At 56.7% G+C, this 56,627-nt stretch carries 53 protein-coding genes, 5 tRNA genes and 1 riboswitch (2 of these 59 cut by a window edge); of the genes, 16 read left to right on the top strand and 42 right to left on the bottom strand.

All coding sequences use genetic code 11. The annotated features are described in order from the left end of the window. The 3 genes from moaC to moaA all read right to left on the bottom strand — a co-directional run. Nucleotides 1-366 carry the 5' portion of a cyclic pyranopterin monophosphate synthase MoaC gene (moaC, locus tag D5067_RS15870; protein WP_049008689.1) on the bottom strand. It extends 120 nt beyond the left edge of the window, so the window shows 366 of its 486 coding nt (coding positions 1-366); its start codon is at nt 364-366; its stop codon lies beyond the left edge, outside the window. A 3-nt stretch (nt 367-369) separates the two neighbouring features. Next, nucleotides 370-882 (bottom strand): molybdenum cofactor biosynthesis protein B, encoded by a 513-nt coding sequence (gene moaB / locus D5067_RS15875; protein ID WP_119935002.1) that lies wholly within the window; start codon nt 880-882, stop codon nt 370-372. A gap of 24 nt (nt 883-906) precedes the next feature. Then, entirely contained in the window at nt 907-1,896 is a 990-nt protein-coding gene (moaA, locus tag D5067_RS15880) for a GTP 3',8-cyclase MoaA (protein WP_119935003.1), read from the bottom strand. Further along, a riboswitch (molybdenum cofactor riboswitch) is annotated at nt 1,884-2,018 on the bottom strand. Its footprint overlaps the gene before it by 13 nt. Nucleotides 2,019-2,244: 226 nt before the next feature. Between moaA and yvcK the strand changes: the two genes are divergently transcribed. Beyond that, on the top strand, nt 2,245-3,153 hold the full coding sequence (gene yvcK, locus D5067_RS15885) for a uridine diphosphate-N-acetylglucosamine-binding protein YvcK (RefSeq protein WP_119935004.1): 909 nt from the start codon (nt 2,245-2,247) through the stop codon (nt 3,151-3,153). 72 nt (nt 3,154-3,225) lie between these two features. On the opposite strand, the gene uvrB is transcribed toward yvcK, so the two are convergent. Further along, on the bottom strand, nt 3,226-5,241 hold the full coding sequence (gene uvrB, locus D5067_RS15890) for an excinuclease ABC subunit UvrB (RefSeq protein ID WP_119935005.1): 2,016 nt from the start codon (nt 5,239-5,241) through the stop codon (nt 3,226-3,228). A gap of 753 nt (nt 5,242-5,994) precedes the next feature. On the opposite strand from uvrB, the gene D5067_RS15895 reads away from it, so the two are divergent. Then, the gene (locus D5067_RS15895) at nt 5,995-6,717 is read left to right on the top strand and encodes an ABC transporter ATP-binding protein (RefSeq protein ID WP_119935006.1); all 723 of its coding nucleotides are present in this window, start codon (nt 5,995-5,997) and stop codon (nt 6,715-6,717) included. Here D5067_RS15895 and bioD read toward each other — a convergent pair. Genes bioD through bioB form a run of 4 tightly spaced genes read right to left on the bottom strand, consistent with a single transcriptional unit; the run spans nt 6,680 to nt 10,307 of the window. Further along, nucleotides 6,680-7,381 carry a dethiobiotin synthase gene (bioD, locus tag D5067_RS15900; protein ID WP_167456766.1) on the bottom strand — a complete coding sequence of 234 codons (702 nt, stop codon included), beginning with the start codon at nt 7,379-7,381 and terminating at the stop codon, nt 6,680-6,682. The genes D5067_RS15895 and bioD overlap by 38 nt on opposite strands. Continuing rightward, nucleotides 7,374-8,129 carry a malonyl-ACP O-methyltransferase BioC gene (bioC, locus tag D5067_RS15905; protein ID WP_119935008.1) on the bottom strand — a complete coding sequence of 252 codons (756 nt, stop codon included), beginning with the start codon at nt 8,127-8,129 and terminating at the stop codon, nt 7,374-7,376. The genes bioD and bioC overlap by 8 nt, the downstream gene beginning before the upstream one ends. Then, nucleotides 8,113-9,270: an 8-amino-7-oxononanoate synthase gene (bioF, locus tag D5067_RS15910; protein WP_119935009.1), complete on the bottom strand. Its 1,158-nt coding sequence runs from the start codon at nt 9,268-9,270 to the stop codon at nt 8,113-8,115. Before bioF ends, bioC begins: the two co-directional genes overlap by 17 nt. Then, complete coding sequence (gene bioB, locus D5067_RS15915; RefSeq protein WP_119935010.1) at nt 9,267-10,307, bottom strand: biotin synthase BioB; 1,041 nt, start codon at nt 10,305-10,307, stop codon at nt 9,267-9,269. The genes bioF and bioB overlap by 4 nt, the downstream gene beginning before the upstream one ends. A 68-nt stretch (nt 10,308-10,375) precedes the next feature. On the opposite strand from bioB, the gene bioA reads away from it, so the two are divergent. Both bioA and D5067_RS15925 read left to right on the top strand, forming a co-directional pair. Continuing rightward, the gene (bioA, locus tag D5067_RS15920; protein ID WP_119935011.1) at nt 10,376-11,683 is read left to right on the top strand and encodes an adenosylmethionine--8-amino-7-oxononanoate transaminase; all 1,308 of its coding nucleotides are present in this window, start codon (nt 10,376-10,378) and stop codon (nt 11,681-11,683) included. Nucleotides 11,684-11,731: 48 nt separating this feature from the next. Next, on the top strand, nt 11,732-12,208 hold the full coding sequence (locus D5067_RS15925; protein WP_119935012.1) for a kinase inhibitor: 477 nt from the start codon (nt 11,732-11,734) through the stop codon (nt 12,206-12,208). A gap of 103 nt (nt 12,209-12,311) precedes the next feature. On the opposite strand, the gene hutH is transcribed toward D5067_RS15925, so the two are convergent. The 5 genes from hutH to hutI form a co-directional block, all read right to left on the bottom strand. Next, nucleotides 12,312-13,832: a histidine ammonia-lyase gene (gene hutH / locus D5067_RS15930; RefSeq protein WP_119935013.1), complete on the bottom strand. Its 1,521-nt coding sequence runs from the start codon at nt 13,830-13,832 to the stop codon at nt 12,312-12,314. Further along, nucleotides 13,832-15,517, bottom strand: a complete 1,686-nt coding sequence (gene hutU / locus D5067_RS15935) for a urocanate hydratase (protein ID WP_119935014.1) — start codon at nt 15,515-15,517, stop codon at nt 13,832-13,834. Before hutU ends, hutH begins: the two co-directional genes overlap by 1 nt. 127 nt (nt 15,518-15,644) lie before the next feature. Then, nucleotides 15,645-16,379, bottom strand: a complete 735-nt coding sequence (locus D5067_RS15940; RefSeq protein ID WP_119935015.1) for a histidine utilization repressor — start codon at nt 16,377-16,379, stop codon at nt 15,645-15,647. Between the two features lie 19 nt (nt 16,380-16,398). Further along, nucleotides 16,399-17,337, bottom strand: coding sequence for a formimidoylglutamase (hutG, locus tag D5067_RS15945; protein ID WP_119935016.1), 939 nt, complete (start codon nt 17,335-17,337; stop codon nt 16,399-16,401). After that, nucleotides 17,334-18,557, bottom strand: a complete 1,224-nt coding sequence (gene hutI, locus D5067_RS15950) for an imidazolonepropionase (RefSeq protein ID WP_119935017.1) — start codon at nt 18,555-18,557, stop codon at nt 17,334-17,336. The genes hutG and hutI overlap by 4 nt, the downstream gene beginning before the upstream one ends. A 225-nt stretch (nt 18,558-18,782) precedes the next feature. Here hutI and D5067_RS15955 point away from each other — a divergent pair, with 225 nt between their 5' ends. Next, nucleotides 18,783-20,066, top strand: a complete 1,284-nt coding sequence (locus D5067_RS15955) for a putative acyl-CoA thioester hydrolase (RefSeq protein ID WP_119935018.1) — start codon at nt 18,783-18,785, stop codon at nt 20,064-20,066. A 121-nt stretch (nt 20,067-20,187) separates the two neighbouring features. Here D5067_RS15955 and pgl read toward each other — a convergent pair whose 3' ends face one another. Beyond that, nucleotides 20,188-21,183: a 6-phosphogluconolactonase gene (pgl, locus tag D5067_RS15960; RefSeq protein ID WP_119935019.1), complete on the bottom strand. Its 996-nt coding sequence runs from the start codon at nt 21,181-21,183 to the stop codon at nt 20,188-20,190. 140 nt (nt 21,184-21,323) lie between these two features. Here pgl and D5067_RS15965 point away from each other — a divergent pair, with 140 nt between their 5' ends. Continuing rightward, entirely contained in the window at nt 21,324-22,142 is an 819-nt protein-coding gene (locus D5067_RS15965) for a pyridoxal phosphatase (RefSeq protein ID WP_119935020.1), read from the top strand. Here the strand turns inward: D5067_RS15965 and modC are convergent, their stop codons facing one another. The 4 genes from modC to D5067_RS15985 form a co-directional block, all read right to left on the bottom strand. Then, nucleotides 22,143-23,201, bottom strand: a complete 1,059-nt coding sequence (modC, locus tag D5067_RS15970; protein WP_119935021.1) for a molybdenum ABC transporter ATP-binding protein ModC — start codon at nt 23,199-23,201, stop codon at nt 22,143-22,145. Between the two features lie 2 nt (nt 23,202-23,203). After that, complete coding sequence (gene modB / locus D5067_RS15975; RefSeq protein WP_119935022.1) at nt 23,204-23,893, bottom strand: molybdate ABC transporter permease subunit; 690 nt, start codon at nt 23,891-23,893, stop codon at nt 23,204-23,206. Continuing rightward, the gene (gene modA / locus D5067_RS15980; RefSeq protein WP_119935023.1) at nt 23,893-24,666 is read right to left on the bottom strand and encodes a molybdate ABC transporter substrate-binding protein; all 774 of its coding nucleotides are present in this window, start codon (nt 24,664-24,666) and stop codon (nt 23,893-23,895) included. Before modA ends, modB begins: the two co-directional genes overlap by 1 nt. A 178-nt stretch (nt 24,667-24,844) precedes the next feature. Next, entirely contained in the window at nt 24,845-24,994 is a 150-nt protein-coding gene (locus tag D5067_RS15985) for an AcrZ family multidrug efflux pump-associated protein (RefSeq protein WP_042321036.1), read from the bottom strand. Nucleotides 24,995-25,121: 127 nt separating this feature from the next. Here D5067_RS15985 and modE point away from each other — a divergent pair, with 127 nt between their 5' ends. From modE to gpmA, 7 genes are all read left to right on the top strand, one after another. Then, nucleotides 25,122-25,910, top strand: coding sequence for a molybdenum-dependent transcriptional regulator (gene modE / locus D5067_RS15990; RefSeq protein WP_119935024.1), 789 nt, complete (start codon nt 25,122-25,124; stop codon nt 25,908-25,910). A 67-nt stretch (nt 25,911-25,977) separates the two neighbouring features. Beyond that, nucleotides 25,978-27,450, top strand: a complete 1,473-nt coding sequence (gene modF, locus D5067_RS15995; protein WP_119935025.1) for a molybdate ABC transporter ATP-binding protein ModF — start codon at nt 25,978-25,980, stop codon at nt 27,448-27,450. 200 nt (nt 27,451-27,650) lie between these two features. Then, the gene (gene galE, locus D5067_RS16000; protein ID WP_119935026.1) at nt 27,651-28,667 is read left to right on the top strand and encodes a UDP-glucose 4-epimerase GalE; all 1,017 of its coding nucleotides are present in this window, start codon (nt 27,651-27,653) and stop codon (nt 28,665-28,667) included. Between the two features lie 9 nt (nt 28,668-28,676). Continuing rightward, entirely contained in the window at nt 28,677-29,723 is a 1,047-nt protein-coding gene (galT, locus tag D5067_RS16005) for a galactose-1-phosphate uridylyltransferase (RefSeq protein ID WP_119935027.1), read from the top strand. 3 nt (nt 29,724-29,726) lie between these two features. Beyond that, the gene (galK, locus tag D5067_RS16010) at nt 29,727-30,875 is read left to right on the top strand and encodes a galactokinase (protein WP_119935028.1); all 1,149 of its coding nucleotides are present in this window, start codon (nt 29,727-29,729) and stop codon (nt 30,873-30,875) included. Beyond that, nucleotides 30,869-31,912 carry a galactose-1-epimerase gene (galM, locus tag D5067_RS16015; protein ID WP_119935029.1) on the top strand — a complete coding sequence of 348 codons (1,044 nt, stop codon included), beginning with the start codon at nt 30,869-30,871 and terminating at the stop codon, nt 31,910-31,912. Before galK ends, galM begins: the two co-directional genes overlap by 7 nt. 272 nt (nt 31,913-32,184) lie before the next feature. Continuing rightward, on the top strand, nt 32,185-32,937 hold the full coding sequence (gpmA, locus tag D5067_RS16020) for a 2,3-diphosphoglycerate-dependent phosphoglycerate mutase (protein WP_119935030.1): 753 nt from the start codon (nt 32,185-32,187) through the stop codon (nt 32,935-32,937). A gap of 62 nt (nt 32,938-32,999) precedes the next feature. Here gpmA and aroG read toward each other — a convergent pair whose 3' ends face one another. After that, nucleotides 33,000-34,052, bottom strand: a complete 1,053-nt coding sequence (gene aroG, locus D5067_RS16025) for a 3-deoxy-7-phosphoheptulonate synthase AroG (protein ID WP_119935031.1) — start codon at nt 34,050-34,052, stop codon at nt 33,000-33,002. 304 nt (nt 34,053-34,356) lie between these two features. Between aroG and D5067_RS16030 the strand changes: the two genes are divergently transcribed. Both D5067_RS16030 and zitB read left to right on the top strand, forming a co-directional pair. After that, a complete protein-coding gene (locus D5067_RS16030) occupies nt 34,357-34,737 on the top strand; it encodes a protein YbgS (RefSeq protein ID WP_119935032.1) in 381 nt (126 codons plus the stop codon). A 100-nt stretch (nt 34,738-34,837) separates the two neighbouring features. Next, nucleotides 34,838-35,776 (top strand): CDF family zinc transporter ZitB, encoded by a 939-nt coding sequence (zitB, locus tag D5067_RS16035; RefSeq protein ID WP_119935033.1) that lies wholly within the window; start codon nt 34,838-34,840, stop codon nt 35,774-35,776. Here zitB and pnuC read toward each other — a convergent pair. From pnuC to mngA, 20 genes are all read right to left on the bottom strand, one after another. Next, on the bottom strand, nt 35,773-36,492 hold the full coding sequence (gene pnuC / locus D5067_RS16040) for a nicotinamide riboside transporter PnuC (protein WP_119935034.1): 720 nt from the start codon (nt 36,490-36,492) through the stop codon (nt 35,773-35,775). The genes zitB and pnuC overlap by 4 nt on opposite strands. A 21-nt stretch (nt 36,493-36,513) precedes the next feature. Continuing rightward, nucleotides 36,514-37,557, bottom strand: coding sequence for a quinolinate synthase NadA (nadA, locus tag D5067_RS16045; protein WP_119935456.1), 1,044 nt, complete (start codon nt 37,555-37,557; stop codon nt 36,514-36,516). Nucleotides 37,558-37,791: 234 nt separating this feature from the next. Beyond that, a tRNA-Lys gene (locus D5067_RS16050) sits at nt 37,792-37,867 on the bottom strand. 24 nt (nt 37,868-37,891) lie between these two features. Then, nucleotides 37,892-37,967 (bottom strand) — tRNA-Lys (locus tag D5067_RS16055). Between the two features lie 147 nt (nt 37,968-38,114). Further along, nucleotides 38,115-38,190: transfer RNA gene (locus D5067_RS16060), tRNA-Lys, on the bottom strand. 3 nt (nt 38,191-38,193) lie between these two features. Beyond that, nucleotides 38,194-38,269 (bottom strand) — tRNA-Val (locus D5067_RS16065). Between the two features lie 27 nt (nt 38,270-38,296). After that, nucleotides 38,297-38,372: transfer RNA gene (locus D5067_RS16070), tRNA-Lys, on the bottom strand. Between the two features lie 161 nt (nt 38,373-38,533). Next, the gene (gene cpoB / locus D5067_RS16075) at nt 38,534-39,328 is read right to left on the bottom strand and encodes a cell division protein CpoB (protein WP_119935035.1); all 795 of its coding nucleotides are present in this window, start codon (nt 39,326-39,328) and stop codon (nt 38,534-38,536) included. 9 nt (nt 39,329-39,337) lie between these two features. Further along, entirely contained in the window at nt 39,338-39,859 is a 522-nt protein-coding gene (pal, locus tag D5067_RS16080; protein ID WP_003858578.1) for a peptidoglycan-associated lipoprotein Pal, read from the bottom strand. 35 nt (nt 39,860-39,894) lie between these two features. Continuing rightward, nucleotides 39,895-41,187: a Tol-Pal system beta propeller repeat protein TolB gene (gene tolB, locus D5067_RS16085; protein ID WP_119935036.1), complete on the bottom strand. Its 1,293-nt coding sequence runs from the start codon at nt 41,185-41,187 to the stop codon at nt 39,895-39,897. A 109-nt stretch (nt 41,188-41,296) separates the two neighbouring features. After that, entirely contained in the window at nt 41,297-42,550 is a 1,254-nt protein-coding gene (tolA, locus tag D5067_RS16090) for a cell envelope integrity protein TolA (protein WP_119935037.1), read from the bottom strand. Between the two features lie 28 nt (nt 42,551-42,578). Further along, nucleotides 42,579-43,007 (bottom strand): colicin uptake protein TolR, encoded by a 429-nt coding sequence (gene tolR, locus D5067_RS16095; protein WP_119935038.1) that lies wholly within the window; start codon nt 43,005-43,007, stop codon nt 42,579-42,581. A 3-nt stretch (nt 43,008-43,010) separates the two neighbouring features. Then, nucleotides 43,011-43,703 carry a Tol-Pal system protein TolQ gene (tolQ, locus tag D5067_RS16100; protein WP_089598919.1) on the bottom strand — a complete coding sequence of 231 codons (693 nt, stop codon included), beginning with the start codon at nt 43,701-43,703 and terminating at the stop codon, nt 43,011-43,013. After that, on the bottom strand, nt 43,700-44,104 hold the full coding sequence (ybgC, locus tag D5067_RS16105) for a tol-pal system-associated acyl-CoA thioesterase (RefSeq protein ID WP_003858593.1): 405 nt from the start codon (nt 44,102-44,104) through the stop codon (nt 43,700-43,702). The genes tolQ and ybgC overlap by 4 nt, the downstream gene beginning before the upstream one ends. A 148-nt stretch (nt 44,105-44,252) precedes the next feature. Continuing rightward, nucleotides 44,253-44,543, bottom strand: coding sequence for a cyd operon protein YbgE (gene ybgE / locus D5067_RS16110; protein WP_119935039.1), 291 nt, complete (start codon nt 44,541-44,543; stop codon nt 44,253-44,255). Next, nucleotides 44,543-44,656: a cytochrome bd-I oxidase subunit CydX gene (gene cydX / locus D5067_RS16115; RefSeq protein ID WP_119935040.1), complete on the bottom strand. Its 114-nt coding sequence runs from the start codon at nt 44,654-44,656 to the stop codon at nt 44,543-44,545. The genes ybgE and cydX overlap by 1 nt, the downstream gene beginning before the upstream one ends. Nucleotides 44,657-44,670: 14 nt before the next feature. Then, a complete protein-coding gene (gene cydB, locus D5067_RS16120; protein ID WP_119935041.1) occupies nt 44,671-45,810 on the bottom strand; it encodes a cytochrome d ubiquinol oxidase subunit II in 1,140 nt (379 codons plus the stop codon). A 15-nt stretch (nt 45,811-45,825) separates the two neighbouring features. Then, a complete protein-coding gene (gene cydA / locus D5067_RS16125; protein WP_119935042.1) occupies nt 45,826-47,394 on the bottom strand; it encodes a cytochrome ubiquinol oxidase subunit I in 1,569 nt (522 codons plus the stop codon). 675 nt (nt 47,395-48,069) lie between these two features. Continuing rightward, complete coding sequence (gene mngB / locus D5067_RS16130) at nt 48,070-50,703, bottom strand: mannosylglycerate hydrolase (RefSeq protein ID WP_119935043.1); 2,634 nt, start codon at nt 50,701-50,703, stop codon at nt 48,070-48,072. A 23-nt stretch (nt 50,704-50,726) separates the two neighbouring features. Then, on the bottom strand, nt 50,727-52,634 hold the full coding sequence (gene mngA / locus D5067_RS16135) for a PTS 2-O-a-mannosyl-D-glycerate transporter subunit IIABC (protein ID WP_119935044.1): 1,908 nt from the start codon (nt 52,632-52,634) through the stop codon (nt 50,727-50,729). A gap of 170 nt (nt 52,635-52,804) precedes the next feature. Between mngA and D5067_RS16140 the strand changes: the two genes are divergently transcribed. Then, nucleotides 52,805-53,521, top strand: coding sequence for a GntR family transcriptional regulator (locus D5067_RS16140; protein WP_119935045.1), 717 nt, complete (start codon nt 52,805-52,807; stop codon nt 53,519-53,521). Between the two features lie 83 nt (nt 53,522-53,604). Here the strand turns inward: D5067_RS16140 and sucD are convergent, their stop codons facing one another. From sucD to odhB, 3 genes are all read right to left on the bottom strand, one after another. Then, entirely contained in the window at nt 53,605-54,474 is an 870-nt protein-coding gene (gene sucD, locus D5067_RS16145) for a succinate--CoA ligase subunit alpha (RefSeq protein ID WP_119935046.1), read from the bottom strand. Beyond that, nucleotides 54,474-55,640, bottom strand: a complete 1,167-nt coding sequence (gene sucC, locus D5067_RS16150) for an ADP-forming succinate--CoA ligase subunit beta (protein WP_048976318.1) — start codon at nt 55,638-55,640, stop codon at nt 54,474-54,476. The genes sucD and sucC overlap by 1 nt, the downstream gene beginning before the upstream one ends. 85 nt (nt 55,641-55,725) lie before the next feature. Beyond that, nucleotides 55,726-56,627 carry the 3' portion of a 2-oxoglutarate dehydrogenase complex dihydrolipoyllysine-residue succinyltransferase gene (odhB, locus tag D5067_RS16155; protein WP_119935047.1) on the bottom strand. It continues 319 nt past the right edge of the window, so only the last 902 of its 1,221 coding nucleotides appear in the window; the start codon falls outside the window, past its right edge; it ends in the stop codon at nt 55,726-55,728.

Here is a 56,627-nt window from a genome sequence, read left to right on the forward strand (position 1 = left end):
CGCCACGGACGCCGCCGTTAGGGCTTCCATCTCAACGCCGGTTTTACCGGTCAGGCGGCAAAGTGATTCAATGCGCACGCGGCTGTGCTCCGGCTGCGCCTGCAGATTCACCTCCACTTTGCTGAGCATCAGCGGATGGCAGAGGGGAATTAAATCCCAGGTGCGCTTCGCGGCCTGGATCCCGGCGATACGCGCGGTGGCAAAGACGTCGCCCTTGTGGTGGCTGCCGTCGATAATCATCGCCAGCGTTTCTGGCAGCATGGTGACGAACGCTTCGGCGCGCGCCTCGCGCACCGTTTCAGCCTTGGCGGAAACATCCACCATATGCGCTTCACCGGCGGCGTTAATGTGGGTCAGTTGCGACATAGCTTATTTCTTTAAATGAGGGTGGAAATTACACGGACGGGTGCGGGCATCCAGCTGCGGGGCAATAATGTTTTCCCATGCGGTGCGGCACGCTTTGGTCGAACCCGGCATGGCGAAGATTAGCGTCTTGTTCGCCACGCCCGCCACGGCGCGCGACTGCAGCGTGGAGGTGCCAATCTCTTCAAACGAGAGCATTCGGAACACCTCACCGAAGCCTTCCACTTCGCGGTCAAACAGCGGGAGCAGCGCTTCCGGCGCCTGGTCGCCTGCGGTAAAACCGGTGCCGCCGGTGATCAAGACCACCTGCACCTCGTCGCTGGCGATCCACTGTGATACCTGCGCGCGAATGGCGTAGCGGTTCTCTTTGACAATGGCTTTATCAACAACGTGGTGCCCCGCCTCGTGGGCCGCATCGCGCAGCCAGTGGCCGGAGGTGTCATCCTCTTCACCACGGCGGTCAGAAACGGTAAGAATAGCAATACGTGTCGGGATAAATTCTGCGCTTACCTGACTCATCTTCGGATTCCTTCTTAAGACGGTTTACCCGCCAATGTATGACAGGTTTTGAGTAATTCCGGTGTTGCCCTGATGCAGGAAGTGGGTCTGTTTTTTATGCGTCAGCGCTTCAGAAATACGCGCTTCAAGCGCGTCCTGCTGAGCGTCCTCCTCCAGCAGATCGCGGAGATCTACGCCGCCGTCCCCAAACAGGCAGAGGTGCAGCTTGCCGACGGAGGAGACCCTCAGACGGTTGCAGCTGGCGCAGAAGTCTTTCTCATAGGGCATGATCAGTCCAATTTCCCCTTCGTAATCCGGGTGACAAAAGACCTGTGCCGGGCCGTCGCTGCGCTGGCGGATCTGGTGGATCCAGCCGCGCTTCAGCAGCGCGTCGCGCAGCACCATGCCGGAGATATGATGGCGGCGGAACAGCTCGCTGCCCTCGCCGGTTTCCATCAGCTCGATAAAGCGCAGCTGAATGCGGCGCGGTTTGATCCACGCCAGGAAGGTGTCCAGCTGATGATGATTCACATCACGCATCAGAACCGTGTTGACTTTGACTTTGTCGAAACCGGCCGTGAACGCCGCGTCGATACCGTCCATCACCTGCTGGAATTTATCCTGCCCGGTAATGGCGTGGAACTGACGCGCATCGAGGCTATCGACGCTGACGTTTATCGCCGTCAGGCCCGCATCGCGCCAGCTCGCCACGTCACGGGCCATGCGGTACCCGTTAGTGGTGACCGCAATCTGGCGGATACGCTCATTTTCACGCACGGCGGCAATGATGTCGGGGAAATCACGACGCAGTGAGGGCTCCCCACCGGTCAGGCGGACTTTTTCCGTGCCGAGCGCTGAGAAGGCGCGCGTCACGCGGCGCACTTCATCGACGGAGAGAAAGCCGTTATTGGTGACCTTACCCGGCTTGTAGCCATCGGGCAGGCAGTAGGTGCAACGGAAGTTACACACATCGGTAATCGACAGACGTAAGTAGAAAAACTTACGCGCGAAAGCATCAGTAAGTTGTGAAGCCATGTACACCTTTCCAGATACGGGAGGCACAGTCATTTCTTTCTGTACCCTGGTGGCAAAACCGCCACGGCCAGGGCGCCATATCGTTCGACACAGGCGCCAGGGCTAGAGTGTATGTTTTCAAAAACGAAAACGTGGTTATGGCGATAGTAGCGCGTAACTCAACACTTCGCCATTCTCGCTTTTCGCTATATAGTTATATACATAACGACATGATCGTGCATTTTCGTTACAGAATACCTAAAAGTCGCACTTTCGCATTGATATACGTCATTTTGCGTAGGGTGAGCCATCGTCTTTTAGGGGTAGTTAGGTTACTGTTACGCAGATCGAATGAGATAAGGAATGTGTATGCGCAATCGCACTTTTGCGGATCTTGACCGCGTCGTCGCCCTTGGCGGAGGCCACGGTCTGGGACGGGTAATGTCCTCATTATCCTCCCTTGGATCCCGGTTAACAGGGATCGTTACCACAACGGATAACGGAGGCTCAACGGGGCGGATCCGCCGCGCCGAAGGCGGGATTGCCTGGGGTGATATGCGCAACTGTCTTAATCAGTTAATTACGGAGCCGAGCGTGGCTTCCGCGATGTTTGAGTACCGTTTCGGCGGGAATGGCGAGCTTTCCGGGCATAACCTCGGAAATCTGATGCTTAAGGCGCTGGATCACCTGAGCGTGCGGCCTCTTGAGGCGATCAATTTAATCCGTAACCTGCTAAAAGTGGACGCGTTTTTGATTCCGATGTCCGAACATCCGGTGGATTTGATGGCGATAGACGCAGAAGGCCATGAAGTCTATGGTGAGGTAAATATTGACCAGCTCACCGTCGCGCCGAAAGAGCTCATGACCTACCCCAGCGTAGCCGCCACGCGCGAGGCGGTTGAAGCCATCAGCGAAGCGGATTTGATCCTGATCGGTCCGGGCAGTTTTTACACCAGCCTGATGCCGATTATTCTTGTGAAAGAGCTGGCGCAGGCGCTGCGCAGGACGCCGGCTCCGATGGTTTACATCGGCAATCTGGGGCGCGAGCTGAGCCCGGCGGCGGCAAGCCTGTCGCTGGCGGATAAGCTGAATCTGATGGAGCAGTACGTCGGTAAGAAAATTATCGACGGCGTGGTCGTCGGGCCGAATGTGGATGTGTCCGGCATCGGCGATCGGGTGGTGGTACAGGAGCCGCTGGAGGCCAGCGATATCAAATATCGCCACGACCGTCACCTGCTGCGTGAGGCGCTGGAAAAGGCGATTCAGGCGCTGGGTTAGGGCCGCTTTGTGCGGCCTGATGCCCTCACCCCGGCCCTCTCCCACGGGGAGAGGGGGAAAACATGACCTTACTCACGATGCCGCGATGAAAAGATCCCGCAGCTGATGCAGCTGGTCGCGGATCTGCGCCGCCTCTTCGAACTCCAGGTTCTGCGCATGCTGCATCATCTGCCCTTCCAGCTCGTGGATTTTCTGCTGCAGCGCTTTTGGCGTCAGCACAACGGTATCCTCTTCCACCACTGAACGCGCTTTGCCACGGCCCTTCGCTTTGGTCTTGGCAATGTTCTGACCCAGCGCCAGAATATCCACCACCTTCTTGTTCAGACCCTGCGGCGTAATACCGTGCTCTTCGTTGTAGCGATGCTGTTTCTCGCGACGACGTTCCGTTTCGCCAATCGCTTTCGCCATCGACGGGGTGATCTTGTCGCCATACAGAATCGCTTTCCCGTTGACGTTACGCGCGGCGCGGCCAATGGTCTGAATTAACGAACGCTCTGAGCGCAGGAAGCCCTCTTTGTCAGCGTCCAGGATGGCCACCAGAGAGACTTCAGGCATATCCAGACCTTCTCGCAGAAGGTTGATCCCCACCAGCACGTCGAACTCGCCAAGACGCAGGTCGCGGATAATCTCCATACGCTCAACGGTATCGATATCCGAGTGCAGATAACGCACCTTCTCACCGTGCTCTTCCAGATACTCCGTCAGGTCTTCCGCCATGCGTTTGGTTAGCGTGGTGACCAGCACGCGCTCGTTGATGGCCGCGCGGGTACGGATTTCAGAGAGCAGATCGTCCACCTGCGTGGCCACCGGGCGGACCTCAATAATCGGATCCAGCAGCCCGGTCGGACGCACCACCTGATCAACCACGTCCTCACCGGATTTCTCCAGCTCGTAGTTGCCCGGCGTTGCCGATACGTAGATGGTCTGCGGCGCGAGCGCCTCAAACTCTTCAAACTTCATTGGACGGTTATCCAGCGCAGACGGCAGACGGAAACCGTACTCCACCAGCGTCTCTTTACGCGCGCGGTCGCCGCGGTACATCCCGCCAATTTGCGGGATGGTGACGTGGGATTCGTCAATCACCAGCAGCCCATCCGCCGGCAGGTAGTCAAACAGGGTTGGCGGTGCTTCACCCGGCCCGCGCCCGGAGAGATAGCGCGAGTAGTTTTCAATGCCGGAGCAGTAGCCCAACTCGTTCATCATCTCGAGATCGAACTGGGTACGCTGGCTTAAGCGCTGCTCTTCAAGCAGCTTGTTGTTCGCCAGGAGCACTTTACGACGATCGGCCAGCTCGACTTTGATATCTTCCATCGCCTGCACGATACGCTCGCGTGGCGTCACGTAGTGCGTTTTAGGGTAGACGGTGAAGCGCTGGATCACCGACTCAACGTGTCCGGTCAGCGGGTCGAACAGCGACAGCCGTTCAACCTCTTCGTCAAACAGCTCAACGCGCAGCGCCATATCGTCAGATTCTGCCGGGAAGATGTCGATCACCTCACCGCGCACGCGGAAGGTTCCGCGCTGGAACGCCTGATCGTTACGGGCATACTGCAGCTCCGCCAGACGACGGACGATGGCGCGCTGGTCGATGATCATCCCCTGCGTCAGGTGCAGCATCATCTTGAGATAGAGATCCGGATCGCCCAGACCGTAGATGGCAGAGACCGATGCCACCACGACAACATCGCGACGCTCCAGAAGCGCCTTGGTCGCCGACAGACGCATCTGCTCGATATGTTCGTTCACCGAGGCATCCTTCTCGATGAAGGTGTCTGAACTTGGGACATAGGCCTCAGGCTGGTAGTAATCGTAGTAGGAGACGAAATACTCCACCGCGTTATCCGGGAAGAACTCTTTCATCTCACCGTAAAGCTGCGCCGCCAGGGTTTTGTTCGGCGCAAGCACCATCGTGGGGCGTTGTAAATCCGCAATGACGTTGGCGACGGTAAAGGTTTTACCCGAGCCGGTCACACCCAGCAGCGTCTGGTGCGCCAGCCCATCTTCCAGCCCCTCTTCCAGGCGACGGATGGCCTCGGGCTGATCCCCCGAAGGACGAAACGCAGAATTCAGTTTGAACGGTTTACTCATGGGCGACGACCTGATGACGTAATAAGCGGCAGGTGAGTAATTTTACTCGTTGTGGCCAGGAATGCCAGTAAAAAACACTGGATGAAAAACCAGTGGCGTGTAAGGATATTTAGCGTAGCGCATCGTTTGGGCGCGCGTTTTTGATGGAAATTTAAACAGCGACAAGATAAAACACCAACGAACCGGGGTTATCCCCAGAACATTTCCTTTTTTAACATTTGTCAAGCGAGGTAATGATAGTTTTATGGCAACGGGTGACACTTTCATTACGGCAATTGCTTTTATCTAACCTGCTAAATAGTAAATGATATTTTCTAAAGCCGCGTTTCGCACCAATTTGCGCGTAACCCGCGTATTCTCTCGCTTACCGTGTGTTTTCTAACTCTAATGCACATGGTTATCCACAGGAATAGTGGATAACTGCTTCCAGCCCGTACGGACCGCCACTCGGCAAATTCCCGGTTTTTCCCACGAAGCGGCGACAAAAAATTTTTATATCTCTTTTTTGATGATAAACAGTTGCGTCATACATAACCAATCGATGAGATCTTACTCACATTTCAGCCATTCTGCTGCCCTGCACCATAACCCACCCGACCCGGCACTACCGCTGTGCAACAGTGTAATCTTCTGCCTGCCTCCCTGAGGCGCATTCTTAAAAAAGTCTCTTTTTTAATCAGATTATCGGTTCTGGCAGGCGTTTTGCACATGATTATGCGGGCCTTCCCCCTACGCATTTTTAAGGAGAGAAAGATGTTGAGTCTGCGCGCGGTCAATCAGTTTTACGGAAGCCAACATACGCTATGGAATGTCGATTTGGATTTACCCCCGGGCTTATGCACGGGCGTGGTGGGCCTGCCGGGAATGGGTAAAACCACTCTGATCAATTGCATCACCGGCAATATTCCCGTGGAGAGCGGCACCATCATCTGGCATGAAGCTGGCGCCCCGCCAAGAGATTTACTCAGCCAGGCGCCGGCGCAGCACGCAGAGCCGGGAATCGGCTATGTTTCACAGGACAGGCGGATATTTTCTCAACTGACCATTGAAGAGAATCTGCACGTCGCCATGCGGGCGACGGGCCAGACCGCCTCAGCGGCGAAAAGCGACATTTTCGAACTCTTTCCGCAGCTCTATCCGCTGCGACAAAGCCGTGCAAACGGGCTATCGCCTGACGATCGGTACCAGCTCGCCCTCGCCAACGCGCTGGTGAGCCGTCCCCGCGTGCTGATCCTTGATGAGCCAATGCTGGGTGCCGGGCACAGCTTTGCCCAGAGGCTGGGGCAGCTGCTGGCGCGCCTGAGTAGGGAACTGGGAATGACGGTACTGTTAGCCGAGCAGCAGCTGTCGTTTGTCCGCCGCGTTGCGGACCGTTTCTGCATGCTCTACCGCGGGCGTAACGTGGCGCAGGGCCACGTTAACGAACTGGATGACGAGCTTATCGCCCACTGGATGTCGCTGGACGCAAGGCGCTGATGTCGAGATAGCGCCCGGTTTCGGCATTTTCCGCGCCTTCTGCAAGCCACGGGATCTCACCAAGAAACGGAGCGGGCAGCACCCGCCTGAGCGTCACCAGATACTCCTGATGGCGTTTACCCGGCGCAACCACGTCGTTGGCTATCCAGCCCGCCAGCGGCAATCCTGCCTGCTGTACGGCCTGCGCGGTCAGCATAGCGTGGTTGATACAGCCCAGCTTCACGCCGACCACCAGAATGACGGGAAGCCGCTCGGCCTGCGCCCAGTCAGCAAAGGTCTGTTCTTCGGACAGGGGCGTAAACCAGCCGCCGGCCCCCTCCACCAGCACCCAGTCCGCCCGGCTTTCCAGAGCGCGTAGTCCGGCAGACATAACGGCAAAATCAATCGGGCGCCCTTCGTCGGCGCTGATGATATGGGGCGATGTCGGCTCTGCAAAGGTGTACGGATTTACCGCCGCGTAGGCAAGCTCAAGCGTGCTGTTGCGCTGCAGCGCTAATGCGTCGGTATTGCGTAATCCTTCCGGCGTCATCTCGCTGCCAGAGGCGACGGGCTTATACCCGGCGGTGGTTTTTCCCTGTAAACGGGCAGCCTGCAGCAGGGCAGCGCTGGCAACCGTTTTGCCCACTTCGGTATCCGTTCCGGTGACAAAATAGCGTTCAGTCACGTTCGATAATCCCATGAAAAAGTTGATAAGAAAGCGGGAAGCTGCCCTGCACCTGTGGCCAGGCCAGCTCCAGACGCCGTAACTGCCCGCGGGTCAGCGGCTTGCTCTCCCGTCCGGCATGCAGATGCGTGGCGCCGATCCCCTTCAGGGAGCGCATGGCGCTTAAGGCATCGCTGAACGTGAGGGTGACCGTCTGTACCTCGCTGCGGTAGCGCCAGCCGCCGAGCGCCTGCGCGACCGCCTCCTGCGATAAGAATCGGTTGGCGTGCGGCTGCCGATCTACCGCCTTCCACGCCTGATTCAGCTCCGGCAGCGAGCTTTCCAGCAGGGTGGTAAACGCCACCTTCCCGCCCGGCCGCGCCGTGCGGTAAAGCTCACCTAACGCCTGCGGCAGGCTGCCGCACCACTGCACGGCCAGATGGCTCCAGACGAGGTCAAACTGCGCGTCCGGCAGCGGGATCGCTTCGATATCGGCCACCAGATACCGGTCAGCCGACCGGTTCTGCCGCGCTTCATCAAGCATCTGAGCAGACAAATCGATGGCCGTGACGTGGCTTCCCGCGTCGCGCCAGTAGCGGCTGTTGCTCCCGGGTCCGCAACCGGCGTCCAGCACCCGTGGGAAGGTATTCTCGCCGAGCGAACGAAGTAATCCCTGCGCGCTCAGGCGCTGGAGCTCATCGTGCTGCGAATAGCTTTGCGCTGCCCGGCCGAACGCCGCGGCAATAGCCTGTTTATTGACTGGCGACACGTAACGCCTCCAGAAGTGCATCAACGTCCTGCGCGCGATGCGCCGCCGTGAGCGTCAGGCGCAGGCGCGCGGTGCCCGACGGGACGGTTGGCGGACGAATGGCGGTGACCCACATCCCGCGCTCGCGCAGCCGGTACGCCAGCGCTAGTGCACGGCTGTTATCACCGACAATCACCGGCTGGATGGCGCTCTGCGAATCGGGGCTGTGGAAGGGTAATGACCGCAGCCCCCGGCGGAATTGGCGGATGTGATCCGCCAGCCGCTGGCGGCGTTCGTCGCCTTCCGCGCTACGAACGATCGCCATCGACGCGCTCAGCGCCACGGCCTGCGCGGGGGGCATGCTGGTGCTATAAATCAGATGACGCGCGAACTGCAGCAGGTAGTCCGCGACGGACTCGCTGCATAACACCGCCGCACCGCTCACGCCAAAGCCCTTGCCGAAGGTGACAATCAGCAGCTCCGGCTTCACGTTTTGCTGATGCGCGCTGCCGCGACCTTCGTCGCCCATTACGCCAATGCCGTGGGCGTCGTCGACCAGCAGCCAGGCGTTTTGCCGTTTTGCGGCTTCGTGCAGCGCGGCAAGCGGCGCGCTGTCGCCGTCCATGCTGAACACCCCTTCTGTTATCGCCAGCTGTTGTCCGTCGCAGGGTTTATCGAGCAGCGCAGCAAGCTGCCCCGCATCGTTATGGGCAAACCGCCGCAGCTGTGCCGGGCTGAGGCTTGCCGCTTCCAGCAGCGAGGCGTGGCTAAGCCGATCGGCGACGATGCGGTCATTTTTGTTCATCAGCGCGGCAATCACCGCCTGATTGGCGGCAAAGCCGGAGATAAACAGCAGCGCGCGCGGGTAGCCCAGCCAGTCGGCCAGCGCTTCTTCCAGCGCCTGATGCGCCGTAGTGTAGCCGCTGACGTGGCCCGAACCGCCGCTGCCTACGCCAAACCGCTCCGCGCCCTGCTGCCATGCGCGAACGACCTGCGGATGCTGGCTCAGGCCGAGGTAATCGTTGCTGGAAAAATTACAGAAGCGCTGGCCCTCGCGAGTGAGAAAACGGCCTGCGCCGTTCTCCACGACGCGGCGAACGCGCAAAGCGTCCGCCGCCCGACGTTCTTCCAGCGCGGTATTGATACGCGCCTGCCAGGTCATACGGCGGCCGCGTTGTAGAACTGTTCGGTATCGGCGTTAAAAATCTGCTGCTCCAGCTTTTGCTGCTGCTCGTTGTCGCCCGTCAGCACCTCGGTCTGGTGCGGGTTCAGCCCCAGCTTGCGGAACAGCTGTACGTCTTTGTCCTCTTCCGGGTTCGGCGTGGTCAGCAGCTTGCAGCCGTAGAAGATTGAGTTGGCGCCGGCCATAAAGCACATCGCCTGCGTCTGCTCGCTCATCTGCTCGCGGCCGGCAGACAGGCGCACGAAGGAGGTCGGCATCATGATGCGCGCCACCGCGATGGTGCGGATAAAATCAAACGCATCCACGTCCTCGTTGTCCGCCATCGGCGTGCCCTTGACCTTGACCAGCATGTTGATCGGCACGCTTTCCGGCGGCGTGGGCAGGTTCGCCAGCTGTAACAGCAGACCCGCACGATCCTTCACGGTTTCGCCCAAGCCCACGATGCCGCCGGAACAGACCTTGATCCCCGCATCGCGCACTTTATCCAGCGTGTCCAGCCGCTCCTGGTAGGTGCGCGTGGTGATAACGTTGCCGTAGAACTCCGGGGACGTGTCGAGGTTGTGGTTGTAGTAATCCAGCCCTGCCGCCGACAGGCGCTGCGCCTGATCGTCGTTCAGCGTGCCCAGGGTCATGCAGGCCTCAAGCCCCATCTCCTTCACGCCTTTGACCATCTGCTCCAGATAGGGCATGTCGCGGTCGTGCGGATTTTTCCACGCGGCGCCCATGCAGAAGCGGGTCGAACCTGCGTTCTTCGCCTTGCGCGCCGAGTCGAGAACCTGCTCCACTTCCATCAGGCGTTCAGACTCCAGCCCGGTTTTATAGCGCGCGCTCTGCGGGCAGTATTTACAGTCTTCCGGGCAGGCGCCGGTCTTGATCGACAGCAGCGTGCTGACCTGAACGTGGCGCGGGTCGAAATGCTGACGGTGTACCTGCTGAGCTTCAAACATCAGCTCCAGGAAAGGTTTATTGAATAATTCAGTGACTTGCGACATCGTCCAGCGTGCGTGGTGAGCCATTGGGCTTCTCCAAAGGGTTTTGTTAATTGTCGGTTCGGTTTATACTCGTAAACCTAAAACTTTTCAAAATGGTTTACAAGTCGATTATGACCCAGGACGATCTCGCCTTCGACAAGCAGCATATCTGGCACCCTTACACCTCTACGACCCGCCCCCTGCCCGTCTACCCGGTGGCCTCGGCCCACGGCTGCGAGCTGCATCTCGCCAGCGGCGAGCAGCTCGTTGACGGCATGTCCTCCTGGTGGGCGGCCATTCACGGGTACAATCACCCGCGCCTGAATGCGGCGATGAAAGCGCAGATTGACCAGATGTCGCACGTGATGTTTGGCGGAATCACCCATCAGCCTGCGGTGGATTTATGCCGCCGTCTGGTGTCGATGACGCCCGACTCGCTGGAGTGCGTGTTCCTGGCCGACTCCGGCTCCGTGGCGGTGGAAGTGGCGATGAAAATGGCGCTGCAGTACTGGCATGCGAAGGGCGAAACGCGCCAGCGGTTCCTCACCTTCCGCAACGGCTACCACGGGGATACCTTCGGGGCGATGTCGGTGTGCGATCCGGACAACTCCATGCACAGCCTGTGGAAGGGTTATCTGCCGGAAAACTTGTTTGCCCCGGCCCCGCAGAGCCGCTTCGACGGCGAGTGGGACGAGATGGACATGGTGGGCTTTGCGCGGCTGATGGCGGCACATCGTCATGAAATCGCGGCCGTGATCCTGGAGCCGATTGTGCAGGGCGCAGGCGGGATGCGGATGTACCATCCGGAATGGCTGAGGCGTATTCGCAGGATGTGCGACCGCGAGGGCATTCTGCTGATTGCCGATGAGATCGCCACCGGCTTTGGCCGCACCGGCAGGCTGTTTGCCTGCGAGCATGCGGGCATTGCCCCGGATATTCTGTGTCTGGGCAAGGCCCTGACCGGCGGCACCATGACGCTCTCCGCCACCCTCACTACCCGCCACGTAGCCGACACCATCAGCGACGGCGAAGCGGGCTGCTTTATGCACGGGCCGACGTTTATGGGCAACCCGCTGGCCTGCGCGGTAGCCGGCGAAAGCCTCGCCATACTGGAGAGCGGCGAGTGGCAAACGCAGGTTGCGGCGATTGAGACGCAGCTCAGGCAAGAGCTGGACGCTGCCTCCGCTTCAGACTTCGTCGCGGACGTTCGCGTGCTGGGTGCCATCGGGGTCATTGAGACAACGCACCCGGTAAACATGGCGGCGCTGCAGCGCTTCTTCGTTGACCAGGGCGTCTGGGTGCGTCCCTTCGGCAAGCTTATCTACCTGATGCCGCCGTACATCATTACGCCGGAACAGCTGGGTAAATTAACGGCCGCGGTCGTTACAGCCGTTAACATTCCCGCGCATTTCATGATTTAACCCCATGCGTTACACTTGCTGAACGAGCGATCAACGAGGGTAAACCCTATGAAAATCATCAGTAAAGATCTGCGCGACGGCGATAAGCTGCCGGAACGCCACGTTTTCAACGGCATGGGCTATCAGGGGGACAATATCTCCCCGCACCTGGCATGGGACGAGGTTCCTGCCGGAACCAAGAGCTTTGTCGTGACCTGCTACGACCCGGACGCGCCGACCGGCTCCGGCTGGTGGCACTGGATTGTGGCAAACCTGCCTGCGGATACGCGCGTGCTGCCGCAGGGCTCCGGCTCCGACCTGGTTGCCCTGCCTGAGGGCGCCATTCAGACGCGCACTGACTTTGGTAAAGCGGGCTACGGCGGCGCGGCGCCGCCAAAAGGCGAGACCCACCGCTATATCTTCACGGTGCACGCGCTGGACGTAGAGAAGATTGAGGTCGATGAAGGGGCGAGCGGCGCGATGGTCGGCTTTAACGTGCACTTCCATACGCTCGGCAGCGCGTCAATTACGGCGATGTATTCGTAATAGTGCGGGCTGATGCCCTCACCCCGGCCCTCTCCCACAGGGAGAGGGCGAAAACCTGACAGTTCCCTCTCCCTTTGGGAGAGGGTTAGGGTGAGGATAAATATTACAGCACCGAAGGCAACAACCCCACCAGCCGCCCCTCTTCCAGAAGCTGCATCGCTTTATCAATATCCGGCGCAAAGAAGCGGTCGTCATCGTAATGCGTGACGTGCTCGCGCAGCGCCTGACGCGCCTGCTCCAGCAGCGGGCTGGATTTCAGCCCTTCACGCAGATCGATACCCTGACTTGCCGCCAGCCACTCTACCGCCAGCACGCCGCGGGTGTTAGAGGCCATTTCCCAGAGACGACGCCCGGCAGCCGGTGCCATCGAAACGTGATCTTCCTGGTTCGCCGAGGTGGGCAGGCTGTCTACGCTGTGCGGATGCGACAGCGCTTTGTTCTCGCTCGCCAGCGCCGCGGCCGTCACCTGGGCAATCATAAAGCCCGAGTTGACCCCGCCGTTGCGCACCAGGAACGGCGGCAGCTGGGACATGTGTTTATCCATCATCAGCGCAATGCGACGTTCGGATAAGGCCCCCACTTCGGCAATCGCCAGGGCGAGATTATCCGCCGCCATCGCCACCGGCTCGGCGTGGAAGTTGCCGCCGGAGACCACCTCGTTTTCCTGAGCGAATACCAGCGGGTTATCGGACACCGCGTTGGCTTCCACCAGCAGCACCTCGGCTGCCTGGCGCAGCTGCGTCAGGCACGCGCCCATCACCTGCGGCTGGCAGCGCAGGGAATACGGGTCCTGAACCTTCTCGCAGTTATGGTGTGAATCGGCAATTTCGCTGGTGTCGGTAAGCACGTGACGGTACATCGCCGCGGCGTCAATCTGCCCGCGCTGGCCGCGCACCTCGTGGATGCGGGCATCGAACGGACGACGGGAGCCCAGCACGGCTTCGGTAGTCAGCGCACCGCAGACCACCGCCGAGGCAAAGAGGTCTTCCGCTTCGAACAGGCCGCGCAGCGCAAAAGCGGTCGATGCCTGCGTGCCGTTCAGCAGCGCCAGCCCCTCTTTTGCCGCCAGCGTAATCGGCGCCAGGCCCGCTTTTTTCAGCGCCTCCCGTGCCGGAAGCCATTCGCCCTGCCAGCGGGCCTGACCTTCGCCCAGAAGCAGCAGGGACATATGCGCCAGCGGTGCCAGGTCGCCGGAGGCGCCAACGGAGCCTTTCGCCGGGATCCACGGATAAACTTCCGCATTGACCAGCGCCATCAGCGCCTGAATCACGCTCAGGCGAATGCCGGAAAAGCCGCGCGCCAGGCTGTTGATTTTGAGCACCATCATCAGACGCACAATCTCATCATCCAGCGGCTGACCAACGCCCGCCGCGTGCGACAGCACCAGCGAGCGCTGTAAGTTTTCCAGGTCGTGCGTTGCGATGCGCGTCTGCGCCAGCAGGCCAAACCCGGTGTTGATCCCGTAGGCGGTACGCCCTTCGGCAACGATGGCCTCCACGCAGGCAACGCTGTCGTTTATGCCGCGGTGGGCGCTTTCATCAAGCGTAAGCGCGACCGGCTGACGCCAGACGCTGCGCAGCTGTTTGAGCGTCAGCGAGCCGGGAGTGAGTGTTAATGCATTCATTATTGCTTTCCTTGTGTGGCAGGGATCATCGGCAGGTTCAGCCCCTGCTCTGTGGCACAGTCAATCGCAATCTCGTAACCCGCATCCGCGTGACGCATCACGCCGGTTGCCGGGTCGTTATGCAGCACGCGAGCGATACGCGCTGCCGCTTCATCGGTTCCGTCGCAGACGATAACCATCCCCGAATGCTGGGAGAAGCCCATCCCTACGCCGCCGCCGTGGTGCAGCGACACCCAGGTCGCGCCGCTGGCGGTATTCAGCAGGGCGTTGAGCAATGGCCAGTCGGAGACGGCATCGGAGCCGTCGCGCATGGCTTCGGTTTCGCGGTTCGGGCTGGCAACGGAGCCGGAGTCCAGGTGGTCACGGCCAATGACGATCGGCGCGGAAACTTCCCCGCTGCGCACCATTTCGTTGAAGGCCAGGCCGAGTTTTTGCCGCCACTCCAGCCCTACCCAGCAGATGCGCGCCGGCAGGCCCTGGAAGTTAATGCGCTCGCGCGCCATGTCCAGCCAGCGGTGCAGATGTTCGTCGTCGGCGACAATTTCTTTCACTTTGGCGTCGGTTTTATAGATGTCCTCCGGGTCACCGGAGAGGGCAACCCAGCGGAACGGGCCGATGCCGCGGCAGAACAGCGGACGAATGTAGGCAGGAACAAACCCCGGGAAGTCGAAGGCGTCACTCACGCCCATCTCTTTCGCCATCTGACGAATATTGTTCCCGTAGTCGAAGGTCGGAACCCCCATCCTGCTGAAGGCCAGCATGGCGGAGACGTGTTCCGCCATGGATTCTTTGGCGGCAAGCACCGTCCCTTCCGGATCGGTTTCCGCTTTTTGCTGGTAGGTTTCCCACGTCCAGCCTTTCGGCAGATAGCCGTGGAGCGGGTCATGGGCGCTGGTCTGGTCGGTGACGAGATCCGGACGCACCCCGCGGGCCACAAGCTCAGGAAGAATATCGGCCGCGTTACCGCACAGGGCAATCGACACGGCTTTTCCTTCGGAAGCGTATTTTTTGATGCGCGCCAGCGCGTCATCCAGGTCGGCTGCCTGTTCGTCGACGTAGCGGGTGCGCAGGCGGAAATCGATACGGCTCTGCTGACACTCAATGTTTAGCGAGCAGGCACCGGCAAGCGTCGCGGCCAGCGGCTGCGCGCCGCCCATTCCACCGAGGCCCGCGGTGAGTACCCAGCGGCCCTTCAGCGAACCGTTATAGTGCTGACGACCCGCTTCGACGAAGGTTTCATAGGTGCCCTGCACAATCCCCTGGCTGCCGATGTAGATCCAACTTCCCGCCGTCATCTGGCCGTACATTGCCAGCCCGTTGGCGTCCAGCTCGTTGAAGTGCTCCCAGGTCGCCCAGTGCGGGACCAGGTTCGAGTTGGCGATCAGCACGCGCGGCGCGTTGGTGTGGGTTTTGAACACCCCCACCGGCTTGCCGGACTGCACCAGCAGGGTTTCATCGGATTCGAGGTGAGTGAGGGATTCGACAATGGCGTCATAGCACTCCCAGTTGCGCGCGGCGCGGCCAATGCCGCCGTAGACCACCAGCTCGTGGGGATTCTCCGCAACCTCCGGGTCGAGGTTGTTCATCAACATGCGCAGCGGTGCTTCGGTGAGCCAGCTTTTTGCAGTGAGCGCGGTGCCGCGCGGGGCGCGGACGTCCTGCTGGCGGTATTTACCTGACGACATTGTGTGTTCCTCATACGGGACAGATGATGTATTTAGATATACTTGTATAGACAAGCACACACAAGGCTGGATTTAACAAAAAAGATACAATTTTGTTATATTGCGTTAGCGATCACGCTTATAAAACTTATGACATAAAGTGGCCCTGCAGCCGGTAGCGGTTACCGGGGAAAAGCAGCCTCGCATGGGATACGATCTGCGAGGCGGACCAGGTGCGGCGGCGAATGAGCAGGCACGGATCGTGCTCCTTGATGCGCAGCAGCTCGCACTCCTGCAGCGAGGCGCGAACCGCTTCAACGATATGCTCCCCTTCCGTCAGCGGCGCGACCAGCGAGAGATACGCGTGTGGCGTAGTGTGGGTGTAATCCTGGTTCAGGTACTCCGGCACGCGCCCGGCGTTAACGCAGCGATCTTCAATCTGCACCGGGATATCGTTCTCAAAGTGCACCATCACCGAATGGAATATCCGGGTTCCCTCTTTTACGTTCAGCTCCACCGCCTGCTCGGCGCTGGCCTGCGTTTCTTCCAGGACCAGAACCTCACAGCGATGCTGATGGCTGCGCGCGGCTATCTCATCGGCAATGCTGCGGATCTCAAACAGGGCAGACTGTCCTTTCGGTTCCGCGACAAAGGTTCCGACGCCCTGCAGACGGACCAGCAGCCCCTCGTCCGTGAGTTCACGCAGCGCCCGGTTGACGGTCATGCGGCTAAAGCCAAACTGCGCGACCAGCTCGGCCTCGGACGGAATGCGATCGTGCGGACGCCAGACGCCGGCCGCGATTTTTTCGCTGATTGCCCGCTTCACCTTTTCGTAGAAAGGCGCGGGAGGGCTCGGTTGCGGCAGGGGTGAGCGTGAAAACATCGTGACTCCTTGAATAGTGTTATGCCCACCAGTGAGCAATTTGCCAGGCCAGACGGGCGGCAAGCTTTGCGCCCTGTCCGTCCCGGTCGTAATGCGGGTTAAACTCGACCAGATCGGCAGCCTGCAGTTTCCCGCTGCGGCAGATTTTTTCGATGACCGGCATGAGATCGCGAGCCGGAATGCCTAACGCCGCAGGCGCAGAAACGGCGGGCATTTCTCCTGCGGGAAGCACGTCCAGATCGAGGGTGAGATAGACACGATCGGCCTGCGTCAGCACGTTATCCAGCGAGGATAGCGCATCACGGCTGAAATCCAGATCTTCCACCAGCGTGACGTTCAGGCGTTCAGCCTCATCCCACAGCGCCTGCGTGTTCGCCGCGCGGCTTACGCCCAAACAGGCGTAGTGAAATTCTCGCGCGTGCTCAGCGCAGTAGTGCGCCAGCTGGCGAAACGGCGTGCCGGAGGTGGCTCGGTCCGCCTTGCGCAGATCGAGGTGCGCATCCAGGTTTATCACGGCGACGCGCGCGTTCGGGAAGGCGTCCAGCACGCCGCGACCGTGCGCCCAGGCGGTTTCATGTCCCCCGCCGAACACCAGCGTGCGCATACCGGCCTGCTGGCACGCGATCACCGCATCGCTTAATGCCTGCTGTGCGGCTTCAAGCTCCTCGCCCTCGACGTAAATCGAGCCCATATCCGCTAGCCGTTCATGCCCCTGATGGCTGGCCATATTTGCCAGCGCCTGTCGCAGGACGTCCGGCGCCTGGGCGGCACCGGGCCTGCCGTGGTTGCGCTTCACCCCTTCATCACATTCAAAGCCGATCAGCGCAATGCCGGCTGATGCCGGGGTAAAGTGCGTATGCTGGCTTATCGTCTGGAAAATCCGTTTGGCATTACCGGCCTCGACGCTGTCATCACGCCCCTGCCAGGTCTGCTGTAAGGTGGGGCGCCACAGTTTCATACTACGCTCCCGCGGAAAACCCGCTGATACAGCGGGTTACGCCCCGGCTCGTAGACCATCTCTACCGGATGCTGCGCGTCCCAGACAACAAAATCGGCCACGTATCCCGCCTTCAGCTGCCCGTGGCTCGCGCCTCGCCCTAAGGCCTGCGCCGCATGTCGCGTCACGCCCGCCCAGGCTTCTTCCGGCGTCAGGCCAAACTGGACGCAGGCCATGTTCATCGCCATATGCAGGCTGGCAAACGGGCTGGTGCCGGGGTTGTAGTCGGTGGCAACAGCCATCGGCACGCCCAGCTTTCTGAGCTGTTGAACCGGCGGATGCTGGCGTTCCTGCAGGAAATAGAAGGCGCCGGGCAGCAGCACGCCAACCGTGCCGCTTTGCGCCATCGCCTGCACGCCCGTTTCATCGAGGTATTCAATGTGATCGGCAGACAGCCCTTTGTAGCGGCTGACCAGCGCAGCGCCGCCCAGATTTGAAAGCTGTTCTACGTGCCCCTTAACCGGAATACCCATTTCAGTGGCGGCCTCGAACAAGCGCTCGGTTTGCGACGGGGTAAAGCCCACGTTTTCACAAAACACGTCCACGGCTTCGAATAATTCCTTTTGCCACAGCGAGGGCATGATCTGCTCGCAGACCAGCGTGAGCCAGCCGTCGGGATCCTGACGGTATTCCACCGGCACGGCGTGGGCGGCCAAAAGCGTTGGGCTGATGTCGACACTGTTGTTCAGGCCGAGCTGACGCACCACCTGCAGCATCTTCTCTTCGGCTTCGGCGTTAAGCCCGTATCCGGACTTTATCTCAACCGTGGTCACACCTTCACTCATCAGACGTTCAAGCCGACGTTGGGCCAGCTGCAGCAGGGATTCAGGCGAGCTGTTACGCGTCGCCGTGACGGTGGCATTAATCCCACCGCCCCGCGCGCTGATAGCCTGATACGACACGCCGTTCAGCCGCTCCTCCCATTCCGCTGCGCGATCGCCGCCGAACACCAGATGCGTGTGGCAGTCGATGAGGCCGGGAGTAACCAGACGCCCGTCGAGATCGACACAGCGCTGATGCCCGGATGGGATCTCTGATTCAGGAATGACGGCCAGAATAAGTTGGCCACGAACGACGAGGGCGTAGCCCGATTTCAGGCCATAAGGTTCCGGCTCACCTGCCGCCATCGTTGCCAGTCGCGCGTTTCGCCATATCACATCGTCGGGATGAAGCTGCTGCATGGAGCCTTCCACTTGTCATGAGTTGTATAGACATTTATTTTCATCTGCGGCCGGGTGTCAACCGTCTTCAGGAAAAATGTTACTTATTTGTGATGACTTTCCTGCGCGTGCGAGGTGAAAAAAGCATCTTTTACCCTTTTTATCTTCCCGTTTCGCTCAACTTAGTATAAAAAAGCAGGCTATTTCGTCTATCCCGTAAAGACTTGCATACCCAGGAGCTTCACCTTGAACATTTCCAGGATTTCCCGTCTGGCGTTGGCACTTGCCTTTGGCGTGACTTTATCCGCTTGCAGCTCAACCCCACCGGATCAGCAACCTTCTGAGCAGGTTGCGCCGGGGACCTCTTCTCGCCCTGTCCTGTCTGCTGATGAAGCGAAGAACTTCACCCAGGCGCGTTACTTCACGGCGATGGATCCGAACGCTGCAGCGTGGGCCCCTTCTTCTATCACCTTGCCTAAGCAGCCTAACTTTGTGGTTGGCCCGGCAGGGGCGGAGGGCGTTACGCACACTTCCATTCAGGCCGCGGTAGATGCTGCGATCACCAAACACAGCGCATCGCGTCAGTACATCGCAATCCTGCCGGGTGAATATGAAGGCACGGTTTACGTTCCTGCGGCACCGGGCAGCATTACCCTGTACGGTCTGGGCGAAAAAGCGATCGACGTGAAAATTGGACTGGCGATCGATTCCGAAATCGACACCACCACCTGGCGTCACCTTGTAAACCCGGCCGGTAAATATATGCCGGGCAAACCCGCGTGGTATATGTTTGATAACTGCCAGAGCAAGCGTACCGCCACCATTGGCGTGATGTGCTCTGCGGTGGTCTGGTCACAGAACAACGGTCTGCAGCTGCAGAACCTGACCATTCAGAACACCCTGGGTGACAGCGTTGACGCGGGCAACCATCAGGCCGTTGCGCTGCGTAGCGACGGCGACAAGGTGCAGATTAACAACGTGAATATTCTGGGTCGTCAGAACACGTTCTTCGTGACTAACAGCGGCGTGCAGAACACCCTGCAAAATAACCGCCTGACGCGCACGCTGGTGACCAACAGCTACGTTGAAGGTGACGTGGACCTGGTGTCCGGTCGCGGTGCCGTGGTGTTTGATAACACCGAGTTCCGCGTGGTGAACTCCCGCACTCAGCAGGAAGGCTATGTGTTTGCACCGGCAACCCAGTCGAACCTGTTCTACGGCTTCCTGGCCGTGAACAGCCGCTTCACCGCGGCCGGTGATGGCGTGGCGCAGCTGGGTCGTTCTCTGGATGTGGACTCTGCCACCAACGGCCAGGTTGTTATCCGCGACAGCGTGATCAACGAAGGTTTTAATATGGCGAAGCCGTGGGCAGATGCCGCCATCTCTAAACGTCCGTTCTCCGGCAATACCGGTGCGGTGGACGATAAAGGCAACGTGCAGCGCAACCTGAACGACGCTAACTTCAACCGCATGTGGGAATTCAACAACCGCGGTCTGGGTAGCAAAGTGGTTGCAGAGCCGAAGCAGTAAGCTGTTTTGCCGGGTGGCGGCTTCGCCTTACCCGGCCTACACAACCCGTAAGCCCGGTAATCGCCGAGCCACCGGGCATAAAAAAAACCTCGCATTCGCGAGGTTTTTTATTTTCAGCCGCTTAGTGCGCGTTCACCACCACCCACATCGGCCCCTGCCCTACGGCATAACGCCCTTTCTCTTCCAGCAGGCCCTGCACGCCTTTGATTTCGTACAGTGAGATATGGTGGGACTTCTGCCCGGCCGCAATCAGGTATTTACCGCTGTGATCGACATTAAAGCCGCGCGGCTGGGTTTCCGTCGGCTGGAATCCTTCAATCGCCAGCACGCTGCCGTCTTCGGAGACGCTGAACACGGTGATCAGGCTGGAGGTACGGTCGCAGGTATACAGATGGCGGCCATCCGGCGTGATGTGGATATCCGCAGCCCAGCGGGTGTCTGAGAAATCAGACGGCATCATATCCAGCGTTTGTACGCACTCAATCTGGCCGTGCGGATCTTTCAGTTCCCATACGTCAACGGAGCTGTTCAGCTCGTTCACCACGTACGCATACTGCTGGTTCGGGTGGAACACCATATGACGCGGGCCTGCGCCCTCGACGGTGGTCACTTCTGCAGGATCCTGCGCGACCAGGTGTCCGTCATCGCTCAGGGTAAACAGGCAAATGCGATCCTGCTTCAGCGCGGGAACCCACAGGGTGCGGTTGTCCGGGGAGATATTCGCCGAGTGGCAGCCTTCCAGCCCCTCAACCACGTCGACGGTTTCCACCGGAATGCCGTCATCAAGGCGGGTCACGCTGACGCAGCCCGCATTGTAAGAGCCGCTGAAGATGAAGCGACCTTTGCGGTCGGTAGAGATATGGGTTGGGCTGCCCGGCAGCGGCGCTTCCGCGGTGTACGTCAGCGCACCATCGTCCGGGGAGATGCGGTAAGCCAGCACGCGAAATTCAGGACGCACGCCAACATAGAGAAAACGTTTATCCGGGCTGACGACCATTGGCTGAACCTGCCCCGGAACATCAACAACCTGAACCAGCGTGAGCGAGCCTTCTGCATTCAAACGCCAGACGTGGATCTGCTGACTTTCAGGACTGGCGGTATAAACGGTCTGTTTCATGAATACTCCTTTCCTCACTGCGCGTGAAAGTGATTATTTTTAACGGCGAATGCTGAATTGTAGCCAGGAATTTTGCAGCGAATTGCTCTCGGTGTACCATCCCCGGAGACCTTAAATTCAACATTAACCCGGAAGAACAAATGACCTCGCGTGTGATTGCACTGGATTTAGACGGAACACTGCTTACCCCTCAAAAAACCCTGCTCCCCTCTTCGCTTGAAGCGCTTAAGCGCGCACAAGAAGCGGGGTATCAACTCCTCATCGTAACGGGTCGACATCACGTTGCCATTCATCCTTTTTATCAGGCACTGGCGTTAGATACACCTGCAATTTGTTGTAATGGCACCTATTTGTATGATTATCAGGCAAAAAAGGTTTTAGAATCCGATCCGCTGCCGGTTTCGCAGGCCCTGCAATTGATTGATTTGCTGGATGAGCATGCCATTCACGGCCTGATGTACGTGGACAACGCGATGGTGTACGAGCGCCCGACCGGCCACGTGATCCGCACCAGCAACTGGGCGCTTTCCCTGCCAGAAGCGCAGCGTCCTGTTTTCACGCAGGTTTCCTCCCTGCGCCAGGCGGCCCAGGACGTTGAGGCTATCTGGAAATTCGCCCTGACGGATGAAGACACCGGCAAACTGAACGCGTTTGCGAAGCACGTTGAGGACACGCTGGGTCTGGAGTGCGAATGGTCCTGGCATGACCAGGTGGATATTGCCCGTAAAGGCAACAGCAAAGGCAAGCGCCTGACGCAGTTCGTCGAATCAAAAGGCTGGTCGATGCAGGATGTGATTGCCTTTGGCGATAACTACAACGACATCAGCATGCTGGAAGCCGCCGGAACGGGCGTGGCGATGGGCAATGCCGATGACGCGGTAAAAGCGCGCGCCAGCGTGGTAATTGGCGACAACACCACCGACAGCATCGCGCAGTATATCTATACCCACCTGCTGTAATCAGGCGGTGATCGAGACGCTCTTAATTTGCGCGTAAAGCCACAGGCCGGGTTTGATCCCTAACTCATCCCTGGCCCACGGGCTGATGCGCGCCCAGAGCGTCCTGCTGCCGACCTCAAGCTTTACCTCAACCTGACCGTTATCATCAAAACACTCTGCCACTTTGGCGCGCAGAATATTTCGAATACTGGTCTGCAGCGGCGGCTGTAACACCAGCGAGACATCCGACGCCTGAATGCGGATCCGCAGCACGGACTGCAGCGGCTTATCAATTTTGTTCACCCACAGATGCTGATCGCCCAGCGCCAGCGCGGTCATCGCGTAATGCGGATGGTGTTCCAGCACGCTGACCTTGAGGACGCTGCTCTGCTGTTCCTTCGGGAGCCACGGGTGCATTACGCTGCTGCCCCACACCTCTTCCAGATTGCCAAACGCCTTCACGCTTCCGCCCTCCAGCACCAGCACTTTATCTGCCAGATGCAGAATCTCGTCCAGGGAGTGGCTGACGTAGAGCATTGGAATGTTGATTTCGCGCGCCAGACGCTGCAGATACGGCAACAGCTCACGCTTGCGCGGGAGATCCAGCGAGGCCAGCGGTTCGTCCAGCAGCAGCAGCTCCGGCGCGGTCAATAATGCCCGGCCTATCGCCACGCGCTGTTTCTCACCGCCGGAAAGCGATGACGGAAGCCTGTCCAGCAGCTGTTCAATCCCCAACAGCGCCACCAGCTTGTCAAACTGCCCGGCCATGCTTTTCGCCATGCCGTAGCGCAGGTTGCCGCGCACGCTGTAGTGCGGGAATAGCCGCGCATCCTGGAACACATAGCCAATGCGGCGTTTATCCGGCGACAGGTAGATTTTGTTCTCGACGTCATTTAAGACGCGGTTATTCAGGATGATACGCCCCGACTGTGGGCGCGTTAGCCCGCTGATGGCATTGATCAGCGAGGTTTTCCCCGCGCCGGAGACGCCAAAAATCGCGGTTATACCGCTGGCAGGCAGCGATTCGTTCAGCGTCAGGCAGTGGTTTCCCAGCGTCTGGGTGAAATTCAGTTCCAGCATGATTATTTCCCCATCCGCTCGCGGCTAAGACGTGCAAGCCATTCAGACACCAGCAGCGACACCAGCGCCAGCACAATCGAAATAATACACAAGCGTGCCGCCGCGCCTTCACCGCCGGGAGTTTGAATCAGGGTATACATGGCCGACGGTATGGTTCGCGTCTCGCCTGGGATGTTCGACACAAAGGTGATGGTGGCACCAAATTCACCCAGCGAACGGGCAAACGCCAGCACGGTACCGACAATAATGCCCGGCAACGTGAGCGGCAACGTGATGGTGAAAAAGACGCGCCAGCGCCCGGCACCCAGCGTGCGAGCCGCCTGTTCAAGCTTAATATCCACGCCTTCCAGCGCCAGGCGGATCGCCCTGACCATCAGCGGGAATGACATCACCGCCGCAGCCAGTACCGCACCGCGCCAGCTAAACGCGAACGTCAGGCCAAACCAGTCGTAGAGCTTTTCGCCGATAAAACCGCGTCGCCCCATCGAAATGAGCAGCAGATAGCCGACCACGACGGGCGGTAAAACCAGGGGAAGATGGAGAACGCTGTCCAGCAGGGCTTTGCCTGGAAACTTACAGCGCACCAGTAACCAGGCAAAGAAGATCCCAAAGGGCAAACTTAGCACAACGGCCAGGGAAGAGACTTTAAGGCTCAGCAGCACGGCCTGCCATTCAGGATCGGTCAATATCATTAGTGAGTCGTAAATCCGTAACGTTTAAAGATTGCCGACGCTTCTGGCCCCTTCAGATAGTCATAGAAGGCCGTCACGGTCGCATTTTTGTGTCCATCAACAATCGCAACAGGATATTCCACTTTCTTGTGGGAGTCTTCCGGGAAGGTACCCACCACTTTTACGCCTTTGCTGGCAACGGCGTCAGAGCCGTAGACAATCCCCAGCGGGGCTTCGTTGCGTTCAACCAGCGCCAGCGCGCCGCGAACGTCCTCCGCGGGAGCCAGTTTCGGAGACAACGTCTCCCACGCGCCCAGCTTTTGCAGCGCTTCTTTAGCGTAGATGCCTGCCGGAACGTGTTCAGGATCGCCCACCGCCAGACGGCCGCCGTTTAACAGGCTGGTCCAGTTTGTCTGTTTGCTAATGGTGATATCGCCCTGCGCACTGGCTTTCGGCGCAACCACCACCAGGCTATTTCCCAGCAGCGTTTCGCGGGTTGCCGTCTCAATCGACTTCTTCTCAACCGCATAATCCATCCATTTCTGGTCTGCAGAAATGAACAGATCGGCTGGTGCACCCGCTTCTATCTGGCGTGCCAGCGTTGATGAGGACGCGAAAGAGGAGACCACATCCACGTTCTTCTCTTTTTTATAGACAGCCGCGATATCCTGCATCGCATTGGTCAGCGATGCCGCTGCAAAGACCGTGACTTTGCCTTCATCAGCCATCGCGTGTCCGGCCAGCGTCAGCGCCAGCGTTGCCCCTGCGAAAAGGCGTAAACCTGTACGTGCCATTTGTTGCTCCTGTGAGTATCGTTATATACATATAAATATAACGATATCTCAGGGGAGATCCCAGCGCTAAATTGTACCGATTAGTGAGTAAATCAAACTGATGCCAGGAATAATATCGGCGAGAAAGGGATAAACTTGAGAGCAAAACGCCCGGGCTAGCCGGGCGTTTTGTAGGGAATCATTGCTGCTTTTTAGGCTGGTCTCTGTGACCGATGTTCGAAAAGACGTTGAACACTTCACCCAGGCCGTAGATGGCGCCGAGGATGATAGCCATCACTACTGGTACCATGATTACCGCGAATACCAGACTTTTCAACAACTCTAACATGGTTTTCTCCAGTTATTGTGAACGGCTTATTCTACCCTGAAAAGTAAGAAAAACATCCCCTTTTGTGCGGTGCACTTTGCGCTCTGCGCCATTTGGGTCACAATACGCCTTTTGCCAGGACAGTGATATGCAGGCCGAAATTCTCCTCACCTTACGACTTCAGCAGAAGCTGTTCGCCGACCCACGACGTATCGCTCTGCTTAAACAAATAGAACAAACGGGCTCGATTAGCCAGGGCGCCAAAAACGCGGGCATCAGCTATAAAAGCGCCTGGGATGCGATCAACGACATGAACACCCTGAGCGAGCAAGCGCTGGTCGACCGCGCCACGGGCGGTAAAGGAGGCGGCGGCGCGGTAGTGACCCGTTACGGACTGCGCCTCATTCAGCTTTACGATTTGCTGGCGACAATCCAGCAAAAAGCTTTCGACGTGCTGAGCGATGACGACGACGTCCCGCTGGACAGCCTGCTGGCCGCCATTTCCCGCTTCTCCCTGCAGACCAGCGCCCGTAACCAGTGGTTTGGTACCGTGACGGCGCGCGATAATTCTCAGGTGCAGCAGCATATTGAGATCCTGCTTGCCGACGGCACGACCCGACTCAAAGCCGCGATTACGGCACAAAGCGGAGAGCGCCTCGGGCTGGACGAAGGCAAAGAGGTGCTGGTGCTGCTGAAAGCCCCCTGGGTCCGTATCACCCGCCATCCCGAGCAGGCTAACGCAGCGGATAACCAGCTGCACGGCGCCATCAGCCACATTGAACGCGGCGAAGAGCAGTGCGAAGTGCTCATGACGCTGCCGGACGGGCAAATTCTCTGCGCGACGGTTCCGGTAAACGAGGCGACCGATTTAGAAGAAGGTGCTGTGGTAACCGCATATTTCAACGCCGACAGGGTGATTATCGCCACATTGTGCTGAGTGCATTGACAATCGTGCCGCCAGTGAGTATCCCTGACATCCATTGCTGCAAAAAATGGGATAAATCATGTCATCATTGCATATTTCGCAAGGCACGTTTCGTCTTAGCGATACCCGAACGCTGACGCTTCCTGATTTAACACTGCATGCTGGCGAAAGCTGGGCGTTTGTCGGCACAAACGGTAGCGGAAAATCGGCGCTGGCCCGCGCGCTGGCCGGAGAGTTAACTCAGATTAAAGGCGAACGCCGGAACACCTTCACCCGCCTCACCCGCCTCTCGTTTGAACAGCTGCAAAAGCTGGTGAGCGACGAATGGCAGCGTAACAACACCGATTTGCTCAGCCCTGGCGAAAACGATACCGGCCGCACGACGGCAGACATTATCCAGGATGAGATAAAAGACCCGGCCCGCTGCCAGCAGCTGGCAGAGCAGTTTGGCATCACCGCCCTGCTGAACCGACGCTTTAAATACCTTTCAACCGGCGAGACGCGAAAAACCCTGCTGTGCCAGGCGCTCATGAGCCAGCCGGAACTCCTGATTCTGGACGAGCCTTTTGACGGGCTGGACGTGAACTCCCGCGCTCAGCTGGCAGCCCTGCTAGCCTCGCTCAATCAGGAAGGCTATACCCTCGTGCTGGTGCTCAATCGCTTCGATGAAATTCCGGCGTTTGTGCAGAACGCGGGCGTGCTCGCAGACTGCAGCCTGACCGAAACCGGTGAGAAATCCGCGCTGCTTAAACAGGCGCTTATCGCCCAGCTGGCCCACAGTGAAAAACTGGACGGTATTTCGCTGCCGGAACCCGATACCCTTGCGGCGAGCCACGCTTTAGATCCCCACCAGCCGCGCATTGTGCTGCGAGACGGTGTCGTGTCGTATGACGATCGCCCAATTCTCAATCACCTCAGCTGGACGGTGAACCCCGGCGAGCACTGGCAGATTGTCGGGCCTAACGGGGCGGGAAAATCCACGCTGTTAAGCCTGGTAACCGGCGATCACCCGCAGGGCTACAGCAACGATCTGACGCTGTTCGGCCGCCGTCGCGGCAGCGGCGAAACCATCTGGGATATCAAAAAGCATATCGGCTACGTCAGCAGCAGCCTGCATCTTGACTATCGCGTCAGCACCACGGTGCGCAACGTGATCCTCTCCGGATATTTTGACTCCATCGGCATTTATCAGGCGGTATCGGACAAGCAGCACAAGCTGGCCCAGCAGTGGCTGGATATTCTGGGTATGGATAGCCGGGTTGCCGACGCGCCGTTTCACAGTTTGTCCTGGGGGCAGCAGCGCCTGGCACTGATCGTCCGCGCGCTGGTCAAACACCCTACGCTGCTGATTCTGGACGAACCGTTGCAAGGGTTGGATCCGCTTAACCGCCAGCTCATCCGCCGCTTCGTGGACGTGCTGATTGGCGAAGGTGAAACCCAGCTGCTGTTTGTGTCACACCATGCGGAAGACGCCCCTTCCTGCATCACCCATCGGCTTGAATTTGTGGCGGACGGCGATAGCTATCGCTACCTTCTGAGTAAAATTGACTGACCCTGGAGGGCGCTGCCCTCCTCTTTTCAGATAACCTGCAGCATTACATTCCTATCTTGTTGATTTAGAATGGCGCATAGCCTGTGAAAAAGGCGTGTGAAAATCAGTGTAAACGATTCCACTATTTTATCCCGTGTCACACTTTTCGCGTCTCTGTTATGCTATGGTTAATTCATACCATAAGCCTAATGGAGCGAAAAATGCGAGTTCTGGTAACAGGTGGTAGCGGTTACATCGGTAGTCATACCTGCGTGCAGCTACTGCAAAACGGCCATGATGTCATCATCCTCGACAACCTGTGCAACAGTAAGCGCAGCGTGCTGCCTGTGATTGAACGTCTCGGTGGTAAACAGCCGACTTTCGTGGAAGGCGACATCCGCAATGAAGCGCTGATGACCGAGATCCTGCACGACCATGCCATCGACACCGTGATCCACTTCGCGGGCCTGAAGGCGGTCGGCGAGTCGGTGGCAAAACCGCTTGAGTATTACGATAACAACGTCAACGGTACCCTGCGCCTGATCTCCGCCATGCGTGCCGCTAACGTGAAAAACTTTATCTTCAGCTCCTCCGCCACCGTCTACGGTGACCAGCCAAAAATCCCTTACGTTGAAAGCTTCCCGACCGGTACACCGCAAAGCCCGTACGGCAAAAGTAAGCTGATGGTGGAACAGATCCTGACCGATCTGCAAAAAGCGCAGCCAGAGTGGAGCATCGCGCTGCTGCGCTACTTCAACCCGGTTGGCGCGCATCCGTCAGGCGATATGGGCGAAGATCCGCAGGGTATTCCAAACAACCTGATGCCCTACATCGCGCAGGTTGCCGTTGGCCGCCGCGACTCGCTGGCCATTTTTGGCAATGACTACCCAACCGAAGACGGCACCGGCGTCCGTGACTACATCCACGTCATGGACCTGGCTGACGGTCACGTTGCGGCCATGCAGCAGCTGGCTGACAAGCCGGGCGTGCATATTTATAACCTCGGCGCCGGGGTTGGCAGCAGCGTGCTGGACGTGGTCAACGCCTTCAGCAAAGCCTGCGGTAAGCCGGTGAGTTACCACTTCGCACCGCGTCGTGATGGCGACCTGCCGGCCTACTGGGCTGATGCAACCAAAGCCGATAAAGAGCTTAACTGGCGTGTAACGCGCACGCTTGATGAAATGGCACAGGATACCTGGCACTGGCAGTCACGCCATCCGCAAGGTTATCCGGACTAAGGATCCGTCATGACGCAATTCAATCCCGTCGATCATCCGCATCGTCGTTTTAACCCGCTAAGCGGGCAGTGGATTCTGGTCTCTCCGCATCGCGCCAAGCGCCCCTGGCAGGGGGCACAAGAGACGCCTGCGAAGCAGACGCTGCCACAGCACGACCCGGACTGCTTCCTCTGCCCGGGCAACACCCGCGTGACCGGCGATACGAACCCTGACTACAAAGGCACCTTCGTATTCACTAACGATTTTGCCGCCCTGATGACCGACACGCCGGACGCGCCGGAAAGCCAGGATCCGCTGATGCGCTGTGAAAGCGCGCGCGGCACCAGCCGGGTTATCTGCTTCTCTCCCGATCACAGCAAAACGCTGCCGGAGCTGAGCGTCGAAGCGCTGAAAGAGGTGGTCACTACCTGGCAAACGCAAACGGCGGAGCTGGGCCAGACCTACCCGTGGGTGCAGGTATTCGAAAATAAAGGCGCGGCGATGGGCTGCTCTAACCCACATCCGCACGGCCAGATTTGGGCAAACAGCTTCCTGCCGAACGAAGCCGAACGGGAAGACCGCCTGCAAAAAGAGTATTTCGCCCAAAACGGTTCACCGATGCTGGTGGACTACACGCAGCGCGAGCTGGCCGACGGCAGCCGTACCGTTGTTGAAACCGAGCACTGGCTGGCCGTGGTGCCTTACTGGGCGGCCTGGCCGTTTGAAACGCTGCTGCTGCCGAAAGCGCACGTTCAGCGCATTACCGACCTCAATGACGCGCAGCGCGACGACCTTGCGCTGGCGCTGAAAAAGCTGACCAGCCGCTACGATAACCTCTTCCAGTGCTCCTTCCCGTACTCGATGGGCTGGCACGGCGCGCCGTTCAACGGTGAAGAGAATCAGCACTGGCAGCTGCACGCCCATTTCTATCCGCCGCTGCTGCGTTCTGCAACGGTGCGTAAATTTATGGTGGGCTATGAAATGCTGGCAGAAACCCAGCGTGACCTGACGGCGGAACAGGCGGCAGAACGTCTGCGTGCCGTTAGCGACGTCCATTATCGCGAATCAGGAGTTTAAAAAATGAGTCTGAAAGATAAAACACAATCCCTGTTTGCTGAAAAATTCGGCTACCCTGCCACCCACGTTATCCAGGCGCCTGGGCGCGTAAACCTGATCGGTGAACATACCGACTATAACGATGGTTTCGTACTGCCGTGCGCCATCGATTACCAGACGGTCATCAGCTGCGCGAAGCGTGATGACCGCACGGTGCGCGTTATTGCGGCAGATTACGACAGCCAAATCGACGAATTTTCCCTAGATGCCCCGATCGTGACGCACGACGACCAGCAGTGGTCCAACTACGTGCGCGGCGTGGTGAAGCACCTGCAGAAGCGTAACAAGAACTTTGGCGGTGCGGATTTGGTCATCAGCGGCAACGTTCCGCAGGGTGCGGGCTTAAGCTCCTCTGCGTCTCTGGAAGTGGCCGTGGGCACCGTGTTCCAGCAGATTTATCATCTGCCGCTGGACGGGGCGCAAATCGCCCTGAACGGTCAAGAAGCAGAAAACCAGTTCGTGGGCTGCAACTGCGGCATTATGGATCAGCTGATCTCCGCGCTGGGCAAAAAAGAACACGCTCTGCTGATAGATTGCCGTTCGCTCGGCACCAAAGCCGTACCGCTGCCAAAAGGCGCGGCGGTTGTGATTATCAACAGCAACTTCAAACGCACGCTGGTGGGCAGCGAGTACAACACCCGCCGCGAGCAGTGCGAAACCGGCGCGCGCTTCTTCCAGCAGCCGGCGCTGCGCGACGTGTCTCTGAATGAATTTAACAAGGTGGCGCACGAGCTGGATCCGGTCGTGGCGAAACGCGTTCGTCACGTATTAACCGAGAACGCCCGTACCGTTGAAGCAGCTTCCGCCCTGGCAAAAGGCGATCTGAAACGCATGGGCGAGCTGATGGCTGAATCTCACGCCTCCATGCGAGATGATTTCGAAATCACCGTTCCGCAGATCGACACGCTGGTGGAGATCGTTAAAGCGACCATCGGCGATAAAGGCGGCGTGCGTATGACCGGCGGCGGCTTTGGGGGTTGTGTCGTGGCATTGGTTCCGGAAGAACTGGTCCCTGCGGTACAGGACGCGGTAGCGAAACAGTACGAAGCCAAAACCGGCATCAAAGAAACGTTCTATGTCTGCAAAGCAACACAAGGAGCCGGACAGTGCTAAACGAAACGCCAACCCTCGCACCGGATGGTCTGCCGTATCGCCTGCTCACCCTGCGCAACGGCGCAGGGATGGTGGTTACGCTGATGGACTGGGGTGCAACCCTGCTTTCTGCCCGCGTTCCTCTGCCAGATGGCAGCGTGCGCGAAACGCTGCTCGGCTGCGCATCGCCGGAACAGTACGTCAGCCAGGCCGCTTATCTTGGCGCGTCCGTAGGACGCTATGCCAACCGCATCGCTAAAAGCCGTTTTGAACTCGACGGCGTGGATTATCCCCTGCTGCCAAGCCAGGGTGAAAACCAGCTACACGGCGGCCCAGAGGGGTTTGATAAACGCCGCTGGAAGATTGTTCAGCAAAACGACGGTGAAGTGCTGTTTTCACTCGATTCCCCTGATGGCGATCAGGGTTTTCCGGGTAACCTGACCGCCACGGCCCGCTTCACCTTGACCGACGATAACCGTCTCGTCATTGAATACCGCGCGACGGTTGATAAGCCGTGTCCGGTCAACTTGACCAACCACGCGTACTTCAACCTGGACGGTAACCTCTGCGACGTACGCAACCACAAGCTCCAGATACTGGCGGACGCGTACCTGCCGGTGGATGAAATGGGTATCCCACCTCAGGGGCTCAAAGACGTGAGCGGCACCAGTTTTGATTTCCGCAGCGCAAAAGCCATCGGGCAGGATTTCCTGAGCGATGACGATCAGCGTCAGGTAAAAGGTTACGATCACGCTTTCCTGCTGCAGGCCAAAGGCGACCTTCACCAGCCTGCCGCTCAGGTCTGGTCAGCGGATGAGAAACTCCAGATGACGGTCTACACCACCGCCCCTGCCCTGCAGTTCTATTCGGGCAACTACCTCGGCGGTACGCCTGCGCGCGAGCATGACGAGTACAGCGACTGGCAGGGTATTGCGCTGGAGAGCGAGTTCCTGCCGGACAGCCCGAACCACGCCGAATGGCCGCAGCCGGACTGCGTGCTGCGCCCCGGCGAAGAGTACGTGAGCGTCACGGAGTATCATTTCATTCCGCGCGCTTAATGCCCGGCGGCGCTACGCTTGCACGGGCCTACCCGTAGGCCGGATAAGCGAAGTGCCATCCGGTAATAGACGCCAGCCCTCAGAACGAGGGCTTTTTTCTGCTCGTCTTGCTGAAAATAGCGCCGATCGAAGACAAAATCATAACCCTGAATTCACAAGCATCTTACACTCCGCAACTATTTTCGCTATGGTTAGGGTTAAGCGTTGCTGCTGGCACAGTCAGAGCAATATAATGAGAATTGTTATCATTCAAAATGCTTGAGGAGTAAGAAATGGCTATTACTAAGCTGGTTCTGGTGCGCCACGGCGAAAGCCAGTGGAATAACGAAAACCGCTTTACCGGTTGGTACGACGTTGATCTGTCCGAGAAAGGCGTAAGCGAAGCAAAAGCGGCAGGTAAACTGCTGAAGGAAGAAGGCTTCAGCTTTGATTTTGCTTACACCTCTGTGCTGAAACGTGCCATCCACACGCTGTGGAACGTTCTGGACGAACTGGATCAGGCATGGCTGCCGGTTGAGAAATCCTGGAAACTGAACGAGCGTCACTACGGTGCGCTGCAGGGTCTGAACAAAGCGGAAACCGCTGAAAAATACGGTGACGAGCAGGTTAAGCAGTGGCGTCGTGGTTTTGCTGTGACCCCACCAGAGCTGACCAAAGATGACGAGCGCTACCCGGGCCACGATCCGCGTTATGCAAAACTGACCGATGCTGAACTGCCTCAGACTGAAAGCCTGGCGCTGACCATCGACCGCGTTGTGCCATACTGGAACGAAACCATTCTGCCACGTCTGAAAAGCGGCGAGCGCGTCATCGTGGCTGCACACGGTAACTCCCTGCGTGCGCTGGTGAAGTACCTGGACAACATGGGCGAAGACGAGATCCTCGAACTGAACATCCCAACTGGCGTACCGCTGGTGTATGAGTTCGATGAAAACTTCAAACCAATCAAACACTACTACCTCGGTAACGCTGACGAAATCGCTGCTAAAGCGGCGGCAGTAGCGAACCAGGGTAAAGCGAAATAAGTTTTCGCGAGTAATAAAAAAAGCGCGGAGCATTCCGCGCTTTTTTATTTGTGCTTCAGAACTCAGCCGCGGCGCGCTTTTACCGCATTCGCCAGCTGGCGCAGCAGCGTGTCGGTATCGTCCCAGCCGATGCAGGCATCGGTCACGCTCTTACCGTAAACCAGCGGTTCGCTGCCTTCCAGATTCTGATTGCCTTCAACCAGGTGGCTTTCAATCATCACCCCAATCACCGCCTGCTCACCCCCTGCGATTTGCTGGCAAACATCGGTGCCGACTTCCATCTGCTTTTTGAATTGCTTGCTGGAGTTAGCATGGCTGAAATCGATCATGACCTGTGGCTGCAGGCCGGCTTTCTCAAGACCCGTCTTCACTTCCGCAACGTGTTTAGCGCTGTAGTTTGGCTCTTTCCCGCCGCGCAGAATGATATGGCAATCACCGTTACCGCTGGTGTTAACAATCGCCGAGTGGCCCCACTTGGTCACAGAAAGGAAGCAGTGCGGCGCGCCTGCGGCGTTGATCGCGTCAATAGCGACTTTAATGGTGCCGTCCGTACCGTTTTTAAAGCCAACCGGACAGGAGAGGCCAGAAGCCAGCTCACGGTGAACCTGAGATTCCGTGGTACGCGCGCCGATTGCCCCCCAGCTCATCAGGTCAGCCAGGTACTGTGGCGTAATCATATCGAGGAATTCACCGGCAGCGGGCAGGCCGCTGTCGTTAATTTCCAGCAGCAGCTTACGCGCAATGCGCAGGCCGTCGTTGATCTGGAAGCTGTTATCCATGTGTGGATCGTTGATTAGCCCTTTCCAGCCCACGGTGGTACGCGGCTTTTCGAAATAAACGCGCATGACGATTTCCAGCTCGCCCTTCAGCTCTTCGCGCAGCGTAAGCAGACGGGCAGCGTACTCTTTGGCTGCAGCAGGATCGTGGATGGAGCAAGGCCCAATCACCACCAGAAGACGATCGTCATTGCCTTTGAGGATCTTGTGGATCGCTTTGCGGGCATGAGACACCGTATTTGCAGCATTTTCAGTGGCGGGGAATTTCTCAAGGAGTGCTACTGGGGGTAATAACTCATTGATCTCTTTAATGCGTAAATCGTCATTCTGATAATTCATCTTCTTTCCAGCTCTGCCATATCTTTAGTAATGAAAGCAATCCTTTCAATCTAACTTGTCGGCTCAAAAGTGTAAACACGGTTTTACACTTCGCGCAGATAATTCCTGGAATTCAGCTAAAAAACGCCACAAAATAGCGAAAAATGAGATCTGCTCTAAGCTTTTTAAGTGTAACAACCAACTTTCATTGCTTAAACGCGATTCCATACTGACATAAGTCTGAATGGTGGAATCTTTCGCCACTGCACGAGATGCACTGTTGGAAAATGTTATCCAGCATAACGACCAGAACAGGAGCACCATGATGAAAATGACGAAACTGGCAACTCTCTTCCTGACAGCAACCCTTACCCTGGCGAGCGGTAGCGCTCTTGCGGCCGACGCAAACTCTTCCGGCAGCAACGGCGATGCCAATGCCGCTGCTGAAGCAGGCCAGGTGGCCCCGGATGCAAAACAGAATATTGCCCCGAATAACGTTGATAACAGCAAGATCAACACGGGTAATACCAATACCGGCGGCTCGATGCTGCACCCGGACGGGACCGATTCAGGCACCCTGAATCATGACGGCATGACCACCGATGAAGTGCACAAAAACTCGGTGTGTAAAGACGGTAAATGCCCGAACCCAAATGACAAAGTGGGTAACGATGCCGATACCAAAACGGACGGCACTACGCAGTAACGCACTGGTGCTGTGAATAAAGGAGAGCCTGTGCTCTCCTTTTTTATTTAAGCCATTAAAAACGCTACACTCAGGATATTAACCAATCAGGGAATCAGATATGGCGCACACCCATTCACACGCGGACACACCCGGCGATGACAACGCAAAACGGCTGATGCTGGCATTTGGCGTCACCGCAGTCTTTATGGTCGTTGAGGTTATCGGTGGTTTACTCTCCGGCTCTCTGGCCCTGCTGGCCGATGCCGGGCATATGCTTACCGACGCGGCCGCGCTGCTCTTCGCACTGTTAGCGGTTCAGTTTGCCCGCCGTCCCCCTAATGCTCGCCACACGTTTGGCTGGCTCAGGCTCACGACCCTTGCCGCCTTCGTTAACGCCATCGCCCTGGTGTTGATCACCATTCTCATCGTCTGGGAGGCCGTCCAGCGCTTCAGGCACCCGCAGCCCATTGCCGGGTGGACAATGATGGCCATCGCCATTGCCGGCCTGCTGGCCAATATTTTGTCGTTCTGGATTTTGCATCGTGGAAGCAGCGAGAAGAACCTGAACGTGCGCGCGGCAGCACTGCATGTGTTGGGCGATCTCCTCGGCTCCGTGGGCGCCATTGTGGCAGCCCTGGTTATCCTGGGCACCGGCTGGACGCCAATCGACCCCATTTTGTCAGTGCTGGTTTCCTGTCTTGTATTGCGAAGTGCCTGGCAGCTGCTGAAGGAGAGCGTCAACGAGCTCCTCGAGGGCGCGCCCGCTGCGTTGGATATCGGTGAGCTGAAACGTAATCTGTGCCGCTCAATCCCGGAGGTGCGTAACGTTCATCACGTTCACGTCTGGCTGGTGGGCGAAAGACCGATCATGACGCTGCATGTGCAGGTGATCCCGCCCCATGACCACGATGCGCTTCTTGAGCGCATTCAGCACTTTCTTGAACACCACTATGACATTGCGCACTCGACCATACAGATGGAGTATCAGTCCTGTCACGGGCCAGACTGCTACCTGAACGAGGCGCAGTCTGGCCATTCACATCACCACCATCACTAGCGGGACAGCGCGCGAGAGCCCCGCTCACGCGCGCTGTTAATCCACATGCGGCTACCGTTCAGGGCAATGAAGGTCAGCAGCAGATACTCGAGCGACATCGCATAGACCCCCTGCAGCGCGAAAATCACCACGCTAATAACGTTAATGACGACCCACAGCAGCCAGTTTTCAACGTATTTACGGGTCATCAGGATCATCGCTGCAATCGACAGCACCATCATGCAGGAATCCCAGAACGGGAAGGCGTCAGGCTGGAGTTCAGGCATTGTCACGTTCAAACCGACCGCTGACATAACCCACACGGCAATGCGGGTCAGGAAAGCAAAGACCGGATTGATAAAGACGGTCATGAATCCGATCGCAACCACGCAGGCAGTTAGCCAGGCGATGGCTTTCGGCAGCGGCAGCCAGCGGATCTGCAGTTCCGCCTCCTGCTGACCGTTCTGTCTGGACCAGGCGTACCAGCCGTATATATTCGCAACAAAGAAGAACAGCTGCAAAAGCAGGCTGGCATAAAGCTGTATCTGGAAGAAGATAATCGCAAACAGCGTGACGTTAATCAGCCCGAACGCGTAATTACCGATCTTCTCAAGGCTCGCCAGCCAGATGCAGAGTAACCCCGCCAGCGTGCCTATCGCTTCAATCCATGACAGATCATATCCACCCGCGCCAATAGGTATATGAACAAGGATGTTCTGTGTGCTAAAAAAATCCATCTTTTCCCCAGACGTATCGAATTAAGTACGTAGTGTAGCCGCAAAATCCAGCATGCGGTTAAGCGGAATTAACGCGCCTTCACGCAGGGCAGCATCCACATGGATTTCATGCGCCATACCACCGGTTTCCAACCCCTCTGCAATCGCTTTCAGGCCGTTCATGGCCATCCAGGGACAGTGGGCGCAGCTGCGGCACGTTGCCCCCTCACCTGCAGTAGGTGCTTCGAGAAGCTCTTTTTCCGGCACGGCCTGCTGCATCTTGTAGAAGATCCCGCGGTCGGTGGCCACGATGAGCTGCCTGTGCGGCAGCGTTTTCGCGGCAGTGATAAGCTGGCTGGTTGACCCTACGGCATCAGCCATATCAACAATCGACTGGGGGGATTCCGGATGCACGAGAATAGCGGCCTCAGGGTAGAGCCCTTTCATGCGGGTCAATGCCTGAGTCTTGAACTCATCGTGAACGATACAGGCGCCCTGCCAGCACAGCACATCCGCACCGGTCTGCTTTTGCACGTAATTTCCCAGGTGGCGATCCGGCGCCCAGATGATTTTTTCCCCCAGGCTGTCCAGGTGTTCGATCAGCTCAACGGCGATGCTGGAGGTCACCACCCAGTCCGCACGCGCTTTTACCGCGGCAGAGGTATTGGCATAGACCACCACGGTGCGGTCAGGATGGGCATCGCAAAATGCGGTGAACTCATCAATGGGGCAGCCGAGGTCGAGGGAACATTCCGCGTTGAGCGTCGGCATCAGAATGGTTTTTTCAGGGCTGAGAATTTTTGCCGTTTCGCCCATAAAACGCACGCCAGCAACCAGCAGCGTCGACGCGGGATGCTTCGCACCGAAGCGCGCCATTTCCAGAGAGTCAGAAATACAGCCACCGGTCTCTTCAGCAAGCTGCTGGATTTCCGGGTCGGTGTAGTAATGCGCCACCATTACGGCGTCGCGCTCTTTAAGAAGGCGCTTAATTTTCTCACGGTAGAACTGTTTTTCGTCCTGGCTTAGCGGGACGGGTTTTGGCGGGAAAGGATAAATCGCGGCTTCAGTATCGAACATCACACTCATCATGGCATCTCGTTTTACTGGCTTAACATTATTGCCTTTATTTTGCGCAACAAAGCAAAACGGACGGCAATTGTGTTTTGTATACTAAACAAGATAGCGAATATCAGTGGAAATGTCACCGGAAATAGGTGCGGTTAGCATTTGTCGGGTGGCGGCTTCGCCTTACCCGACCTACAGGAGAGGTTTCTGAAACTTCAGATAGCAAAAAAGCGCCTTTAGGGCGCTTTTTTACATTGGTGGGTCGTGCAGGATTCGAACCTGCGACCAATTGATTAAAAGTCAACTGCTCTACCAACTGAGCTAACGACCCCTTGCGGGATTTTTTTCTTCGAAGTGGTGGGTCGTGCAGGATTCGAACCTGCGACCAATTGATTAAAAGTCAACTGCTCTACCAACTGAGCTAACGACCCATTCGGGTGCTGACTTCGAAGATTTTTACTCGGTTCCACTTTAAAAGTGGTGGGTCGTGCAGGATGACTCGGCTTTGCCTCGCCCTTCGGGCCGTTGCTAAAGCAACGTTATCCTTCACGTTTAATATCTGAGTAAGACATTAAAATTGGTGGGTCGTGCAGGATTCGAACCTGCGACCAATTGATTAAAAGTCAACTGCTCTACCAACTGAGCTAACGACCCGAGTGGTGGGTGATGACGGGCTCGAACCGCCGACCCCCTCCGTGTAAAGGAGATGCTCTACCAACTGAGCTAATCACCCACTCTGTACTACCGGTTTTGCGTTAAGTGGTGGGTCGTGCAGGATTCGAACCTGCGACCAATTGATTAAAAGTCAACTGCTCTACCAACTGAGCTAACGACCCACTTTTACGCTGTTTTCACGTTGTTTGATATCCCGTGGCAACGGCGGCATATATTACTGATTTAAGAATTCTACGCAACAAAAATTTCGAGGAAGATCACTTAACTGCTTAGTAATCATGCTGCACGACCAGAAATAACACGATTTCTGGTCATGCGGTAATCATCCCATCGAACTCAGACGTTTTTGCGCCTGTTTGGCACCTTCGGTACCCGGGAATTTTGTGACGACCTGCTGGTAAACCGCTTTGGCTTTCGCAGTGTCACCTTTGTCCTGCATGATCACGCCGACTTTGAACATCGCGTCAGGCGCCTTTGGCGATTTCGGGAAATTTTTCACCACGGAGGCAAAATAAAACGCCGCATCGTCCTTTTTACCCTTGTTGTAATTCAGCTGACCGAGCCAATAATTTGCATTTGGCTGGTAAGTAGAATCAGGGTACTTCTTCACGAAGTTCTGGAACGCAGTGATAGCATCGTCCTGACGCGATTTGTCCTGCACCAGGGCAATGGCCGCGTTGTAGTCCGTATTCGCGTCACCGCTCTGTACAGGCGCTCCTGTCGAGGCAGAAGCATCCCCTGCTGGAGCAGGCGTAGCTGTCGCTGCACCGCTTTGGTCGCCTGCTGCAGGCTGTGCTGCTGCACCACCGCTGTTCAGGCTATCCATCTGCAGCAAAATTTGCTTCTGACGCTCCACAACCTGGTTTAACTGATACTGACTTTCCTGAATCTGACCGCGGAGAGAATCAATATCGTTCTGGTTATCGGAAAGTTGTTGCTGGAGTTGGGTTAAAAGCTGACTGTGAGCGTTAGAAATACGCTCGAGTTGAGTGACCCGGTCTTCTACCGAGCCTGAGCCGACACTACTGATTGGTGCCTGAGCAAAAGCGGCCCAGGGGGCCGCTATTCCAACCAGTAACGACAGACTCATCAGATGATGTCTGAAGTTACTGCTCATGCAATTCTCTTAGTAAACCAGTACGGCACGACGGTTTTTGGAGTAAGCCGCTTCGTCGTGACCCAGTACTGCAGGTTTTTCTTTACCGTAAGAAACGATGGAGATCTGGTCAGCAGAAACGCCTTTACCCTGCAGGTACATTTTAACAGCGTTAGCACGACGTTCACCCAGGGAGATGTTGTACTCTGGAGTACCACGTTCGTCCGCGTGACCTTCTACGGTGACTTTGTAAGACGGGTTGCTACGCAGGAAGTTAGCGTGAGCATCCAGCATTGCAGCGAAGTCAGAACGGATGTCGTATTTATCCAGATCGAAGTAAACGATGTTGTTCTGCTGCAGCTGCTGCATCTGAAGACGCGCCTGCTCTTCAGATGACATGTTGCCATTGCCGTTAGCGTCCATACCGGTGCCGGCACCCATCATGCCTTCGCCGCTCTGGTCATTGCTTGCGTTCTTGTTAGAAGAACACGCTGCGATTGCCATTACAGGCAGAGCGATCATCAGCCCCTTCAGCACTTTGTTCAGTTGCATTTCTATGATTCCTTTAGTAATCAATTAATTATTATTTACAGATACGGCGACCAGGCAGGTGATTTTACCTGTCCATCAGTTGCCGGAATACGCGCTTTGAAACGCCCATCTGTAGAAACCAGATTCAGCACAGATCCCATCCCCTGAGAAGAGCTGTAGATTACCATAGTGCCGTTAGGTGCCAGACTTGGCGTTTCATCCAGGAACGTTGACGAGAGAACTTGCACGCCACCCGTTACCAGATCTTGTTTGGCAATGTGCTGCTGACCACCCGCAGAACTGACCATTACCATCGTTTTACCATCGGCACTCACGTCAGCATCCTGGTTCTGAGAACCTTCCCAGGTAATACGCTGCGGCGCTCCGCCGTTGACATTCACTTTATAAACTTGTGGACGGCCGGCCTGGTCGGACGTAAAGGCCAGGTTCTGGCTGTCCGGGAACCAGGTTGGTTCGGTGTTGTTGCTGCGACCATCCGTGACCTGACGAATCTGACCAGAACCGATGTCCATTACGTACAGGTTCAGGCTACCGGTTTTAGACAGCGCAAAGGCCAGTTTAGATCCATCCGGCGAGAACGCAGGCGCACCGTTGTGACGTGGGAACGACGCAACCTGACGCACGGCACCGTTAGACAGCGTCTGGATAACCAGCGCAGAGCGGCCGCTTTCGAAGGTGACGTAGGCCAGTTTAGAACCGTCAGGAGACCACGCCGGAGACATCAGCGGCTGCGGTGAACGATGAACGGTGAACTGGTTGTAACCATCGTAATCCGATACGCGCAGCTCATACGGGAACTGGCCGCCGTTGGTCTGCACAACGTAAGCGATACGGGTACGGAACGCGCCTTTAATACCGGTCAGCTTCTCAAACACTTCGTCACTTGCCGTGTGGCCAGCATAACGCAGCCACTGCTTGTTCACTTTATAGGTGTTCTGAGCCAGAACGGTACCTGGCGCACCGCCGGTATCCACCAGCTGGTAAGCCACGTTGTAGCCACCGTCTGGTGCAGGGGTAACCTGACCGACAACGACGGCATCAATGCCCAGCGCAGACCACGCAGCAGGCTGTACTTCCTGCGCGGTGCCCGGCTGCTGTGGCAGACGAGAGCGATCTAATGGGTTAAATTTGCCGCTGTTACGCAGGTCAGCCGCAACGATGCCGCCGATATCTTCAGGCGCCGCACCCGGGCCAGCCCACTGGAACGGAACAACACCGATTGGACGCGCCGAGTCGTTCCAGTCGGTAATGTCGATGCTTACTGTTGCATGCACTGTTGCAGTCAACAGGACTAAAAAGCCAAATGCTAATCGTAATGCCTGCTTCATCATATCTCCCTTATCCGAACAATCAGCCCTGGATAATTTAGCAGAAGGTTAACAAACTCAAATACACAACACTATCAGAACCCGGTAACGGTTATCGTTACCGTTCTGCTTACGGCTTAAAGTTCAGCGAGGCGTCTTTAAATACCTCATAAACGGCCTGAGTTGGTGGCTTCGGCAGCTTCGCCTGATTCACCGCCACAAGCGCAGCCTGGCATAACGCGTCATCGCCCCCTTCTGACTCAACGCTCAGCACGGTACCATCAGTATGCAGTTTAATATGCAGTCTGCATGTTTTCCCTGTATACAATGATTTATCGTTAAGTCTGCTGGATATCGCCGCAGCAATCTGGTTCTTGTAGTCGTTGATCTCAGCGCCAGAGGCACCATTGTTCTTAGTGTTACCACTTCCAGCCGGGGCTGCATTACTCCCTTTCGCTCCACCGCCCGTTTTCGGTGCATTCTTACCCGAGCTCAGGTCGCCCAGCAGGTCGTCAACGCCTGCGGCAGCAGCGGCTTTCTCAGCGGCAGCAGCTTTTTTCGCTGCAGCTTTTTCAGCAGCCGCTTTCTTATCGGCAGCGGCTTTCTCAGCTGCAGCTTTTTTATCAGCTGCGGCTTTTTCCGCGGCGGCGGCTTTTTCTGCTGCGGCCTTCTCTGCAGCAGCCGCTTTCTTCGCAGCATCGGTAGCAGCTTTCTTCTCTGCTTCCTGAGCGGCTTTCTTCGCGGCTTCTGCTTCGGCTTTCTTCTGAGCATCAGCAGCAGCTTTCTTTGCAGCTTCTGCCTCAGCTTTCTTCTGTGCGTCAGCGGCTGCTTTCTTCACGGCTTCAGCCTCGGCAACTTTTTTGGCATCCGCAGCGGCTTTTTTCGCGGCGTCGGCCGCAACTTTCGCCTGGGCATCAGCCTGCGCTTTCGCGTCTGCCGCAGCTTTTGCTGCCGCCTCTTCCGCCTGCTTTTGCTGTTCCTGCGCTTTCTGAGCGGCAGCTTCAGCCTGCTTCTGCTGCTCAGCCTGCTCTTTTGCCGCTTCCTGCGACTGTAAACGTTCTTTCTCAAGCTGCTTCAGACGTTCCTGCTCTGCGGCCTGCTTTTCACGCAGCTCCTCCGCCTGCTGTTGCGCCTGTTTTTCACGCTGCTCTTCAGCGCGTTTTGAGCTCGCCTGCTGCTGTTGCTGACGATTATAGTTCTGCAATACTGCACCGGGATCCACCATGACGGCGTCGATGGAAGATCCCCCACCGCCGCCCGCAGATTCATCAATGTGCTCGTCGAACGAACTCCAGATCAGCGCTGCAAAAAGAATAACGTGCAGCACTGCGGAGACGATTATCGCTCGCTTAAGCTTGTCGTTCTGTTCGGTTGCCTTTGACACTATCGGTTCCCAAAAACTACGCAGATGATCAAATAGGCTGAGTCATTAAGCCAACCGACTTAACGCCCGCACTATGTAGCAAGTTCAGCGCTTTAATAATTTCATCGTACGGTACGTCTTTCGCACCCCCGATCAAGAAGACCGTTTTCGGATTTGACTCCAGGCGTCGTTGCGCTTCTGCAATAACCTGCTCAGGCGGCAGCTGATCCATACGATCTTTCTCTACCACTACGCTGTACTGCCCTACGCCGGAAACCTCAATGATGACCGGAGGATCGTCATTGCTGCTTACCGCCTGTGACTCTGTCGCATCCGGCAGATCCACTTCCACGCTCTGGGTAATGATGGGGGCTGTCGCCATAAAGATCAGCAGCAGTACCAACAGTACGTCCAGCAGCGGAACGATATTAATTTCGGACTTGAGCTCGCGACGACCTCGTCCACGCGATCTGGCCATGGTTTACCCCTTGTTGCTCTCGGTGCTGGTAAACGCCTGACGGTGCAGAATCGCTGTGAACTCTTCCATAAAGTTGTCGTAGTTCAGTTCCAGTTTGTTCACGCGCTGGTTCAGACGGTTATAGGCCATAACTGCCGGAATTGCTGCAAACAGACCGATAGCGGTTGCAATCAGTGCCTCTGCGATACCCGGTGCAACCATCTGCAACGTCGCCTGCTTCACCGCACCCAGTGCGATAAAGGCGTGCATGATCCCCCAGACCGTACCAAACAGGCCGATATACGGGCTGATGGAACCAACGGTACCCAGGAATGGGATATGCGTTTCAAGGGTTTCCAGCTCACGGTTCATGGAAATGCGCATCGCACGCGACGCACCTTCAACAACCGCTTCCGGCGCATGATTATTCGCACGATGCAAACGCGCGAACTCTTTGAAACCGCTGTAAAATATTTGTTCGGAGCCTGAAAGATTATCACGGCGCCCCTGGCTTTCCTGATACAGACGTGAAAGCTCAATACCCGACCAGAACTTATCTTCAAACGCTTCGGCTTCGCGGCCTGCTGCATTGAGGATACGCGTTCTCTGGATGATGATTGCCCAGGATGCGATTGAAAAACCAATCAAAATCAACATGATAAGTTTAACCAGAAGGCTTGCCTTCAGGAACAAATCAAGGATATTCATGTCAGTCACTGCTTAAACTCCGCGACAATAGACTTAGGAAGCGCACGAGGCTTCATTATGGTTGGATCAACACAGACAATCAGTACTTCAGCTGAGTTCAGTACGGTGTTCTCTGCATTGACTATCCGCTGCGTGAAAACCAGTGAGGTCCCGCGCATCGATGTAATTTCAGTTTGGACTTCGAGCATATCGTCGAGTCTGGCAGGCGCAAAATACTCAAGCGTCATCTTGCGTACCACAAAGGCAACTCGCTCAGCCAACAGCACCTGCTGGCTAAAGTGATGATGGCGCAGCATCTCTGTGCGTGCCCGTTCATAAAAAGCAACGTAGCTGGCGTGGTAGACCACACCACCGGCATCGGTATCTTCGTAGTAGACACGAACCGGCCATCGAAACAGCGTTGTATTCACTTTACATCCTGGTAATACAAGAAAAGTTGGAGCTTTCAAACTTCGCTACTATACGCGCGGGAATGATGGTTTGGAATGGGAGAAAGTAAACGGAGAGTAAATTTTTATGGGCTCGGGTAAGCCCATATCGTTATAGGACATTTCTTATTCAGGAGAAGAAGAAAATCAGGCCTGCGAGAAGTACGAGGTCGGCAATCAGCGGGCAAAAGATCCCCTGCCAGTGAAGCGCTTTCGGACGAAAGCCCACGCCGTGAATGACGCCTGCACAGACAGCCCACATAATGAGGAAGCCGTGCCAGATTTCCAGCTCGCTGGTCTTTGCCGCAAAGCGCGACGGGTCCCAGAAAATACAACCTGCCAGCAGTAATGCCATCACTAAAGAAAGCGCCCTTAACGGGCGCTTATCCATTACCGCATATAACGTTGCGATAATGTTCATTAGTGTTTTTCTTCACCCGTTTTAGTCGCTTCAACGTGCTCAAGCGCCAGGGCGGTGATGATGCCAAATGCACAGGCAAGAAGCGTCCCTAAAATCCATGCGAAATACCACATATTCAGCTCCTTACTTAGTACAGGGAATGAGTGTTGCTCTCGATATCTTCTTTAGTAATACGACCGAACATTTTCCAGTAACACCAGCTGGTGTAGAGCAGGATAATCGGTACGAATACACAAGCGACATACGTCATCAGGTTCAGCGTCAGCTGGCTGGATGTTGCATCCCACATGGTCAGGCTAGCATTCATCATGGTGCTGGACGGCATAACGAATGGGAACATCGCGATACCGGCAGTCAGGATGATGCACGCCAGGGTCAGTGAAGAGAACACAAACGCCATTGCGCCTTTTTCCAGACGAGACATCAGCATCGTCAGCAGCGGCAGCACTACGCCCAGCGCCGGGATAGCCCACAGAGCAGGTGTATTGTTGAAGTTCACCAGCCAGGCACCTGCCTGACGCGCAACTTCTTTGGTCAGCGGGTTAGACGGTGCAGCGTGGTTAATAGCAGACGTAATCACGTAGCCATCAATACCGTACACCACCCAGACGCCGGCCAGTGCGAAGCAGACCAGCGTCACCAGTGCAGCAACCTGCGCCGTTGCACGAGAACGCAGGTGCAGTTCGCCAACGGTACGCATCTGCAGATACGTCGCGCCCTGAGTAATGATCATTCCCACACTCACTACGCCCGCCAGCAGACCAAACGGGTTCAGCAGCTGGAAGAAGTTACCGGTGTAGTAAAGACGCATGTACTCGTCGATGTGGAACGGTACACCCTGCAGCAGGTTACCGAACGCCACGCCAATCACCAGCGGTGGGACGAAGCTACCGATAAAGATGCCCCAGTCCCACATGTTGCGCCAGCGGGTGTCTTCAATCTTGGAACGGTAGTCGAAGCCTACCGGACGGAAGAACAAAGAGGCCAGCACCAGAATCATCGCCACGTAGAAGCCGGAGAACGCAGCCGCGTAGACCATCGGCCAGGCCGCGAACAGCGCGCCGCCTGCGGTGATCAGCCACACCTGGTTACCGTCCCAGTGCGGGGCGATGGAGTTGATCATGATTCGACGCTCGGTGTCATTACGACCGAGGAAACGGGTGAGCATGCCCACGCCCATGTCGAAACCATCCGTGACCGCAAAACCGATCAGCAGAATACCGACCAGCAGCCACCATATAAAACGCAATACTTCATAATCGATCATTTGATGACTCCTGTCTTAGCGTGCCGGCTGAGTAGTCACGGTAGACTGCTCGTAGTGATAGCGACCGGTTTTCAGGCTGCTTGGGCCAAGGCGCGCGAACTTGAACATCAGGAACAGTTCAGCCACCAGGAACAGGGTGTACAGACCACAAATCAGCAGCATGGAGAAGATCAGATCGCCAGCGGTCAGGGAAGAGTTCGCTACCGCCGTTGGCAGCACCTCACCGATTGCCCATGGCTGACGTCCGTATTCCGCAACAAACCAACCGGATTCAATCGCAATCCATGGCAGTGGAATACCGTACAGCGCGGTGCGCAGCAGCCATTTCTTCTCACCGATACGGTTACGAATCACTGACCAGAAGGACGCCGCGATGATCAGAAGCATAATGATGCCGCAGCCCACCATGATACGGAACGCGAAGTACAGCGGCGCAACGCGTGGAATGGAGTCTTTGGTCGCCATCTGAATCTGTGCTTCCGTCGCGTCAGAGACGTTCGGGGTATAGCGTTTCAACAGCAGACCGTAGCCCAGGTCTTTCTTCACGTCGTTAAACTGGTCGCGAACGGCCTGGTCAGTTGAACCGGAGCGCAGCTGTTCCAGCAGCGAGTAAGCTTTCATCCCGTTACGGATACGCTCTTCATGCTGCACAAGCAGATCCTTCAGGCCCGTCACCTGCTTGTCGACGGAGCGCGTCGCGATGAGACCCAGCGCGTAAGGAATTTGAATCGCAAAGCGGTTTTCCTGCGCGTCCTGATCCGGCACACCGAACAGGGTAAAGGCAGCCGGAGCCGGTTGCGTTTCCCATTCAGCTTCAATGGCGGCCAGTTTGGTTTTCTGCACGTCGCCCATTTCGTAGCCGGATTCATCACCCAGAACAATAACGGACAGAATCGCGGCCATACCAAAGCTCGCGGCGATAGCAAAAGAACGCTTAGCAAACGCGAAGTCACGACCGCGCAGCATATAGTAGGCGCTGATGCCCAGCACGAACATCGCGCCGCACACATAGCCCGATGCTACGGTGTGAACGAATTTAACCTGTGCTACCGGGTTCAGGACCAGCTCGGCAAAGCTGACCATCTCCATACGCATGGTTTCAAAGTTGAAATCAGAGGCGATTGGGTTCTGCATCCAGCCGTTCGCCACCAGGATCCAGAGTGCGGACAGGTTCGAGCCTAATGCGACCAGCCAGGTGACCGCCATATGCTGGACTTTGCCCAGACGGTCCCAACCGAAGAAGAACAGACCTACAAAGGTGGATTCGAGGAAGAAGGCCATCAGACCTTCAATGGCCAGCGGCGCACCGAAGATATCCCCTACATAGTGGGAATAGTAAGACCAGTTAGTCCCGAACTGGAACTCCATGGTCAAACCGGTTGCCACGCCCAGCGCAAAGTTGATACCAAACAACTTGCCCCAGAACTTGGTCATATCTTTATAAATCTGTTTGCCGGAGAGGACGTAAACCGTTTCCATGATCGCCAACAGGAACGCCATACCGAGCGTCAGTGGTACAAACAGGAAGTGGTACATCGCGGTCAAGGCAAACTGTAAGCGCGACAGTTCGACTATGTCTAACATTATGACTCCTTGCTCATCGCATGAAGACTCCGAGAGTGAACCCCCTCAGAAAGAGATTCACACGCATGCCCCAATACAAATTATTCGCATCCTTGTCGTCGTTTTTACCCTGAGGGAGGATAAAAACAATGACGTCAGGTTACAAATACGTTAAAAAAAATCAAAATTGATCCCGTAAATATAATACGCTGCAAAACCCTTACAATAAACAGGTTTTTATTGAATCACATTTACGTTTTACGACGGTGATCAACTTATAGCAAAACTACCACTTTTCAGCCATTTTGATCGGGGACAATTTACCGCCTTTTGATGCGCTTTTCCAAGGATTAAACATTGATTTAAATCAAAAACGAACCACGATGTTAACTATGTTTAATCGTGGTGAGATTGGTAAAAACCATGTTAATAATATGTGCATGCAAAGATGGGTTTGGTTATCAATAGCGAGGGAAAATATAAACAGAAGCGATCTTATTTAACGCCCAAAGAAAAATACCGAAAACGATGGATAAAACGTAAAGAAAAGCCCCCCACACCCATTTTTCATGGATGGCGAGAAGCTCGTTGAATTACATTTATTTTACTTTACCCCCTCCTTAAATTAACACCGCGCTGTGACTATTTAATGAAAAAAGGGCCGCTGTGGCTGCGGCCCCAGGCTTATGCCCCCCGTTAATCCCCGAGCAGAATACTGAAAGTACGCGACTGACCCGGCTTAAAGGCGCCCACTATCCCCTGCCCATCGCCCCCCGTCGTTATTTGCTCATTCATATCTGTTTCGCAGCACCGTTTTACAGACGGGCCCAGCGATAAAACCGCGTCGTTCGACGAGGATGAAGAAGGGTTATAGAGGCGCAGAATAAGCTCATCGCGGTCTTCCGCCTTCTTAAGGGTACTGAGCAGACAGCCCGTTGGTGAAAGGGCTAACAGGCTATAGCTTTCCGGCGTAAGGAATGCAGACCGATTCAGCTTCATCGCATCCCAGGGGATTTTGTTATAGCACTGTACGGGGGTTAACCAGGCCTTCGCCTGCTGCGCTACCCCTGCATTTTCTGGCGTCCCGCTGAAACTGAAAAGGCTAAACCGGGCAGAGATGAAGCCGCGCACCTGGGAGTCTGGAACCGGCATTTTAATGCCTGACGGTCTGCCCGGACGCAGAAGTAAATCTTCTTTGCCCAGTAAGCCCACGCCGCGCAGCAGGGTTAATGCAAAGGTTTTTGTGTCATCACCGACGACTTCAAACTCACGTAAGCCCTCGGTAAACAGCGCCATCCCGTTACGTCTCTCCTGCAGAACCGCGTAATTTAGCAAATTCCAGACGGGCACCGGCGCCTCTTTCCACCCCTCTTCCTGCCAGGTATTCATCGCTTCATCCTGCACGGGGCGTATGAGGGTGCCAAACTGGGTATCGGCTAACACCTCGTGGGTATGAATGGGCGTTGGGATCAGCACGCGCACGCGGTGATCGTCAGCCTGATTATCCAGGCGTACCTCGACGTCAATACGCCTGCTGTTCTGGCTGAGCGTCACCTCAAATTCAGCCCCGAGCGTGCCGCTTAGCTGACGCGCCGAACGCTCGGCGAGATTTGCTGGCACAGCCATACGGTGACGGATAACCGCCCTGCTCTGCCAGCCCTCATGCGTGACCTCAACATCATGCTGCCCCTGTGCTGAAGTGAGTCTCCACTCCTCTCGCGAAGGCGAGTAATCATACTCGTCTCCGTCATCTGAGCTTTCTTCAATTTCCAGCGCGCGGTCATAAATAAGCCCGGTTTCTTTGTCGCGCAGGCGCAGCGTGCCGTCGTCGTTTAAATCTATCTGCCAGAAGGCATTTTCCAGCAGCGCCTGGGTCTCTTTTGCCGGCGCGAGAACATTCCCGGCGAGATGCGGCTCTATAAATAACGTGCGATAGCCCATCGACGGCAATATTTGACTGACCTGAATATCGAACTCCATAAACGGCTCGTAGTTGCCGTAATGGACGATTTGCCGATCGATTAAGCCAGGGTCAAGCTCGCGCGCGCTGCGAATGAAATACGGGATGTCGTTACCTTTATCATCCCGCAGGCGGAACTGGCTGGCGCGCAGACAAACGGTGGTGTTGATGACCTCTTCACGCGGCCAGGGCATCAGATTGAACATGACCAGCTTGTCCGCGTCGCTCTGCGGCATGTTGTCAACAATCTTGCGCATGTAGAAAGCGATCAGATTGTCAGCCATGTCTTCGGCCAGCTCAAAGCGGGAGACAATCTCGCGATGCACTTTATCGCTACAGCAGCAGCCGATGCTGTCGTGGGCGTGGTTTTTCAGTATCTCTTTCCACATTTTCTCCAGCAGGCCGTGGTGATATTCAAAGCCCAGCGTCCAGGCGAGCGTAGCCAGCGGTTCAAGGATGTTGACGATTTTATTCTCAATGCGGGCGTGAGCGATTTTGATGTCCATCCGCGTGGAGCCAATTGTCCGGTGCACGCGCATGTATTTGCCGTCGATAAACTCCCCTTTCAGGGTCGCCAGTTCATGACGGTGTGCGTCGATACGCTCGAATACCTCTTCAAACCGGCTCATCACAAACGTGCGCTGCGGGTAGATTTCACGAAGCTTATCCATCACCGCGAAAATGTTCTGCTGCAGCGGCATCTGGTCATGGCCGTTAGGCAGCAAAATCTCTTTGGTCACCGAGGCGTTTTCCAGGACGTCGAAGTAGCTGTCGAGGCGTTTTCGCAGTCCGGCTTCATCCTCCGGTAAGTACTTACCAATCGCGTAGCCCAGCGGCAGCACCTGGGCAGTGACTTCACTCCCGTCCATGCTCTGCCAGAGGAATTCGGTTTTATCGGTGCCGTGACGTTCAGAGCAGCCCCGCCAGAACATCGTGCGCGTGATGCCAAAGCCGTTGTAGATGTGCGGAAGCTGCGCTGACATGCCAAACGAATCCGGCAGATAGCCAATTTTCATCGGCTCGCCGAAGGCCATGCAGTCGCGAATGCCGTACATCAGGTTACGCACAATCGACTCTCCGGAGACAATCGTGGTGTCCGTCTGCGTATACCAGGGCCCGATAATCAGCTTGCCAGCCTGGACTAGCGCCTTCACGCGGGGGCGGTTTTCAGGTTTTACCGCAAAGTAGTCCTCCAGCACCGCCGTCTGACCGTCGAGGACGTAGTATTTATATTCATCGTCCTGTTCAAGGCGGGTGAGGATCTCCTCCATATTATTGACCAGGAGAATGCGTGACGCTTCGGTGGTGAAGTACCACTCACGGTCCCAGTGCATATGCGGCGTGATATGAACACGAGATACAGCTTTCATCTTCGTTTCCTGTTGGTGAGCGTTTATGGCGTGATGTCTTCAGTAACGTACTTGCCGCGCTTTACGGCCTGACGTCGCCAGATAATAAGAACGAGCGTAGAGATGGCGGTCCCGACCAGTGCCGCGCCAAACCAGCCTGCTGCAGCGGTCACGCCGCCCATTCCTGCGTGATGCAGTAAGAAAAGGGAGAAAATGCCTGCCCCTGGCGTGGAGAGCCCCACCCCCATGGCACCGACGATAGCCCCTGTCGCCATAGAGCCAAGGACAAACGATCCAATCACCCGGAGCGGATCTTCTATCGCCATCGGGATTGCCCCTTCTGTAATACCCGCCAGCCCAAGCAGCCACGTCGATTTGCCGGTTTCAATTTCAAACGACTTAAAGAGATGCGGAGCGAGCATCGTCGAGGCGGTGACGGTAAAGGCCGAGACCATTTTGACGGAGGCAAAAATCGCGTAGGGCCCATAAACCCCGTTGGCCATCGCCCCGAGACAGAACGCGTAGGCTGCTTTGTTGACCGGACCACCCAAATCGAACGAGCACATAAATCCGAGAAGGGTTCCAAGCAACAGCGCATTTGCCCCTGAAAGACCGTTAAGCCAGGCCGTCAGCGCGTTGTTGATCCATGCCACCGGCTCGCCGATTACAAACAGCATCAGGCTGCCGGCCCCCAGCACGCCAATAACCGGATAAAGGTAATAGGTTAAAAAGCCGTTGTAGCGATTACTGAGGCGAATATGATTTTTTACCCAGCGCATCAGGTAGCCAGCAATCAACCCGCCCGCGACGGCCCCCAGGAAACCCGAGCCGATCATATTGGCGGCAAGACCGGCCGCAAAGCCCGGGGCCAGCGCGGGTTTATCCGCCAGCGAGTAGGCGGTATAGGCCGCGAGTACCGGTACCATCAGGATGCCAAGCATGCCGCCGCCGAGCTTGCGGTACATCCATAGCCATGAGTTTTCCTGATCGAACAGGTGCTGCAAACCAAGCATCTGCGCCAGCAGTACCGACACGGCCAGCACCGTGCCTCCGGCGACAATCAGCGGTACCGCAAAGGAGATACCGCTCAGAAGCGCCTGCTTGAGTTCCGTTTTAACGCTCTTCTTTTCTGCCTGCTCTGGCTGCGCCCCGGACGCGGGGGTCAATGCAAGAGCACGCTCAATTAACGTCTCGGCATGACGCAGCGGTTCCGCAACCGGCACCGAGATAGCCGGAATGCCCTCGAAACGCTCACGTTCTTTAATCGCCACTTCCGCCGCGAAAATGCATGCTTTTGCCGCCTGCAGCTGCTGTGCGGTAATACGCCCTTCAATACCGTTTGCGCCCTGCCTTTCGACCACGACGTTTACGCCGAGCCTGCGGCCCGCCTTCTCCAGGTATTCCGCAGCCATATAGGTATGGGCAATTCCGGCTGGGCACGCGGTGACGCAGACAACGGTTGGCGCATTCTCAAGGGCTGTTACCGCATCTGCCTGAGTCGTATCGTCCAGCGCGGCAAGCAGGTCTTCCGCAGACGTTGCCGACATCACGCGCGCCCGGAGAGCGTCATCCGCCAGCCGGGACGTCAGCTCCGTCAAAACCTGGATATGCGTCGATCCCGCCTCCGCGGGCGGAATGGCGAGCAGGAAAATCAGCTCAACCGCTTCCGGACCATCCACACCTTCCCAGGCGAGCGGTTCACGTAAGGTCGCCACCGCAAAGGCCGCTTCCTTTACGGCCGCTGATTTACCATGCGGCACCGCCAGGCCTTCCCCCAGCGCAGTGGGGCCCTGCGTTTCTCGATGGAACACTTCCGTTAAAAATGCATCGCTGTCGGTTATCTTGCCCAGCGCCACCAGCCGCATCGCAAGCTGGCGGATCGCCTCATCTCGGCTGGCGTACTGCGCCTGCACGCATACCGCACTGGGGTGGGTCAGGGTCGTCAGGTTCATCAAGATCCTCACACTCATGTCGTTATTGTCTGAAGGCGATTGTTGCAGACAAAACAATACATTTATGTGATCACTTTCACTAACTCCGCCAATTTGTATTTAATTTGTATTATTTACAAATTTTCAGCGGGAGGCATAATTCCCTGAAAAGGTATTAAAAAGGCAGGCACATGGGCAGCAAACCAATGTATCGGCAAATAGCCGATGCGCTTCGCGAAAAAATTAACGCCGGTGAGCTTAAGCCCGGTGACGCACTGCCGACGGAATCCACTCTTCAGGAGGCGTTCGGCGTCAGCCGCGTAACGGTAAGGCAGGCGCTGAAGCTCCTCACGGAAGAACAGATTATCGAGAGCATCCAGGGCAGCGGCTCCTATGTAAAAGAGGAGCGCGTGAATTACGATATCTACCAGCTGACGGGCTTTTACGAGAAGCTGGCTGACCGGAACGTGGATACCCACAGCGACGTGCGCATTTTCGAAGTGCTGAAAGCCGACGTAAAACTTGCCGAAAAATTAGCGATCGCGCCGGAAGATAAGGTCTGGCACGTTAAACGCGTGCGTTTTATCAAGCAAAAGCCGGTGAACCTGGAAGAGACGTGGATGCCGCTGATCCTGTTCCCCGACCTGACGTGGGAAGTGATGGAAAACTCGAAATACCATTATATCGAGCAGGTTAAAAAGATGGCCATCGATCGCAGCGAGCAGGAGCTGGTACCGGTCATGCCAACAGAAGAAGCCATCGCCGCGCTGGCGCTCGACCCGGCTAAACCGATTCTGGAAAAAGTGTCTCGCGGCTTCCTCAAAGACGGCCGGGTGTTTGAATACAGCCGTAACGTGTTTAACAGTGACGATTACAGGTTCACCCTGGTCGCGAAACGCAGGCAATAAAAAAGGCCGCGTTTACGCGGCCAACCATGTCGAAACGGACATTTTATTATTTCAACGCTCCCCTTTCGGGGAGCAGAGAGGATTTACTTAATGATGGATTTCAGTGCTTCGCCGATATCCGCCAGGCTGCGAACGGTCTTCACGCCTGCGGCTTCCAGCGCTGCGAATTTCTCATCAGCCGTACCTTTACCGCCTGCGATAATCGCGCCTGCGTGACCCATACGCTTGCCTTTCGGCGCGGTCACACCTGCGATATAGCCCACAACCGGCTTGGTCACGTGCTCTTTGATGTAAGCAGCGGCCTCTTCTTCTGCGCTACCGCCGATCTCACCGATCATCACGATCGCTTCGGTCTGCGGATCTTCCTGGAACAGCTTCAGGATGTCGATGAAGTTAGAGCCCGGAATCGGGTCACCGCCGATGCCCACGCAGGTGGACTGGCCGAAACCGTAGTCGGTGGTCTGCTTAACCGCTTCATAGGTCAGGGTACCGGAGCGGGAAACGATGCCCACTTTGCCCGGCTTGTGAATGTGGCCCGGCATGATGCCGATTTTGCATTCGCCCGGGGTGATCACGCCTGGGCAGTTCGGGCCGATCATACGCACGCCTGCTTCGTCGAGCTTCACCTTCACGGTCAGCATATCCAGCGTCGGGATGCCTTCGGTGATGGTGATGATCAGCTTGATGCCTGCGTCGATCGCTTCCAGAATAGAGTCTTTGCAGAACGGCGCCGGAACGTAGATAACGGTCGCGGTTGCGCCCGTCGCTTCTACCGCTTCACGCACGGTGTTGAACACCGGCAGGCCCAGGTGCGTGGTGCCGCCTTTACCTGGCGTTACGCCGCCAACCATCTGCGTGCCGAAGGCAATCGCCTGTTCGGAGTGGAAAGTCCCCTGGCTACCGGTGAAGCCCTGGCAGATAACCTTGGTATCTTTATTAATTAAAACTGACATTATTTCCCCTCCACTGCGGCAACAACCTGCTGAGCTGCATCCGTCAGACTTTTCGCTGCAATAATATTCAGGCCGCTGTCAGCCAGTTTTTTCGCGCCGAGTTCAGCGTTGTTACCTTCCAGACGCACAACCACCGGAACGTTCACACCCACTTCTTCAACCGCACCGATGATACCGTCTGCGATCAGGTCGCAACGCACGATACCGCCGAAGATGTTCACCAGAACCGCCTTCACGTTATCGTCAGAGAGGATGATTTTGAACGCTTCGGTTACGCGCTCTTTGGTTGCGCCACCGCCAACGTCGAGGAAGTTTGCTGGCTCACCGCCGTGCAGCTTAACGATGTCCATGGTGCCCATTGCCAGGCCCGCGCCGTTAACCATGCAGCCGATGTTGCCATCCAGTGCGACGTAGTTCAGCTCCCACTGTGCAGCCTGCGCTTCACGCGGGTCTTCCTGAGACTGGTCGCGCATTTCACGCAGATCCGCCTGGCGGAACAGCGCGTTGCCGTCAGCGCCCAGCTTGCCGTCGAGGCAGATCAGGTCGCCCTGAGTGGTGATCACCAGCGGGTTGATTTCGATCAGCGCCAGATCGCGCTCCAGGAAGATGTTCGCCAGGCCCATGAAGATCTTGGTGAACTGCTGAACCAGCTTGCCTTCCAGACCCAGCTTGAATGCCAGCTCGCGGCCCTGATAAGGCATTGGGCCTGCCAGCGGATCGATAGCCACTTTGTGGATCAGGTGCGGGGTCTCTTCCGCCACTTTTTCAATTTCCACGCCGCCTTCGGTAGACGCCATGAACACTACGCGACGGGAGCTACGGTCAACAACCGCGCCCAGGTACAGCTCTTTCGCGATATCGGTCGCCGCTTCAACCAGGATCTGGTTTACCGGCTGGCCGTTCGCATCTGTCTGGTACGTTACCAGACGCTTGCCGAGCCAATGTTCAGCAAACGCACGAATTTCTTCTTTGCTCTTAACAACCTTCACACCGCCCGCTTTACCACGGCCACCAGCGTGAACCTGACACTTAACTACCCAAGGGCCGGAACCGATTTTAGATGCGGCTTCTTCTGCTTCACGTGGGGTAGTACAGGCATAACCCACCGGAGCCGGTAAGCCATACCGGGCAAACAGCTGTTTGGCCTGATATTCATGTAAGTTCATGTGTTCTATCCATCCTTCAGGTAATCGTTAGGTATTGCTTTTGTAGGCCCGGCAAGCAACGCGCCGCCGGGCAAGACTGCGAAAACTAGACGTCAAGCAGCAGACGCGTTGGATCTTCCAGCAGCTCTTTAATGGCAACCAGGAAGCCCACGGACTCGCGGCCGTCGATCAGACGGTGATCGTAGGAGAGCGCCAGGTACATCATCGGCAGGATCTCAACTTTACCGTCAACCGCCATAGGGCGATCTTTGATGGCGTGCATGCCCAGGATCGCGCTCTGCGGCGGGTTGATGATTGGGGTGGACATCAGTGAACCAAATACGCCGCCGTTGGTAATGGTGAAGTTACCGCCGGTCAGGTCATCAACGGTCAGCTTGCCGTCGCGGCCTTTCACAGCCAGCTCTTTGATGTTTTTCTCGATGTCAGCCATGCCCAGGGTATCCACATCACGCAGAACCGGGGTGACCAGGCCGCGAGGGGTGGAAACCGCCATGCTGACGTCGAAGTAGTTGTGGTAAACCACGTCATCGCCATCAATAGACGCGTTCACTTCCGGGTAGCGTTTCAGCGCTTCAACCACCGCCTTCACGTAAAAGGACATAAAGCCCAGACGGATACCGTGACGTTTCTCAAACGCGTCACCGTACTGCTTGCGCAGGTCCATGATTGGCTTCATGTTGACTTCGTTGAAGGTGGTCAGCATCGCGGTGGAGTTTTTCGCTTCCAGCAGACGCTCGGCCACGCGCTTGCGCAGGCGGGTCATCGGCACGCGTTTTTCGCTGCGGGCGCCCAGCGCAGGCTGTGCTGCTGGTGCCGCCGCAGGGGCCTTGGCTTCAGCTTTCGCAGGCGCTTTCGCCAGGTGCTTGTCGATATCTTCACGCGTCAGGCGGCCGCCCACGCCGGTGCCCTTAATGGCAGCCGCGTCCAGGCTGTGCTCAGCCAGCAGGCGGCGGATCGCCGGGCTCAGCGCATCGTTAGTTTGCTCTT

The organism is Enterobacter huaxiensis (assembly GCF_003594935.2).
GTDB lineage: Bacteria > Pseudomonadota > Gammaproteobacteria > Enterobacterales > Enterobacteriaceae > Enterobacter > Enterobacter huaxiensis.

What these genes read in the sequence shown, in the direction of transcription:
- moaB (WP_119935002.1), bottom strand. Translation starts at nt 882, where the DNA reads ATGAGTCAGGTAAGCGCAGAATTTATCCCGACACGTATTGCTATTCTT.
- moaA (WP_119935003.1), bottom strand. Translation starts at nt 1,896, where the DNA reads ATGGCTTCACAACTTACTGATGCTTTCGCGCGTAAGTTTTTCTACTTA.
- yvcK (WP_119935004.1), top strand. Translation starts at nt 2,245, where the DNA reads ATGCGCAATCGCACTTTTGCGGATCTTGACCGCGTCGTCGCCCTTGGC.
- uvrB (WP_119935005.1), bottom strand. Translation starts at nt 5,241, where the DNA reads ATGAGTAAACCGTTCAAACTGAATTCTGCGTTTCGTCCTTCGGGGGAT.
- D5067_RS15895 (WP_119935006.1), top strand. Translation starts at nt 5,995, where the DNA reads ATGTTGAGTCTGCGCGCGGTCAATCAGTTTTACGGAAGCCAACATACG.
- bioF (WP_119935009.1), bottom strand. Translation starts at nt 9,270, where the DNA reads ATGACCTGGCAGGCGCGTATCAATACCGCGCTGGAAGAACGTCGGGCG.
- bioB (WP_119935010.1), bottom strand. Translation starts at nt 10,307, where the DNA reads ATGGCTCACCACGCACGCTGGACGATGTCGCAAGTCACTGAATTATTC.
- bioA (WP_119935011.1), top strand. Translation starts at nt 10,376, where the DNA reads ATGGTTTACAAGTCGATTATGACCCAGGACGATCTCGCCTTCGACAAG.
- D5067_RS15925 (WP_119935012.1), top strand. Translation starts at nt 11,732, where the DNA reads ATGAAAATCATCAGTAAAGATCTGCGCGACGGCGATAAGCTGCCGGAA.
- hutH (WP_119935013.1), bottom strand. Translation starts at nt 13,832, where the DNA reads ATGAATGCATTAACACTCACTCCCGGCTCGCTGACGCTCAAACAGCTG.
- hutU (WP_119935014.1), bottom strand. Translation starts at nt 15,517, where the DNA reads ATGTCGTCAGGTAAATACCGCCAGCAGGACGTCCGCGCCCCGCGCGGC.
- D5067_RS15940 (WP_119935015.1), bottom strand. Translation starts at nt 16,379, where the DNA reads ATGTTTTCACGCTCACCCCTGCCGCAACCGAGCCCTCCCGCGCCTTTC.
- hutG (WP_119935016.1), bottom strand. Translation starts at nt 17,337, where the DNA reads ATGAAACTGTGGCGCCCCACCTTACAGCAGACCTGGCAGGGGCGTGAT.
- hutI (WP_119935017.1), bottom strand. Translation starts at nt 18,557, where the DNA reads ATGCAGCAGCTTCATCCCGACGATGTGATATGGCGAAACGCGCGACTG.
- pgl (WP_119935019.1), bottom strand. Translation starts at nt 21,183, where the DNA reads ATGAAACAGACCGTTTATACCGCCAGTCCTGAAAGTCAGCAGATCCAC.
- D5067_RS15965 (WP_119935020.1), top strand. Translation starts at nt 21,324, where the DNA reads ATGACCTCGCGTGTGATTGCACTGGATTTAGACGGAACACTGCTTACC.
- modC (WP_119935021.1), bottom strand. Translation starts at nt 23,201, where the DNA reads ATGCTGGAACTGAATTTCACCCAGACGCTGGGAAACCACTGCCTGACG.
- modB (WP_119935022.1), bottom strand. Translation starts at nt 23,893, where the DNA reads ATGATATTGACCGATCCTGAATGGCAGGCCGTGCTGCTGAGCCTTAAA.
- modA (WP_119935023.1), bottom strand. Translation starts at nt 24,666, where the DNA reads ATGGCACGTACAGGTTTACGCCTTTTCGCAGGGGCAACGCTGGCGCTG.
- D5067_RS15985 (WP_042321036.1), bottom strand. Translation starts at nt 24,994, where the DNA reads ATGTTAGAGTTGTTGAAAAGTCTGGTATTCGCGGTAATCATGGTACCA.
- modE (WP_119935024.1), top strand. Translation starts at nt 25,122, where the DNA reads ATGCAGGCCGAAATTCTCCTCACCTTACGACTTCAGCAGAAGCTGTTC.
- modF (WP_119935025.1), top strand. Translation starts at nt 25,978, where the DNA reads ATGTCATCATTGCATATTTCGCAAGGCACGTTTCGTCTTAGCGATACC.
- galE (WP_119935026.1), top strand. Translation starts at nt 27,651, where the DNA reads ATGCGAGTTCTGGTAACAGGTGGTAGCGGTTACATCGGTAGTCATACC.
- galT (WP_119935027.1), top strand. Translation starts at nt 28,677, where the DNA reads ATGACGCAATTCAATCCCGTCGATCATCCGCATCGTCGTTTTAACCCG.
- galK (WP_119935028.1), top strand. Translation starts at nt 29,727, where the DNA reads ATGAGTCTGAAAGATAAAACACAATCCCTGTTTGCTGAAAAATTCGGC.
- gpmA (WP_119935030.1), top strand. Translation starts at nt 32,185, where the DNA reads ATGGCTATTACTAAGCTGGTTCTGGTGCGCCACGGCGAAAGCCAGTGG.
- aroG (WP_119935031.1), bottom strand. Translation starts at nt 34,052, where the DNA reads ATGAATTATCAGAATGACGATTTACGCATTAAAGAGATCAATGAGTTA.
- D5067_RS16030 (WP_119935032.1), top strand. Translation starts at nt 34,357, where the DNA reads ATGAAAATGACGAAACTGGCAACTCTCTTCCTGACAGCAACCCTTACC.
- zitB (WP_119935033.1), top strand. Translation starts at nt 34,838, where the DNA reads ATGGCGCACACCCATTCACACGCGGACACACCCGGCGATGACAACGCA.
- pnuC (WP_119935034.1), bottom strand. Translation starts at nt 36,492, where the DNA reads ATGGATTTTTTTAGCACACAGAACATCCTTGTTCATATACCTATTGGC.
- nadA (WP_119935456.1), bottom strand. Translation starts at nt 37,557, where the DNA reads ATGAGTGTGATGTTCGATACTGAAGCCGCGATTTATCCTTTCCCGCCA.
- cpoB (WP_119935035.1), bottom strand. Translation starts at nt 39,328, where the DNA reads ATGAGCAGTAACTTCAGACATCATCTGATGAGTCTGTCGTTACTGGTT.
- pal (WP_003858578.1), bottom strand. Translation starts at nt 39,859, where the DNA reads ATGCAACTGAACAAAGTGCTGAAGGGGCTGATGATCGCTCTGCCTGTA.
- tolB (WP_119935036.1), bottom strand. Translation starts at nt 41,187, where the DNA reads ATGAAGCAGGCATTACGATTAGCATTTGGCTTTTTAGTCCTGTTGACT.
- tolR (WP_119935038.1), bottom strand. Translation starts at nt 43,007, where the DNA reads ATGGCCAGATCGCGTGGACGAGGTCGTCGCGAGCTCAAGTCCGAAATT.
- ybgE (WP_119935039.1), bottom strand. Translation starts at nt 44,543, where the DNA reads ATGAACATTATCGCAACGTTATATGCGGTAATGGATAAGCGCCCGTTA.
- cydX (WP_119935040.1), bottom strand. Translation starts at nt 44,656, where the DNA reads ATGTGGTATTTCGCATGGATTTTAGGGACGCTTCTTGCCTGTGCATTT.
- cydB (WP_119935041.1), bottom strand. Translation starts at nt 45,810, where the DNA reads ATGATCGATTATGAAGTATTGCGTTTTATATGGTGGCTGCTGGTCGGT.
- cydA (WP_119935042.1), bottom strand. Translation starts at nt 47,394, where the DNA reads ATGTTAGACATAGTCGAACTGTCGCGCTTACAGTTTGCCTTGACCGCG.
- mngB (WP_119935043.1), bottom strand. Translation starts at nt 50,703, where the DNA reads ATGAAAGCTGTATCTCGTGTTCATATCACGCCGCATATGCACTGGGAC.
- mngA (WP_119935044.1), bottom strand. Translation starts at nt 52,634, where the DNA reads ATGAACCTGACGACCCTGACCCACCCCAGTGCGGTATGCGTGCAGGCG.
- D5067_RS16140 (WP_119935045.1), top strand. Translation starts at nt 52,805, where the DNA reads ATGGGCAGCAAACCAATGTATCGGCAAATAGCCGATGCGCTTCGCGAA.
- sucD (WP_119935046.1), bottom strand. Translation starts at nt 54,474, where the DNA reads ATGTCAGTTTTAATTAATAAAGATACCAAGGTTATCTGCCAGGGCTTC.
- sucC (WP_048976318.1), bottom strand. Translation starts at nt 55,640, where the DNA reads ATGAACTTACATGAATATCAGGCCAAACAGCTGTTTGCCCGGTATGGC.